Source organism: Ilyomonas limi (assembly GCF_005233845.1).
Classification (GTDB): Bacteria; Bacteroidota; Bacteroidia; order Chitinophagales; family Chitinophagaceae; genus Ilyomonas; species Ilyomonas limi.
In genome coordinates this window covers 346,029-398,628 of sequence record NZ_SZQL01000002.1, presented here as the reverse complement: position 1 = coordinate 398,628, position 52,600 = coordinate 346,029, and the positions used below count along the sequence as shown (strand labels likewise).

29 protein-coding genes (1 of these 29 running past the window's edge) are annotated in these 52,600 nt (G+C 41.6%); 28 read left to right on the top strand and 1 reads right to left on the bottom strand.

Going from position 1 to position 52,600, the window contains the following annotated elements; all coding sequences use genetic code 11:
• The first annotated feature begins 466 nt into the window (after positions 1-466).
• From FC093_RS05035 to FC093_RS05015, 5 genes are all read left to right on the top strand, one after another.
• Complete coding sequence (locus FC093_RS05035) at positions 467-3,577, top strand: SusC/RagA family TonB-linked outer membrane protein (protein WP_137260641.1); 3,111 nt, start codon at positions 467-469, stop codon at positions 3,575-3,577.
• 10 nt (positions 3,578-3,587) lie between these two features.
• Complete coding sequence (locus FC093_RS05030) at positions 3,588-5,090, top strand: RagB/SusD family nutrient uptake outer membrane protein (RefSeq protein ID WP_137260640.1); 1,503 nt, start codon at positions 3,588-3,590, stop codon at positions 5,088-5,090.
• A gap of 67 nt (positions 5,091-5,157) precedes the next feature.
• Positions 5,158-6,669, top strand: coding sequence for a glycosyl hydrolase family 39 (locus FC093_RS05025; protein WP_240743196.1), 1,512 nt, complete (start codon positions 5,158-5,160; stop codon positions 6,667-6,669).
• Positions 6,670-6,947: 278 nt separating this feature from the next.
• On the top strand, positions 6,948-9,686 hold the full coding sequence (locus FC093_RS05020; protein WP_137260639.1) for a family 78 glycoside hydrolase catalytic domain: 2,739 nt from the start codon (positions 6,948-6,950) through the stop codon (positions 9,684-9,686).
• A gap of 98 nt (positions 9,687-9,784) precedes the next feature.
• The gene (locus tag FC093_RS05015) at positions 9,785-12,838 is read left to right on the top strand and encodes a glycosyl hydrolase (protein ID WP_137260638.1); all 3,054 of its coding nucleotides are present in this window, start codon (positions 9,785-9,787) and stop codon (positions 12,836-12,838) included.
• Positions 12,839-13,837: 999 nt separating this feature from the next.
• On the opposite strand, the gene FC093_RS05010 is transcribed toward FC093_RS05015, so the two are convergent.
• Positions 13,838-14,548, bottom strand: coding sequence for a FadR/GntR family transcriptional regulator (locus FC093_RS05010; protein WP_137260637.1), 711 nt, complete (start codon positions 14,546-14,548; stop codon positions 13,838-13,840).
• 124 nt (positions 14,549-14,672) lie between these two features.
• Between FC093_RS05010 and FC093_RS05005 the strand changes: the two genes are divergently transcribed.
• The 23 genes from FC093_RS05005 to FC093_RS04895 form a co-directional block, all read left to right on the top strand.
• Positions 14,673-17,975 (top strand): SusC/RagA family TonB-linked outer membrane protein, encoded by a 3,303-nt coding sequence (locus FC093_RS05005; RefSeq protein ID WP_137260636.1) that lies wholly within the window; start codon positions 14,673-14,675, stop codon positions 17,973-17,975.
• Positions 17,976-17,994: 19 nt separating this feature from the next.
• Positions 17,995-19,527 carry a SusD family outer membrane lipoprotein NanU gene (gene nanU, locus FC093_RS05000; protein WP_137260635.1) on the top strand — a complete coding sequence of 511 codons (1,533 nt, stop codon included), beginning with the start codon at positions 17,995-17,997 and terminating at the stop codon, positions 19,525-19,527.
• Between the two features lie 86 nt (positions 19,528-19,613).
• Positions 19,614-20,555, top strand: a complete 942-nt coding sequence (locus FC093_RS04995; RefSeq protein WP_137260634.1) for a dihydrodipicolinate synthase family protein — start codon at positions 19,614-19,616, stop codon at positions 20,553-20,555.
• Between the two features lie 4 nt (positions 20,556-20,559).
• Complete coding sequence (locus FC093_RS04990) at positions 20,560-21,714, top strand: galactose oxidase (protein WP_170970996.1); 1,155 nt, start codon at positions 20,560-20,562, stop codon at positions 21,712-21,714.
• On the top strand, positions 21,715-22,959 hold the full coding sequence (locus FC093_RS04985) for an MFS transporter (RefSeq protein ID WP_137260632.1): 1,245 nt from the start codon (positions 21,715-21,717) through the stop codon (positions 22,957-22,959).
• Between the two features lie 382 nt (positions 22,960-23,341).
• The gene (locus FC093_RS04980; RefSeq protein WP_137260631.1) at positions 23,342-25,432 is read left to right on the top strand and encodes a GDSL-type esterase/lipase family protein; all 2,091 of its coding nucleotides are present in this window, start codon (positions 23,342-23,344) and stop codon (positions 25,430-25,432) included.
• Positions 25,433-25,821: 389 nt separating this feature from the next.
• Positions 25,822-27,003, top strand: a complete 1,182-nt coding sequence (locus FC093_RS04975) for an AGE family epimerase/isomerase (protein ID WP_137260630.1) — start codon at positions 25,822-25,824, stop codon at positions 27,001-27,003.
• A gap of 2 nt (positions 27,004-27,005) precedes the next feature.
• A complete protein-coding gene (locus FC093_RS04970; RefSeq protein ID WP_137260629.1) occupies positions 27,006-28,205 on the top strand; it encodes a sialidase family protein in 1,200 nt (399 codons plus the stop codon).
• A gap of 1 nt (position 28,206) precedes the next feature.
• On the top strand, positions 28,207-30,777 hold the full coding sequence (locus FC093_RS04965; RefSeq protein ID WP_137260628.1) for a family 20 glycosylhydrolase: 2,571 nt from the start codon (positions 28,207-28,209) through the stop codon (positions 30,775-30,777).
• A 485-nt stretch (positions 30,778-31,262) separates the two neighbouring features.
• The gene (locus FC093_RS04960) at positions 31,263-31,895 is read left to right on the top strand and encodes an RNA polymerase sigma-70 factor (protein ID WP_137260627.1); all 633 of its coding nucleotides are present in this window, start codon (positions 31,263-31,265) and stop codon (positions 31,893-31,895) included.
• Positions 31,896-31,956: 61 nt separating this feature from the next.
• On the top strand, positions 31,957-33,027 hold the full coding sequence (locus FC093_RS04955) for a FecR family protein (RefSeq protein WP_137260626.1): 1,071 nt from the start codon (positions 31,957-31,959) through the stop codon (positions 33,025-33,027).
• A 144-nt stretch (positions 33,028-33,171) separates the two neighbouring features.
• A complete protein-coding gene (locus tag FC093_RS04950; RefSeq protein ID WP_137260625.1) occupies positions 33,172-36,645 on the top strand; it encodes a TonB-dependent receptor in 3,474 nt (1,157 codons plus the stop codon).
• 93 nt (positions 36,646-36,738) lie between these two features.
• Entirely contained in the window at positions 36,739-38,310 is a 1,572-nt protein-coding gene (locus FC093_RS04945; protein WP_240743194.1) for a RagB/SusD family nutrient uptake outer membrane protein, read from the top strand.
• Positions 38,311-38,334: 24 nt separating this feature from the next.
• The gene (locus FC093_RS04940) at positions 38,335-39,504 is read left to right on the top strand and encodes a SusE domain-containing protein (protein WP_137260623.1); all 1,170 of its coding nucleotides are present in this window, start codon (positions 38,335-38,337) and stop codon (positions 39,502-39,504) included.
• Between the two features lie 177 nt (positions 39,505-39,681).
• A complete protein-coding gene (locus FC093_RS04935) occupies positions 39,682-40,845 on the top strand; it encodes a glycoside hydrolase family 76 protein (RefSeq protein ID WP_137260622.1) in 1,164 nt (387 codons plus the stop codon).
• 71 nt (positions 40,846-40,916) lie between these two features.
• Entirely contained in the window at positions 40,917-41,654 is a 738-nt protein-coding gene (locus FC093_RS04930; protein WP_137260621.1) for a GDSL-type esterase/lipase family protein, read from the top strand.
• A gap of 112 nt (positions 41,655-41,766) precedes the next feature.
• Complete coding sequence (locus FC093_RS04925; RefSeq protein WP_137260620.1) at positions 41,767-42,507, top strand: 3-keto-disaccharide hydrolase; 741 nt, start codon at positions 41,767-41,769, stop codon at positions 42,505-42,507.
• 265 nt (positions 42,508-42,772) lie between these two features.
• Positions 42,773-44,950, top strand: coding sequence for a GH92 family glycosyl hydrolase (locus tag FC093_RS04920; RefSeq protein ID WP_137260619.1), 2,178 nt, complete (start codon positions 42,773-42,775; stop codon positions 44,948-44,950).
• Between the two features lie 694 nt (positions 44,951-45,644).
• Positions 45,645-46,445, top strand: a complete 801-nt coding sequence (locus tag FC093_RS04915) for a glycerophosphodiester phosphodiesterase family protein (protein ID WP_137260618.1) — start codon at positions 45,645-45,647, stop codon at positions 46,443-46,445.
• A gap of 617 nt (positions 46,446-47,062) precedes the next feature.
• Positions 47,063-47,641 carry an RNA polymerase sigma factor gene (locus FC093_RS04910; protein ID WP_137260617.1) on the top strand — a complete coding sequence of 193 codons (579 nt, stop codon included), beginning with the start codon at positions 47,063-47,065 and terminating at the stop codon, positions 47,639-47,641.
• Between the two features lie 52 nt (positions 47,642-47,693).
• Positions 47,694-48,644: a FecR family protein gene (locus tag FC093_RS04905; RefSeq protein WP_137260616.1), complete on the top strand. Its 951-nt coding sequence runs from the start codon at positions 47,694-47,696 to the stop codon at positions 48,642-48,644.
• 85 nt (positions 48,645-48,729) lie between these two features.
• Positions 48,730-52,170 (top strand): TonB-dependent receptor, encoded by a 3,441-nt coding sequence (locus FC093_RS04900; RefSeq protein WP_206106505.1) that lies wholly within the window; start codon positions 48,730-48,732, stop codon positions 52,168-52,170.
• Between the two features lie 14 nt (positions 52,171-52,184).
• A protein-coding gene (locus tag FC093_RS04895; RefSeq protein ID WP_137260615.1) for a RagB/SusD family nutrient uptake outer membrane protein crosses the window boundary here: on the top strand, positions 52,185-52,600 show its 5' portion. 1,102 nt of this gene lie beyond the right edge of the window; the window shows 416 of its 1,518 coding nt (coding positions 1-416); its start codon is at positions 52,185-52,187; its stop codon lies off the right edge, out of view.

The following is a 52,600-nucleotide window of genomic DNA, read 5'->3' as shown; positions in this document are numbered from 1 at the left end:
TGAATAAGAGATGGAAAAATTATAACCGAACTTATAGCCATCAAAAAGCAACTGTATAGCAATTACAGGACTAAAAATTATATTTGTATAACCGAATCAGGATTTATTTAATAATCTGTATAGCTATTTTAGGACGAGTCAAAAGATAGCAGTATGCAGCTACAAAATCAGTAATAATTACTGTAACAAGCGGGGCTAAAGAATAAATCAAGCATGCATTATTAGCCCTGTATTGCTTAAAATAAAAACATCCCAAAAACCTACAATTAATTAAATACATGCCGTGTGCATGCAGCAGATGTTTTTACTTCTACCCCATTATTTACCTGCTGTGTATGCAGCTGACACACCTAGCAGAATACCGGCATAATTATATCAAAAACGATAGTAAAAGAAGCAAATCCGATATTTACTTACGTAGGAGAGCATAATAATTTGCAACACGTAATCAAAAAATTGCTTTCATATGAAAAGAGACTACAAACTCCTGAAACGAACCCGTTTCAGCTATCCCCGGGCTACCGGCAATCAAATCAAAATTATTGCTGCATTCTTGTTTTATTCATTGCTTGCTTTTAGCTATGTATCACAAGCCCAATCGCAGGTGGTTACAGGTTCTATAAAAGATGAGAATGGCGCCGCCTTGCAGGGCGTAAGCGTCCTGGTAAAAGGGTCTTCAGAAGGCGTGAGTTCAGATGCTGATGGACGATTTAGTATTGCGCTGCCAGGCAGTTCGGCGGTTTTGGTTATCAGCCATATAGGTTATGCAACGCAGGAAGTACCGGTAACTGCCGGCAGTGTGCAGGACATATCTTTAAAAAGAGACGTCAATGCGCTGAATGAAGTAGTAGTAATTGGTTATGGATCACAGCGCAGAAAAGATGTAACCGGCTCTGTAAGCACTATCGATTTATCAGCAACTAAAGATGTTCCTGTTGCAAATCCCGGACGGTTGCTGGTGGGGCAGGCGCCTGGCGTAACAGTTAGGCAGCCTACCGGCAGACCGGGTAGCGAGTTTGATGTGGTGGTGAGAGGATTAGGTTCGCTGGGCGCAGGAAGCCAGCCACTGTATGTCATTGATGGTTTTCCGATAGGTAACCAGCTTGGACAAAACTTCAATCCAAACGACATAGAAAATATATCCATTTTAAAGGATGCGGTATCTACGGCTATTTATGGTGCAAGGGGATCAAACGGGGTGGTGTTGATTACTACGAAAAGTGCAAAATCCGGGCAATCTTCGTTAAATGTTACTGCCAATTACGGCATACAAAACATTCCTTCTTCCAGAAAAGTAAAAATGCTGAACGGGCAGGAGTTTGCACAATTCAAGAAAGATATCTTCATGGATAAAATAAGGTACTTTGAACAACGGGAACCTTCCATAGATGAAGTGCCGCTGGATTATCGCTACCCGGAACAAACAACTATCTCCACTAACTGGTACGATGAAATTCTCCATAATAATGCGCCCTTTCAAAATTATAATGTAACGCTCTCGCAGGGTAATGCCAATTTCCGTTCTTTACTTTCTGCAGGGTATATGCGCCAGGAAGGAGTGCTTATCAATACAAATTTTGATAACATTTCTGTGCGTGGGAATATGGATGGAAAGGTCAATGATTTTATTAATATGGGTTTGAATATAAATGGGTCGTATGCAACCAACAATTTGGCCAGAGCAACTGAAGGCAGGGATAATATTGTTGGCTCTGCACTGCTAATGGATCCTCGCGAACCCGTGTATAATGAAGACGGATCGTACAACGACTATATTGGCGGGCACGATGGTACATTCGGTTGGCCCAACCCGGTTCAATCGCTCAAAGATATTTTAAGAAAGGAGGAGACCGGGCAGCTTTTGTCCAACGGGTACGTAGAAATAAGTTTCCTTCGGAATTTTAAATTCAAAACCTCGGGTAATGCCTTATTAAATTACAGCAACTATAAGCAGTTTGTTCCATCAACCATTGCAGGTGTAAACGCGCCGCCGCCAAGGGATGCAAGTGAAGTGGATCAGTCGCTTTACACAAAAAACTATTCTACCGACCAATTACTTACTTATAACAACAGCTTTGGAGATCATAGATTGAACGTATTACTAGGGTACACTGCGCAGGAAGAAACCACTAAAGTACTTGATGGCAGCGGCAGTCAGTTTCCTAACGACTTAACTCCTTTTCTAAGCTCTGCTGCGTTAAAAACATCGGGATCTTCAGAATATGGCTGGAGCATGAATGCAGTATTCGGCAGAATCAATTATTCCTATAGCGATAAATATCTGCTGTCTGCTACCTTCAGGCGCGAAGGAAGTTCCCGATTTGGTGAAAGTAACAAATACGGAAACTTCCCGGCATTCTCTGCCGGCTGGCGCGTGCTTAATGAAAAATTTATGCCTAAGATTGGCTGGCTTACCGATCTTAAATTAAGGGGCAGTTGGGGTATTACCGGCAACAACAACATAGGCAATTATTCCAGTCTTGCTTTCATGAGCGATAATAATTACATCATTGGTAATAATCTTGCCCGCGGTCTCATTGTAACATCATTGGCAAATCCTTCATTGGGTTGGGAACGATCTAAGCAGTTAGACCTGGGCGTAGATGTGAGTGCGTTCAAGGATAAGTTGTCATTCACTGCAGAGTTTTATAATAAAATTACGAGCGATATGCTGTTGCCCATTCAGGTACCTGCTATATCTGGCTTTACCACCTATTTATCCAATGTAGGTAAAGTACAGAACAAAGGATTTGAATTTGCATTGAGATACAGAACTAATATAAACAAAGTAGGGGTGTGGGCAAATGCGAATGTATCCATCAACAGAAATAAAGTACTGGAAATACGTGGCGAAAATGACCAGATACTGTATGGGTCTTTATATGAGGCATACAATATTTCCAGGGTGGGCCGCCCAATAGGTATGTTGTATGGATTCAGGATGCTCGGCATCTTTAACAACCAGGAAGAAATTGATAAATCGCCCACGCAGGATGGTGCTATACCTGGTGTTTATAAGTATTACGATGGGGATGGTGATGGTGTCATCTCTTATGATACCCGCGATATGGTAGAAATTGGCAACCCTTGGCCTAAGTTTACCTACGGTCTTACACTTGGAGGCAACTATAAGAACTTTGACATAAGCATATTATTGAACGGTGCTTACGGTTACGACATCTACCGGCAAATTGAAGCCTCTACTATGAATATGGATGGCGTATTTAATGTGCTGGAAGAAAGTAAAGATCGATGGCGTTCGGAAGAAAATCCCGGTACCGGAAAATATGCAACCACCAACACGTGGAAGTGGGAGCGTGAAAGTAATTCGCGGTATATATACAGTGGTAGCCACCTGTGGGTTAAAAATATTAGCGTAGGATATACTTTATCAAAAACGGGGATGTCCTTTAAGAGCCTGCGTGTGTATGCCAGTGCTGATAATTTCCTGCTCATCACCAACTATCCCGGTTCTAATCCGGATGTAAACAACAGGGGCGGTATCAATCCGGGTTTAGATGATGAATCTTATCCCTTACCCAGAACTTTCACCTTCGGTGTCAACTTCACCTTTTAAAAGATTACCAATGAAAAACTTCAGCATAATTCTGTGTATAGCAATATTTACGCTTGTACAGGTATCCTGTAAAAAAGACTTTCTTGATAAGACAGATCCCACCAAAATAAACACCGACTTGTTTTATAAAGATGCAAAAGAGGTGCAACAGGCAGTGGATGGGGTATATGGTACATTGCAATCTATTGCCAATAATCAGTGGCTTTTTAATGAGTTGCCATCCGATAATACTACCATTGATTTTAATCCCGGCGACAGAGGTCAGGCACCATCCATAGAAGCGTTTGAATTCTACAACTGGAATTCAGGAACAGGTAACATCAACAGCATGTACATTAGCCATTACAATGCTATTTATAATGCCAATAATACGCTTGCAAAAATGCAGGGTGCAGCGCTGTCCGATTCTTTGAAAGCGGTATATGAAGGGCAGCTAAAATTCATACGCGCTTACCTGTATTTTGAGCTGACTCAATACTTTGGAGATGTAATATTGATAACAGAACCATTGCAACAGCCATCAGATGCTTACGCTTATGTAAGAAAACCTCAGGATACAGTGTATGCTCAGATTGAAACGGATCTTAAAGAGGCTGCTGCAGAACTCCCTGTAACCTATCCATCAACTGATGTTGGCAGAGTTACTAAGGGAGCTGCGCTTACTTTACTGGGCAAGGTGTACCTTACCAAAAAGCAATATTCCGACGCAATAGGCACACTTAGCCAGGTGCTTCAGCTTGGTTATAGCCTGGTGCCCAACTATGCAGATGTATTTGATCCGCAGAAAAAGAACGGACCGGAATCTATATTCGAAATTCAATACCAGGGCGGCAATGATTTAGGTGAATGGAGCAGCTTTATTTATACGTTTGCACCGAGGCTATCTGCCGATGCAGTTACCGGCTGGCCACAAAGCAACCCCGGCGGCTGGAATATTCCAACAAATGATATTATTAATTCCTATGAAGACGGAGATGTGAGGAAAGCTGCCTCTGTTGGGCTCGATTTTAAAAGCCCTGTAACAGGCGATGTAGTGCCTTATATAAAAAAGTACGATCATCCGCATACCATATATGGCCGTACGGATGATAACTGGCCGGTACTACGATATGCCGATGTTTTATTGATGCTTGCCGAAGCCATCAATGAACAGTCTGGTCCTACTTCCGAAGCATACAATTATTTAAATGCGGTAAGAAGCAGGGCTGGGTTGAAGCCGGTATCAGCATTGGGGCAGCAGGAGTTTCGTGATAAAGTGTTGCATGAGCGGAGAGTGGAATTAGCCTTTGAAAACTGGCGCTGGTTTGATCTGAAGAGAACTATGACTGCTCAGCAGCTTACGGATTTTTTAAATGCTTATGGAGCAAAGGAAAAAGCAAATCCTACCGTACAAAGGCAAGGGATACCTTACGCCAACACGGATTATGTTTTTGATGCTTTTGAAGCGTTGTATCCACTGCCTAATGATGAACTGCTGATTAATAATAAACTGACGCAAAATCCGGGATATTAAACAAGAATAATTATATACTATTTATTTAAAAACCTATCAATTAATTATCACCAAAACACCCAATGTTATGACATTTAAGTGTATTTATAACCGTTCTTTTCTTTGCTTTAGCATCGTTTTCGCTGCTGTTTATCTACCTACATTCCGCACATTCGCACAGCAGCAACTGCCTGTTGTAGATATTCAATGGAATACGGTGCAGCATGTTTCTAAAACAACGCCTACGTTACAGTTGGTAGAGAATCCAATGGTGCGTCCGAACTCGCCTATCCATAAGCAAACGTTCACTGCATTAAAGGCACTCGGCACCGATTACGTTAGGTATGTGCCCTGGTTTCCTTATCCTAAAATGGCTGTGGCAGAATTGAAGCCGCCTACTAAAGATGCTACCTTTTGGGATTTTACATACCTGGATAGCACCATGCAGGCGTTAATGGACGCCACCAGCGGTCATACCGTTGTTATTAATTTCAGCACTACGCCGGTATGGATGTGGCAAACGGATTCTGCCGTGCGTTATCCCGAAAATCCGTATCAGCCCTATTGGGATTACAATCAGGGCACTCGGCTCAGAGATACAACAGTAAAGGAACTGGCTGCCTATTATGTACGATTGTTTAGCTGGTACACGAAGGGCGGATTTACTGATGAATTAGGCAAATTCCATAAGTCCGGGCATTATTATAAAATTCCGTATTGGGAAGTGTTGAATGAGCCGGATTTAGAGCACAATATGTCGCCTGAATTATATACGAGAATATATGATGAAATTGTAAAGGAGTTAAAGAAGATTTCACCCGAAACGAAGTTCATCGGCTTGTCATTTGCATATATATCTACGCCCGTATATTTCGAGTATTTTCTTAACCCTGCCAATCATCGTTATGGCATTGTGCCCGAAGGTATTTCCTATCATCATTATTCTACTCCTTCCTATGAGGGGCAGGATGTTGAAAACTATCAGTACACTTTTTTTGAAAAAGCAAGTGCTTTTTTAGATAAAGTACGATATATTGAAAACATCAGAAAAAGATTAGCCCCAAACACCTTTACAACCATTAACGAGATTGGAACTATTCTCCGTTCGCCACGCGTTATCAAACCAATTGAAAAGGAGTACTGGAATGTATCCGGCGCGATGTATGCCTATATTTTTCTTGAACTTACCAAGCTGGGTATTGATGCTGCCGGCGAGTCGCAATTGGTAGGTTATCCCACACAGTATCCCGATGTAAGTATGATGAATTGGGAAACAGGCAACCCTAATGCAAGATATTGGGTACTCAAACTTCTGCACGATCATTTTGGCCCGGGTGACCAGTTGGTCGCAACAAGCTTTAAAGGTGGTTATCCGGATGGCGTGATTTCTCAGGCATTCATTACAAAAAAAGGTAACAAACTGCTGCTCATCAATTCCCGCAACAAGGAAGTACAATTTGCTTTGCCCGGTAATGCAAACGGAGCCACACTTTCTGTTGTGGATGTAAGCACGATGGATAATCCACCAGCCAGCTCCACACTATCAGATGCAAACATTACGCTTAAGCCGTTTAGCGTTGCAGTTGTTCAGTTTAAGTAGCTGTTGGAGTGTATAAATAAAGTATAAGAAAGCAGACTACCTTCTTTATTCTATGCTTACGGATGTTCAGCAGATTGCTAGGCGGGTAAACAGTTGATGCAGTAAAATAAGTGCTTACATTAAGTCAGAAGATGGCAATAAAAGTGCAATAAATTGAAACGTTGTGAAATGCCAGCAGGATGAACTAAAATGTTCAAAAGATGTTAGAAGTATAAGTATGTCTTTGCAAAAAATGGTATTGCTTTAATGGCTTATTATTAAAATATTTTGTTCCCACTATGAGGCATATTCTTTTTTGTTACCTAATTGTCTTTTCGTTCAAGTGTTCATTTGCACAAGCACTTACTGTTGGTAATCTGTGTTGTGAGTATAAGCAAGATCCGGTTGGTATAGACAACATACAACCTCATTTAAGCTGGCAATTGCTTTCTTCAGAAAAGAATATTCTGCAAACAGCTTATCAGGTGATGGTATCTGATGACAGTTTGTCTTTGATACATGATACTGCTGATATATGGAACTCAAATAAAATAGTGTCAGCAGCTTCCATCCAGGTGGCTTATGCAGGAAAGCCTTTGCAGGCAACAAAAAAATACTATTGGAAAGTGAAAGTATGGGATAATAAAGATCATGTTTCACCATATAGTAATATCGCTTCCTGGCAGATGGGATTATTGACAAAAGCCGACTGGAAAAATGCACAATGGATTGCATACGATATACTGCCCGATTCAAACAAAATTATTCCGGCAGTGCATGGCAATGGAGACTTGGCCTGGGGGCAAGGCAAAGATATATTGCCTTTATTCCGTAAAGCATTTACCATTTATAATACCGTTAAACGTGCAACTGTATTCATTTCAGGACTTGGACATTTTGAACTTAGTATTAATGGTAAAAAAACAGGCGACCATTTTTTAGATCCTGGTTGGACCAAATACGACAAGCATGCTTTATACGTCTCTTTCGATGTAACTAATCAGCTTAAACAAGGCAGTAATGCAATGGGAGTGACGCTTGGCAATGGCTTTTACTACATACCAAGAGAGCGTTACAGAAAGCTCACCGGTGCTTTCGGTTATCCAAAAATGATCTGCCGGTTGTTAGTAGAATATGCAGATGGAACCTCCGAAAATATTGTAAGCGATGCTTCCTGGAAAACGGCTCCTTCACCTACTATTTTCAGCAGTATTTATGGTGGAGAAGATTATGATGCTACTATGGAGCAACATGGCTGGGATAGTCCAGATTTTAATGATGTCTCGTGGAAAAAAGTGGTGCTTACTGAAGGCCCGGCTTTGGAGGCGCAATATGAAGAACCTTTGAAAATAATGCAGGTACTACCTGTTGTAAAGAAAACAAAGTTAAAAGACGATGTTTGGGTGTATGATATAGCGCAAAATATGAGTGGCATACCAGAGTTGACCGTAAAAGGAAAAAAAGGAGATACCGTAAAAATAATTACGGCTGAATTATTAAAAGAAGATGGAACAGTTAATCAACAAGCTACAGGGAAACCTAATTTTTATCAATATATCTTAAAGGGGGATAGCATTGAAACATGGCACCCCAAGTTCACATACTACGGTTTTCGTTATATACAGGTAGAAAAGGCTGTTCCTGCTAATGAATCTAATGCTGCCGGATTGCCGGTGGTAGTTGATTTAAAAGGCTTGCATATACGCAATGCTGCTGCAGAAGCGGGTACGTTTACTTGCTCCAACGAGCTGTTCAACAAAACACACCAGCTCATAGACTGGGCTATAAGAAGCAATATGGTAAGTGTATTCACCGATTGTCCGCACAGGGAAAAACTGGGATGGCTGGAGGAAGCACACTTGATGGGAAGTTCTGTAAAATCGAGGTATAATATTGCTGCATTGGGCCGCAAAGTAGTGAGAGACATGATTATTTCTCAAACGGCTGATGGGCTTATTCCTGATATAGCGCCGGAATATGTACAGTTTGTAAGTGGTTTCCGCGATTCGCCCGAATGGGGAAGCTGCGGCGTGTTACTGCCCTGGTATTTGTATCAATGGTATGGCGATAAGCAGGTGCTCCAAGAAAGTTACAACATGATGCAGCGCTATGTGGCTTATCTCGAAAAAAAGTCCGATAATCATATTCTTTCATACGGACTTGGCGACTGGTTTGATCTTGGACCAAATAGTCCCGGCGAGTCTCAGCTTACACCCAAAGGTGTTACCGCTACTGCTATCTATTACTACGATCTCTATATTCTTTCAAAGATTGCGAAAATTTTGAATAAACCCGAAGATGCAGCAAAGTACAATAAATGGGGCGAAGCGGTAAAGCTTGCATTTAATAATAAATTTTTCAATAGTACTACTAAGCAATATGGCACCGGAAGTCAGACCGCCAATGCTATCGCGGTGTATATGAAGCTCGTAAACGATAAAGATAAAGCTGCTGTGGTAAACAACATTGTAAAAGATTTGCGCAACCGCAACAATGCATTAACGGCAGGCGATATTGGCTTTCGCTATCTGTTGAAAGTGCTGGATGAAGCCGGGCGCAGTGATGTAATCTTTGATATGAACAACCGCAGCGACGTGCCTGGCTATGGCTACCAACTGGCACATGGTGCTACAGCTCTAACAGAGTCATGGCAGGCACTGGCGGTGGTTTCCAATAATCATTTTATGCTGGGGCATATTATGGAGTGGTTTTATGCAGGACTGGCAGGCATCAGCGAAGCGGAAGATGCAGTAGGCTATAATAAAATTGTAATCAGGCCACAAGTGGTTGGCGACGTTACATACGCAAAAGCAAGTTTTCAATCGCCATACGGGCTGATCAGCAGTGACTGGAAAGCAGGTGATACCTTTGAACTGAATGTTACTATTCCTGTCAATACAACTGCAGTGGTTTATTTGCCGGTAAAAAATACATCAGTTATTATGAAAGATAACAAGCTTATCAAGCCACTAACAATTGAACATGATAAAGCCCTTGTAGCAATTGGTTCCGGCAGTTATCAGTTTATGGTTAAATAGGATAGAAGGTAAATAAAACGATTAGCAAGACATCTGCAAGTGAAGAAGCTGTTTAATCTTTCTTGCCTGATGTGCTTTCATTTTACATCAGATATATCATGTATAAATTATTCTCACTTTCAAGCTCGCTTATTCGAACAATCATAATTGTTATAGCGATAGTTTTTGCTGGTAGTTTTAATGCCTCCTATGCGCAAACTATCAGTAGTTTAAAAGAAGGCTTTCAAAATCCTCCTGCTTCCGCAAAGCCCGGCGTGTACTGGTACTTTATGGATGGTAATATGACAAAAACATCCATAACTGCCGATTTGGAATCCATGCAAAAAGCAGGTATAGGGAATGTAGTGTTTTTAGAAGTGAATGTTGGTGTACCCAGGGGGCTGGTTGATTTCTTAAGTAACGAATGGCAGGATTTGTTTGCCCATGCGGTAAAGGAAGCGGAGCGGTTGGATATTGAAATAACATTAGGCATTGGTCCGGGCTGGACAGGCAGCGGTGGCCCTTGGGTGAAGCCGGAACAATCTATGCAGCAATTGGTATCAAGTACAGTAACTGTACAAGGCGGCTCCAACAACAAAATTATACTGCCGGTGCCAGCGCCTAAGAAACCTTTTTTTGGAGAGGGGACATTGACACCCGAGCTAAAAAAAGAATGGAATGACTTTTATGAAGATGAAGCTGTACTGGCTTATCCTACTCCTTTACAACAACACACCCTTGCTGATGCAGATGAAAAAGCACTCTATTATCGTGCGCCATTCTCCTCACAGCCAAACGTTAAGCAATATCTTTCTTCAACTACAGATTCATCTAACTTAAACGGATCGGCTATAGATAAAAATAAAATAATTGATCTTACCGGTAAGTTACATACTGATGGAACACTGGACTGGGTTCCGCCTGCCGGTAACTGGACAATTATGCGTTTTGGAAGGCGTAATAACGGGGCCATTACCCGCCCGGCACCTATACCGGGATTAGGTTTTGAATGTGATAAGTTTGATACTGTTGCTCTGAATGCCCATTTGGATAATTACATAGGTAAGCTCTTAAAAAAAACAGGCAACCCAAAAGACAAGACTTCAGCAGGCGGGTTGAAAAGATTACACATGGATAGCTGGGAAATGGGCGCGCAAAACTGGACAAGTAAATTTAGAGAAGAATTTATAAAAAGGAGAGGCTATGACCCTTTGCCTTTTTACCCGGTGTATGCAGGCAATATTGTTGAAAACGTAGCAATAAGCGAGCGCTTTTTATGGGATTTACGGCAAACAGCACAGGAGTTAGTATTAGAAAATCATGCATTGCAGGTTAAAAAATATGCGCATCGCAATGGCATGAGTTTGTCTATCGAGCCTTACGATATGAATCCTACTGCTGATCTTGAATTGGGGAATATTGCAGATGTACCAATGGCTGAATTTTGGAGCAAAGGCTATGGTTTCAACACCGCATTTAGCTGCATTGAAGCTACGTCATTGGCACATGTTAATGGCAAATCGCTGGTGCCCGCAGAGGCATTTACCGCTCAGAATAATGAAGGCTGGAAGCAATATCCCGGCGCTATGAAAAACCAGGGCGACTGGGCTTTTGCCACAGGTATTAACCGCTTTGTTTTTCACACATTTCAAAATCAATTTTTACCCGATTCACTACGCCCGGGCGCTACTATGGGACCCTATGGTGTACAATGGAATCGTAATCAGACCTGGTGGCCGATGGTAAGCAGTTATCATCAATATTTATCAAGGTGCCAGTACCTGCTGCAACAAGGCGGATCGGTTGCTGATATACTTTATTTAATACCTGAGCAGGCTCCTTATGTATTTCTTCCACCTACATCAGCAATGAAGGGCAATGACACACTGCCGGACAGAAAAGGATACAATTTTGATGGATGTAGTCCCAGCCAATTATACCAGGCAAGTGTGCAGGATGGAATGATTGTATTTTCGGGTGGAGGGAGCTATCGCTTGCTGGTATTACCCGCGGTAAAGACCATGACTCCGGCTTTGCTCCAAAAAATTATGTCACTGGTAAAAGACGGAGCAACTGTTGTAGGAGCACCACCGGTACAATCACCCAGCCTGTCTGGCTATCCGGCTTGTGATGAAAAACTGAGTACTTTAGCTACATTATTGTGGGGCGATGTAAAGTATCCGCAACAGCAAACTACCCGGATTTATGGCAAGGGAAAAGTGATTTGGGGTGGTGAGTTGAACAGGCAAATAAATAATTTGTATCCTGAATATGATCTTACTGCCGCTATACTTCAATCTATGAATGTGGAGCAGGATTTTCGTTCAGACGGACCCGTAAGATATACACACCGGATGTCTGCCGGCTGGGATGTTTATTTTGTTGCGAATACTGCTGATAAAGTAATCAATGTGAACACCTTTTATCGTACTGTAAAAGGCAATCCGCAGCTTTGGGATCCGCTTACCGGAGAGGTAAGCAACCTTACTCATGCTACTGTTGAGCAAGGTGTTACAAAAGTGCCTTTACAATTAGCTGCTTATCAAAGCTATTTTATCGTTTTTACAAAAGAACATTTGCCTGTAGCCACTAAGAGTTTTACCTCAGGCAACAAAGTTGTGACTACCTTAAGCGGTCTCTGGCAGGTGTCTTTTGATCCTAAATGGGGCGGTCCTAAACAGATACAGTTTGATAAGCTTACAGACTGGACATTAAGACCGGAAGACGGTATCAAATATTATTCGGGTATAGCTGTTTATCACAAAACATTCGATTTGCCTTTATTGGTTGATAATAAAGAAGGGAGATTATTATTGAATTTAGGTGAAGTAAAAAATATTGCCCGTGTAAAACTCAATGGTAAAGATTTGGGCGTAGTGTGGACTGCCCCCTGGCAGGTGGATATTACAAATGCTGCATTAGCAAAAGGCAATCAACTGGAAATAGAAGTGGCCAACTTGTGGCCAAACAGGCTCATAGGAGATGAACGCTTGCCAGATGACGGAATTAAAAATGACCAATGGCCGGAATGGTTAACATTGGGGATGCCCAGACGGAGCAAGCGATTTACTTTTACCACTTTTCGTCATTATACTGCCACTTCTCCGCTGTTGCCTTCGGGGCTTAAAGGCCCGGTTACGGTGCTATCTTATACATACAGAACTGTGAAATAGCTAATTAACAGGAAAGAACAAGGAGGAACTGCAAGACGGCCAGCAGTTTTTGTAAATCATGCAAAGCAATATTTCACAGATGTGAAAAGCGCGTTTAATTCATAGCGCTACAATGCAGTACACAACAAGCCGTTGCAAGCTCTTTTATAATTAACATAGACATAGCTAACTTAGGGGACTTATAATTCAGTTCAGCCATCAATTCTTCTACATGAAGCGATTTGCCATTATACCATTTCAACGTAGATCCTTCAGCTAATGAGTAAAGATAAATGAGTTGCATAATCTTACTATTCTGCATAACTTAATCTGAAATGGTATAAGGTGTTGCTTGATTAACTATTCTGTTTTTGGCACTTAGTCTGACAGGTTTTATTGAATGCCTCATCTTGATGGCGGTTTGGTATCAAGGATTTTTGAGAGAAGATAAAATCCAGATATTACTTTTCAAGAATTTTAAGAACAACAGGCTGAATCGGGTAAGATATATATTTTTTTTAGTTGCTATATAGATATTACGTGCCTTGAGACCAAACGGCTAAAGCGATCTGGCATATCGGTTGGTTTGATGCTAAAAAAATAAACTGTTACTAAAAGAAAGGAAACTGATGCTTCCACATGCATTTCTTCATTGCCTACATTTCTTAACATTACAGCACACTACAAAGATCATTCATAATATGTAAATAAGAATGGCAAAAGACAGTTGCCTATCTTTAGGAACTACAAAGCATAAGAGTAGTATACATCTGTTGAAATATCACATAAATACATCTCCGAAATTATGGCTACCGTATAAAGCTAACGTGCTTTTTGTTGTGCAGCTTTACTTCCATCCCCCTATCTTGTTATCGGGTTACTACAACAATTGGTAGCGCTTAGGGTATTTCCTTTTTGTAAGGCTGTTGAATCTCCCATAATTGTAGCATAATCACTTGTCCTCTCTGCTTTATAGGATACTTAATGACCAACGGATAAATACAAATAGCATATTGAACATTACTGCTCAAACAGCCGTGCAAAATGATTTTCCAGGTGATTTCGCATAGCGTTTCTAAACATTTCCGGAGACCCATGTTCAATTACATCAATCAAGCCGTTATGAGACACAAACTTCTTTATACTTGCCGGCTTTTTAAGCAAGCCACTGTGATGTACATAGTCGAAAATAGGCAGCAACATTCTCTGGAATTTCTTTAGCGCTTCATTGCCTGTTATTTCGTATAGCTTTCCGTGGAAAGCAATTTCATGATCTATATTGAATAAATGATGTTGTGTGGCTGGTGGCTCATGACTAACGATCTGTTTCAGCTCTTCAATGTCTTTTTTTGTTATTCTTTGAAAAATTAAATCAGCCATTCCAACTTCCAGTACCAATCGTAGCTCAAACATTTGCTTCAGTGTCTCCTCATCCAGGATGTAAGGATTCATGCTTTTACCGATAATGCCAAACAAATCTGGACTGGTAATGACGGCACCTTTTTTCTTCTTCGATTCAATCAGCCCCATAATTTTTAACCGGGTTAAAGCTTCGCGAATGACTGTTCTGCTTACGCCAATCGTTTCTGCCAGTTCCATTTCTTTTGGTATGGAATCACCCACTTTCAGTTTTTGATTTTTAAGCAGTTCTACAATAGTTGCTTCCACTTTATCCACCAGCGAACTGGTATCTACCAACCTAAGTTCATCCTTTAATAGGCTATTATTCATAATATGTAGTACTTAATTCTGCAATCTATCGAAAAATATTTTCAGAATTTTTTTGGTGAATTGAAATTATCCTTCTACTTTTATTATGTCATACATAATAATTTAAAGCAAAAATACCTATTCTATGCGATTTGCTGTTGTTAAATTGAGTTGCTGGCTGCTTTGTTTACTGATAACGGTTTCAGGGTATGCCCAATCTTCCTTTATAGTTAAAGGAACGGTTCTGTCTAATGAGGACCAAAAGCCGCTTGCCGGTGTAAGCGTAGCGGTCAAAGGAAAATCTATTGGTACCCAAACAGATGCAAAGGGTAATTTTTCTCTTACTGCTTCGCAAAACGATGTACTGATTTTTTCTTTTACCGGTTTTGAACCGCAGGAAGTAAAAGTAAGCTCCGGTACGCCTGTTGAAATTACCTTACAAGCCACAACTGCAAAGCTGGATGATGTGGTAGTAGTTGGTTACGGAACGCAAAGCAGGCGAAACGTAACCAGTTCCATTGCCAAACTCGACAAGCAGGTGCTGGAAACCGCTCCCCGCGCTAATGTAGGCAGTGCTTTGCAAGGATCGGTACCGGGCTTGCAGGTAGTAAATACCAGTGGTGCTCCAGGTGCTTCCCCGCTGATTGTTTTACGTGGCGGCGCTTCCATTAATAGCCCGGGCGCGCCGCTGGTAGTGGTAGATGGTGTTATCCGGCCATTTAATGATATACCACCTCAGGATATAGCTTCGATAGAATTGTTGAAAGATGCGGCGGCTACCGCTATTTATGGAGCACGGGCAAATAATGGCGTTATCCTGATTACGACTAAACAGGGAAAAACAGGCAAAGCCGAAATATCTTATAAATATACGCAGGGCTACAATGTGCGGAGAGAAGGGTACAATTATCTGAATGCGCACGATTATATTTATTACAACCGCCTTGGCAATCTCAACTCTGGCAGAACTTTAGACCAGGTGAACGGCTCCAGAGGCTACGGCTTGCTGACCGATGCTGCTAATCTGGCTTCTTTTGATATAAGACCATTTAGCCCCGATAACGCTCATTTGCTTGGACAAGGCTGGGACACCGTTGGCGATCCGTATGGCGGAACCATTATTTTTAAAGACCACAGCGGCGAAGTTGAAAATATTGTTTTCCGGAATACGCGTACGCAGGATCACTATATAGATGTAGCCGGTGGCAACGATCGGGGAAAATATTACGCCAGTTTTGATTACTACAACGAAGATGGCGTTATTGTAGGATCGAACTATAAACGTTATTCGGGCGCTTTAAATGCTTCTTACAAAGTTCGTCCGAATATTGAAGTGGGTTCCGGCATTACCTTATCCACTTCTTCGCAGATCGGTGCGGTAACATCTGATGTAAATACGTTGTACAGAAGTTTAGCTTTATGGCCTACTTTCAACCCGTGGTTAGATAGTGCAAAGACAAAACCTAATCCGGGCAACGGCAGCAGCGATGGCAATCCTTTTTACTGGTTAGATAAACTGCACCGGAGCAACGAAGTAAACCGCATCGGTGCCAATGCATCGGTAAAATGGGATATCTTACCGGGCTTATACGTTAAAGGTTCCGGCAACTTTTACCTGGATGAAGTGCTTAACCAGTCGTTCCAGGAAGCCACCCAGTTGTACAGCAATGTTTTTGCAGATCCGCAAACGTATAACAGTACCAGCCGCCCGGCTACCTCTTATTTTGCCAGGGATTTTCAGCAGCAATACAACGGTATTATCAATTATACCAGATCTTTTCAGCAAAAGCATAACCTGGATGTAATGCTGGGTGCAGAATATTTTGGTATAAAATCGTATGCTATGCAGGTAGCTGGTACCAACGCGCCCACCGATGATATTCCTACTGCCAATGCTTCTACCTTGTTTGCTGCAGGTAGTAATTACAGCACTAAATCGGCCTATAAAATCATCTCCACTTTTGGAAGGCTGAATTACAATTATATGCAGAAATACCTGCTCACACTTGTATTTAGGGAAGATGGCGTTTCCAGTTTGGCTGCTGATAACCGCATTGGATTTTTCCCCGGCATGTCTGCCGGCTGGAACCTGCATAAAGAAGCGTTTTACAGAAATCTTGGTATAAACAGGTATATCTCTTCCTTAAAGCCACGTATAAGTTATGGTGTAAATGGTAATGTTGCGGGCTTAGGTAGATACGATGTACAAGGTGTTTACAGCTCGCAGGGAACCTACAACGGCAACACCGGCTTCTTAAACACCGGAGTTATCAATAGTGACTTGCGATGGGAAAAAAGTAAGACCACCGATATAGGTGCAGATATAGGCATTTTGAAAGACAGGATCACGTTGATCTTTGACTATTACAACCGGAAGACCACCGACCTGCTTACCGATCTATCCTTACCAAGCTATATTGGTTTCAGCTCAGTAAAAACCAACTTAGGTACGCTGCAAAACAAAGGTTTTGAATTTGCCATCAATGCCAATATACTCAACTTGCCAAATGGACTTAACTGGAGTGTAAGTGCTAATGCTTCTTATGTAAAAAACAAGATATTGCAGTTGCCTAACAATGGCAATGAAAACAACCGGCAGGGCGGCATACAGGTGTATGACGCTAACTCGGGTAAAGTTATCTGGGTAGGCGGTTTACAGGAAGGGCAGCCGCTGGGAGCTATTTACGGATTTAAAGAATTAGGCATCTTTAATAGTGATAAAGAAATAGCAGAAATTGCCGGTAACCGGTACGATGCCGTTGCCGATATTTCCGGACCTAACCTGAGCGGCGGTGCAGGCAAGATAACGCCGGGTGATGTAAACTGGCTGGATGTTGACAAAAACGATACGATAGATTCCAGAGACCAGGTGTACCTGGGCAATATGTATCCAAAATGGACCGGCGGCTTCTCTACCAGCCTTTCCTATAAAGGATTCTCATTTTATACACGTTTTGATTTTGCAATAGGGCATACCATTTACAACGATTTGGTAGCCCGCACACTAGGTAACTACCAGGGAACGTTTAATTATATTGATCTGCAAAAGCAATCCTGGTCGCCCACCAATACCAACACCGATATTCCGAAAGTATATTATGCCGACCAGGTGTCGGCACCACTGGGAAAAAAGAATTACACGCGCTCCAACAATGCCGGTTCGGTGCTCAACAGCAATAATTCCCGGTTTTATGAGAAAGGCGATTATGTAGCCTGCCGTGAAATCTCTTTGTCCTATACGCTTCCAAAAGGTGTATTCGGCGCCAGGACGTTTGCCAACAGTACAGCCAGACTATTTGCCAGCGCAGCTAATCTTTTTTACATCACTAAGTTTAGCGGACCAACGCCCGAACCGCCGGTAAATACCAGCGGCACTATCACCGGCGTGTATGCGGGTACTTATCCCACGCCAAAAACATTTGTATTTGGTGTAAATGTTACTTTTTAATGTTCTAAACTTTTTTCTTATGAAAATGAATAAAAATATCATAACTATATTATCGCTGCTGATAATTATAAGCTCCTGTACAAAGCAGCTCGACTTAACGCCGGTGAGCAGCATCTCGGATGCTAACTATTGGAAAACTGCCGAACAATTTGATGCTTTTGTAACTGGCATTCATACGCAATTCCGGACAAATAATGCAGCCTTTTTATACCTCGGAGAATTAAGGTCGGATATTTACGGCACCGACCCCGGCTCTTCTACCACCTTCACCGGCGAAGCAACACAGGGATTGGAACATGCCTGGCAGCAGACCTTAGATTTGGACAATGCAGTAGTAGGCAACTTTGGCGGATTTTATTACAATATCGACCAGATTAATTTACTCATTAGTAAAATCAATGCTTCTAATGTGCTTACGGCAGCCAACCGTAATTATTATTTGGGAGAAGCGCATGGCATGAGGGCTTTTTACTATTTTCAAATGCTGCGCACCTGGGGTAATGTAGTGATACAAACCGAGCCGGTTACTTCCATTGATGTGGCTTCGTTGGCCAAAGCAGCTTCGCCCGAAGCTGAAGTGATACAACTCATAAAAAGTGATATTGACAGTTCGGTTAATAATTTTGCAGCCGATTATTCTTTCCGTAATACAAAATCATTCTGGAGCAAATCTGCCACACTGATGTTGAAAGCCGAAGTGTATTTGTGGACAGCTCATCGCAATGGCGGAACGGCAGATGCTACCGTTGCAAAAAATGCGCTGATGGACATTCAAACCAATGTTCCCTCCCTCACTTTGCTGCCCGATTTTTCAGACGTTTTTGCTGTAACAAACAAAGGCAATGATGAAATCATTTTTGCTTCGCGGTATGTGTTAAACGAAGCTTCCATGCAGTTTGTAGCCAGTTCGTTTGTACCGCAAACCGGCTTAATCACCAACTATTACGATTCGGCAGAAAACAGACAATTCAATACGGCTACCGACAACTGGGGTGGCTTGCTGCGTGCGCCGGTACTTATTTCCACGTTTAGAAAATTTGATGATAATGACAGCCGTAAATGGACTACCATACAACCGGCTTATAACCTTACCAGCGGTGCTTATACCATTGCGGGTTGTTTTGTAAAAAAATATCCCGGTGAGCAAAGCGCCAGCGTAAGATATTATACCAACGATTTTGTCATTTACCGTTATGCCGATTTGCTGTTGATGCTCGCAGAAGCAAAAGTATTGCTGGGCGAAGATCCATCTTCCGAAATCAACCAGGTAAGGGCAAGAGCGTATGGTAATCATTATGATGAAGCCGTGAATGGCTATCCGCATCAGGCAATAGATACAAATCCTGATGAAGCCATTTTGCAGGAACGTTTGTATGAGTTTATTTTTGAAGGGAAGCGTTGGTATGACCTGAGAAGAATGGGCGACAACTATGTGTACGAACATACTACAGTGCTGCCATCAGAATCGTATAAATTACTCTGGCCAATAGACAGAACATCGCTGACCAACAACCGCGCTTTGGTACAAACGCCGGGCTATACTACTTTTTAAAAGAGTATCCGCTTAACCTGTCAGGTTGTTTCAACCTGACAGGTTATAACAAAATAAATTACAGACTTAGATTTTAAAGCACATACATGAAAACAGAACATTTAAGCGGATTAATTGCCGCTCCTTTTACGCCCATGCATCCCGATGGAAGCATCAACTATGATATTATCCCCGACTATTATCATCTTTTAAAAGAAAATAAAAATACCGGCGCTTTTATCTGCGGCTCTACCGGCGAAGGTGTGTCTTTAACCTTTACCGAAAAAAAAGCAGTGGTACAAGCGTGGGCAGATTGTATAAAAAAAGAGGACAATTTTAAGCTGATTACTTTGGTGGGCGGCAACTGCATTGAGGAATGTATAGAACTGGCGCAACATGCAGCACATGCCGGTGTATATGCAATAGCTTTTACATCACCATCTTATTTTAAACCTGCCAGTGTAGAAATGCTTGCCGCCATGTGCAGGAAGATAGCAGCGGCTATTCCGCAATTGCCTTTTTACTACTATCACATCCCGGTATTAACAGGCGCTCATTTTCCTATGATAGAGCTGCTGAAAGCGGCAGATGACAAGATTGAAAACTTTGCCGGCATCAAATACACGCACGAAGATTTTATGGACTTTCTCTCGTGTCTTCGTTTTAAAGAAGGCAAATACGATATGCTGTGGGGAAGAGATGAAAACTTATTGTCGGCTTTAATTTTAGGAACAAAAGGTGGCGTGGGTAGTACCTTTAATTATGCCGCGCCTTTGTATTACGAACTGATAGATGCTTATAATAGCGGAGATGTTGAAAAAGCAAGAAAGCTGCAACAGCAGTCAATAGATATGATTGCTTTATTAGGAAAATACGGCGGCATTGCTACCGGAAAAGCGTATATGAAACTGATTGGACTGGATTGTGGTGCGTTTAGAATGCCGGTTAAAAACATGAATGCAGAACAATTTGAACGCTTTCGTAAAGAGGTGGAGCAACTACACTTTAGCAACTTCTCGTCCCGCTTACCTGCAAAAGTTACTATGTAAAATAATGAATCGCATTATCTCCATACTTTTTATTCTTCCGATGTTTTATTATTCTTCAGCACAAATGAAACCGGCTGTTGCTTTACAATGGAAAATAGCCAGCGAACTCCCTGCTGCAAACGGGCAGCAGCAAGCATTAGGTATTGCCGGACCTATAGCTGGTATCAATAACAATGTATTGATTGTGGGTGGTGGTTCCAACTTTCCGGATGCCGCACCCTGGCAGGGCGGAAAGAAGCAGTATTACAGCGCGTTGTATGTTTTTAAAAAAGAAAAAGATTCGCTCCTTAATTCGGGAAAAGTGTTTCATCTTCCCTTTCCGTTGGCGTATGCTGCCAATTGCTCCACACCAAAGGGGATTGTTTGCGCAGGCGGCGAAAACGAAACCGGCATCAGCAAAAAAGTATGGCTGCTGCAATGGGATGAAGGAGCAGGTAATGTGATAGTCAATCATCTTCCCGATCTTCCGGTTGCGGTTACCAATGCGTCTGTAGCGTGCATTGGCAATAAAATCTATCTGGCAGGCGGAGAAATGAGGGACAGCGTTTCGGCTCATTTTTACTACCTTAATCTAAACAATACAGCAATGGGCTGGCAAGCTTTGCCACCTCTCCCTCAATCCGTTTCTCATGCAGTAATGATTGCACAGAATAACGATAAGCATGCTGGTTTATATGTAATTGGCGGAAGGAAAAAGACAACAAGCGGTATCAGCGAATTGTATTCCTCTGTTTATGCATTTGATTGTATTACGAACCAATGGAGTCAAAAACAATCATTGCCTTATGCGCTATCTGCCGGTACCGGCATTTGGTGGAAAAACAATATTCTTTTGTTTGGCGGCGATAAAGGCGAAACATTCCATAAAACAGAACAGTTAATCGCTGCTATCAGCAATGAAAAAGACAGTGTAAAAAAGGAGGAACTTATTCAGCAAAAAGCAGCATTGCAATCAACGCATCCGGGTTTTAGCAACGAAGTGCTGGAGTATAATGTTGCAGCTAATAAGTGGACAAAGAGGGGTGCCATTCCGTTTACGGTTCCGGTAACAACAACAGCAATCTTGTGGGGTAATGAGGTGTTGGTACCCGGCGGCGAAATAAAAGCCGGTGTGCGCACGCCACAAATCTTATTGTGTCATCTCTCTTCAAAAGAATAAATGAAGGCATCAAAAATATATCCGTGGGTAGTGGTTGGATTGTTGTGGGTAGTGGCGCTGCTCAACTATATGGACAGGCAAATGCTCTCGACCATGAAGCCTTCCATGCAGGCAGATATTGCCGAGTTGCAAACAGCAGCCAACTTTGGTTCGCTCATGGCTATCTTTTTATGGATTTATGGTTTTATGAGCCCGGTGGCTGGCATTGTTGCCGATAAATTCAACCGCAAATGGCTTATTGTTGTAAGCTTGTTTGTATGGTCGGGCGTTACGTTTGCCATGGGCTATGCTACCACCTTTCGCCAGTTGTATTGGCTGCGTGCTATTATGGGTGTTAGCGAGGCGTTGTACATTCCTGCAGGTTTATCGTTAATAGCCGATTTTCATTCCTCCAAATCCCGCTCACTGGCTATTGGTATTCACATGACCGGGCTGTATATGGGACAGGCACTCGGCGGGTTTGGCGCTACCATTGCCGCTGCTTATTCGTGGCATACCACCTTTCATTCATTTGGCATTATTGGTATTGCTTATTCCGTTATCCTGATGCTTTTTTTGCGGGAGAAAAAGGATGCACATGAAAATGTTTCATCAGGAGATGTGTTGGTAGAAAAACAAACCTCTCTCTGGAAAGGATTGGTACTTTTATTTACCAATCTTTTCTTCTGGGTTATCCTCTTTTACTTTGCTGTTTCCAGCCTGCCGGGATGGGGTGTTAAAAACTGGCTTCCTACTTTGTTTGCCAATAAGCTAAACATTGATATGTCGGCAGCCGGTCCGCTCTCTACTATCACCATTGCGGCTTCCTCTTTTTTAGGGGTTATTTTTGGCGGTATTCTATCGGATAAATGGGTGCAAAAAAATGTTCGTGGCAGAATTTATACCAGTGCCATTGGTTTGGGTTTAACCATTCCTTCTTTGCTGTTAATCGGATTTGGTCATTCGCTGTTTCATATTGTTAGCGCTGCTTTTTGTTTTGGCTTGGGGTACGGTATGTTCGATGCTAACAATATGCCCATTCTGTGTCAGTTTGTCTCTACAAAAAATCGTGCAAAAGCATATGGACTAATGAATATGGTAGGCGTTTTTGCCGGTGCTTTTGTTACCGATTTTTTGGGCAAATCAACGGATGAAGGTAATCTCGGGAAGAGTTTTGCATGGATGTCTGGAGTCGTATTGCTGGCGCTGATTATCCAACTGTACTTTCTGAAGCCCAAAGCAAAAGATTTCGATGAAAAGAAGTAGTGAATAATGTTGAAACTGTTTAGTTGGCAATGTATTAAATATGGCTCAATTATATTGTTTTGAGTTATAAGCAGCTATTGAATAAAGCTATTTGCAGTCGTCATTGCGGGCGTAGCGAAGCAATCTGTGGACAGTAGTACAATCAAAATACGCTGTCTGAAAGATTTGATTGACGGACATTCAACTTAAGCTATCAATATTGATTTACGACATAGCACAAATTGCTTCGCTGTGCTCGCAATAACATTGATTCATCTTTGCAAATACCTGTGGCATTTAGCAGCAGAAAGTTAGTTGTTTATACTACTATTATGTAGTTGAAAATGTATTGAATGATAACATCATTCCTGTTTAAAAAATATTTATAAAACGGCTTCCATACATGAATGTTTCAGCTTTTAAATTCTGGTTTCTTATTTTATTAGCACTTTTGGTGCAAATAACTGTTGTTGCACAGCCATCTGTAAAAGTTGCCTGCATCGGCAATTCGGTTACTTTTGGTTTAACCCATAAAAATCCACAACTCACTTCTTATCCATCACAACTGCAACATTTATTAGGCAATCATTATCAGGTAAAAAACTTCGGCGTTAGCGGAACAACACTGTTAAAGAACGGGCATCGTCCGTATTTTAAAACAGATGCATTTACCCAAATGCTGGCTTTTGCGCCAGATATAGCGGTCATTCATTTAGGATTGAATGATACTGACCCACGCGACTTTCCAAATTATGGTGACGAATTTATGGCGGATTATACCTGGTTGATTGATACGGTACGAAAAGTAAACCCGGCTGTAAAAATTTTTATTTGCCGGCTCACGCCCATCTTCCACGATCATCCAAGATTCAGGTCGGGTACCCGCGATTGGTTTTGGAAAATCCAGGAAGCAATACCCAATATCGCCAAAGCCAATAACACTGGTTTAATTGATTTTCATACGCCTTTATATTCCCGTCCCGAACTGTTTCCCGATGCGCTTCATCCGAATGAAGAAGGCGCTGCTATACTTGCCAAAACAGTTTATCAGCAACTGACAGGTGATTATGGCGGCCTGCAATTGCCGCTGGTGTTTGCATCGCACATGGTATTGCAAAGAGGAAAAACTATACCATTTTACGGTACTGCCAATAGTTATCAAAAAATCACGGTTGTCTTTAACAACAAACAGCAAACGACTATAACAGATGAAAATGGAAAATGGAAAGTTTTCTTTCCGCCGATGCAGGCGGGCGGACCTTTTCAGATAAAGATTACAGCACCTGATACAACCATTACACTTAATGATGTACTAATTGGTGAAGTGTGGTTATGTTCAGGGCAAAGCAATATGGCATTCCCTTTACAAGCAGCCATCAACGAAAAGGATGAAATGCTGCAAGCCCAAAAAGATACAACCCTTCGTTTGCTGAATAGGCAGCCAACTGTCGAAACAGATGATACAGCCTGGGACACCATAACATTGGATAAAGTAAATAAACTTCAGTATTTTTCCGGTACCTGGAAGCGCTGCGATTCTACGGCGGCAAAACCTTTTTCTGCAGTGGCTTATTACTTCGCAAAAGGCTTGCAACAGCAACTGCACGTGCCTGTTGGACTGATTGAGGTAGCTGTTGGCGGCTCTACAACGGAATCGTGGATAGACCGCTATACGATGGAGCATGACCCGGTGTTGGTAAATGAATTATACAACTGGCGAACCTCTGATTTTTACATGCCGTGGGTGAGAGAAAGAGCAGACACAAACCTGCAAAACAGCACTAACCCAAAGCAACGGCATCCTTACGAGCCTTGCTATAATTATGAAGCGGGCATTACGGCTTTTACTTCTTTTCCCATTCGTGGCGTTATCTGGTACCAGGGCGAAAGCAATGCACACAATATTGAACTGCACGAAACGGTATTTCCCAGGTTGGTGGAAAGCTGGCGAAAGCAATGGGGATACCAATTTCCGTTTTATTATGTGCAGCTTTCGTCGCTTAATCGTCCATCGTGGATGGCTTTCAGAAACAGCCAGTTGCAACTGCTCAAAGTCATTCCCAATTCCGGTATGGCAGTCAGCAGCGATATGGGCGATTCCACCAATGTGCATCCAAAGCATAAAAAAGAAGTGGGCGAACGGTTGGCAAGGCTGGCGCTGCATTTTACATACAATCAACAAAATATAATACCCTACGGACCAATGCCGCTACAGGCGCAACGGCTGCATAGCGGGCTTGTTATTTCTTTTCAATACGCCGGAAAAGGGTTAAAAACTGAAGATGGGAAATCTTTACGCGGATTCCGTTTGCTCAATGCAAAGGGAATAAAAACAGCAACGGTTGCGGTCATTCAAAAAGATAAGGTATTCATTCCTTTGGAGAAAGATGAAAAGCCGGAAGCAGTATTATATGGATGGAAGCCTTTTACTGATGCTAACCTGGTGAACGAAGAAGGTTTACCTGCATCCACTTTTAAAATAAATGTTCAATAAAATAGTTGGTAAGTATGTGTACACAATTATGTATGTTGGTTGGAGGATTGGCTAACTTAAGGTTTCAAGTGTTATTCAGTTAAGCTCCTTTAGGAGTGTAATATTGGTAGCAAAAGGCAATGAATGTATTTAAATAAGCTCCGTAGGAGCGATATATTAATTGCAGATAAACATATATCGCTCCTACGGAGCTTATTTAACATTCCTCCCTATTTTACTACCAATATATCGCCCTTACAGGGCTACAATTCATTCTAACTAAATGATATTGGGCTGAAGCCTTGGATTATTATAAACGGATACAGTTCGGCTACTTAACAATCATGTGGTATTGCTGTTGTATTTCTTTAAAACACAAAAATATTATCGCGGTAATTAAATAAAAAGAGATGAGTTATTCAAAGCAAGACCTTGTTGCATTACAACAGTTTTATGCAAATCAATTATTAAACAATACCGTTCCGTTCTGGTTTCCGCGTTCGTTTGATAAGGAGCATGGTGGTTATTTGCTGATGCGGGATGCCGATGGCAGTTTAATTGACGATGACAAAGCCGTTTGGATACAAGGGCGGGCTACCTGGTTGTTAAGTACTTTATACAACACAGTGGAGCAAAAAGCCGAATGGCTGGAAGGTGCAAAACTTGGCTATAATTTTTTAAATCAATATTGTTTTGATACGGATGGACAAATGTTTTTTCATGTAACCCGGGATGGAAAGCCTATCAGAAAGAGAAGGTATTTTTTCTCCGAAACATTTTATGTGATTGCTGCAGCAGCTTATGCAAAAGCAAGTGGCGATGCATCAGCGGCTGCGGCTGCAAGAATGGTATTTGGTGAATGTATTGCCTATGCCAGCGGAGAGAAAAAGTTAGCACCTAAATTCACAAACACAAGACCATCCAAAGGAATTGGCGTGCCCATGATTATGATGAATACTGCCCAGCAACTGCGGGAAACGATTGGCGATGAGCGTTGTGATGAATGGATAAGTAAATGGATTGATGAAATAGAAACGTTTTTTGTAAAAGATGATATCCGGTGTGTGATGGAGCAGGTGGCGCCGGATGGAAGTATTATTGATCATATTGATGGCCGCACATTAAATCCCGGTCATGCCATTGAGGGAGCATGGTTTATTCTGCATGAGGCAAGGCACCGCAACAACGATCCGCATTTAATAGCACTTGGTTGTAAGATGCTGGATTATATGTGGGAGCGTGGCTGGGATACAAAATATGGTGGCATATTGTACTACCGCGATGTATATAACAAGCCGGTGCAGGAATACTGGCACGATATGAAATTTTGGTGGCCGCACAACGAAGCCATTATTGCTACTTTATTGGCTTACCTGATGACAGGAAATGAAAAGTATGCCCACTGGCACCAGCAGGTGCATGAATATGCATATAAGCATTTTCCTGATGCGACAAACGGCGAGTGGTACGGCTACCTGCATCGTGATGGTACTATAGCACAAACCGCCAAAGGAAACTTATTTAAAGGTCCTTTTCATTTGCCCAGACAGGAATGGTATTGTAATCAGATTTTAAAAGACTATATAAAATAACTATGAAACAATTTTTAAAAAAACACCTGAGTCATTACAAGAAAATAGCAGTTGCTTTTTGTTATTTATTGTTCGCTGTTTGCACGTATGCACAGCAGGATATACCGGTATTTGTTTCGGGAGCCGAAGGGTATGAGAGCTACCGCATTCCGGCATTGATTACATTGCCTGATGGTACGCTCCTGGCTTTTTCTGAAGGCAGAAAACATGGCGCAGCCGACTTTGGCGATATTGATATTATACTCAAAAAAAGTAAGGATAAAGGCAAGACCTGGAGTGTACCGCAATTGGTTGTAAACTACGATTCGCTACAGGCCGGCAATCCTGCACCCGTGGTTGATTTGACCGATCCTGCTTATCCGCAAGGCAGAATTTTTTTGTTTTATAACACCGGAGATAATCACGAAGGGGAAGTAAGAAAAGGTGCCGGGCTGCGCGAAGTGTGGTATATTACTTCGGCAGATGGTGGGCAAAGCTGGTCGGCTGCGGTAAACATTACTACGCAGGTGCATAAGCCTAATCAGCCTCAAAAAAATCCTGCTTATCATTATACCGAAGACTGGCGCAGCTATGCCAATACACCCGGCCATGCAATGCAGTTTGAAAGCGGTAAATATAAAGGAAGAATTTTTGTGTCCGCCAATCACTCTGCGGGCATTCCGCAACAAGCTTTTACCGATTATAAAGCACATGGCTATTACACAGACGATCATGGCAAAACTTTTCATTTAAGTGAAGTGGTGCCTGTTGCCGGTGGCAATGAAGCAATGGCTGCACAATTATCAAGCGATAAATTGATGATGAATATCCGTAACCAGCAGGGTAATATAAAAGAGCGCATTATTGCCATCAGCAGCAACGGCGGTGAAAGCTGGGATACTACTTATTACGACCAAAATCTTCCCGATCCTGTTTGCCAGGGAAGCATTCTTTCGTTTAAAAATAAAAATGGAAAAATGGTACTGGCTGTTTGCAATGATGCAGATACCAGTAAAAGAGATAATCTCACCTTACGCCTCAGTAAAGATGATGGAAAATCGTGGTACAAAAATATAACAGTAGCCAAAAGTCCGCAAGGCTATAAAGGCAACAGTTTTAGCGCCTATTCAGATATAGTACAAATAGATGATAAAACAATTGGTGTTTTGTTCGAAAAAGATAATTATAAAGCGATTGTTTTTACAACGGTTAAATGGCAATAAGATGAGAATAACTGGTTGCGTATGGATGTTTTATGTATGTATTAAATCTGTATTCGCGCAGGTTGTATTACCGCAATACCCCGATAGTATTTTTTCTACATATTATCATCAGCGATGGAGCCATTTTAATACGCTGCCCCAAACAAAAGGCGATATTATTTTCCTTGGTAACAGCATTACGGATGGTGCGGAATGGAGTGAGTTGTTTCAGGATAATCATATCAAAAACAGGGGCATCAGCGGCGACTTTACAGCAGGCGTACTGCACCGGTTGAATGAAGTGGCAGAACGTAAACCCGACAAAGTATTTTTATTGATTGGTGTGAATGATCTGGCACGAAAAATATCAACAGATAGCATTCTGAAAAACCTGTTTTTAATTGCAGACTTTATATACCAGGAAACGCCGGCTACACAGCTTTTTATACAAAGTATTTTACCTGTTAATGATGCGTTTCGCTCCTTTACTATGCATACTAATAAAGGTGACAGTATTCGACTTATAAACAAAGCATTGCAGCAACAGGCAGCACTTCATCATTATACCTATATCGAACTCAACAAAGCATTCAGTGATAAAGAAGGTAAGCTGAACAAAGCATTTACCAATGATGGCTTGCATTTGAAAGGCGAAGGTCATATTTTATGGAAGCATCTGGTGTATCCTTATGTTTATGATTTGCAACCAAAGCCGGCATTGATTCCGTTGCCGCAACAGCTTACTTATGATTCGGGTTATTTTTCTTTGATAGCATGTAAAACCATTGTTATTGAGCAGGATTCTTTACGCAAAGAAGCGCTCTTTTTACAACAGTCGTTATTGAATAAAGGTTTATCAGCAACGATCACCACGAAGGCAGATACCAGCCAGCCTTTTATTCAAATAAAGATTAGCAAAGTGGATGCGCCTATGTTGCCTGAAGAAGCTTATCGCCTGCAGGTAACAGAGAAAAAAGTAACGATGGAAGCCAATACATTACATGGCATTTTTAATGCGGTTCAAACATTCAATCAGCTTGCCCGCGATGGTGTACTTATAGACGCCTGCAACATAACGGATTATCCGGCTTTTGCCTGGCGTGGTTACATGGTGGATGTAGGCCGCAATTATCAGTCGGTAGATTTACTGAAGCAGCAGATTGATGCGATGGCAGCTTATAAACTTAATGTTTTTCATTTTCATCCTACCGAAGATATTGCCTGGCGGCTCGCCGTTAAACAATATCCCCAGCTTACCACACCTGAAAACATGGAGCGCAATAAAGGATTATTTTATACAGAGGATGATATGCAGACATTGATCCGCTATTGTAAAGACCGGTATATCACCTTCGTACCCGAAATAGATATGCCAGGGCATAGTGCCGCCTTTACAAGAGCCATGAAAACGAACATGCAAAGCGACAGCGGTTTGCGTATTATGAAAGATATTCTGAAGTCCTTTTGCAATACTTACAATATTGATTACCTACACATCGGCGGTGATGAAGTAAAAATTACCAATCCGCAATTTTTACCTGACATAATTGCTTACATAGAAAAACTAGGCAAGAAAACTATTGGCTGGATGCCCGGCGGCAATCTTGCTACACAAACCATTCGGCAACTTTGGCAAGGTAATACTCCTATATTGAAAAAGAATGGATTGCAGTATATTGATTCAAGACATTTATATCTCAACCACATGGATCCGCTGGAAAGTGTGGTCACTATTTTCAACCGGAGGATAGGTAATGAAACAGCAGGAAACAACACCATTTTAGGTGGAGAAATATGTGTGTGGCCAGACAGGGCAGTCGCAAACGAAGAAGCAATTTTAAAGCAAAATCCTGTATATCCAGCCATGCTGGCGTTTGCCGAAAGAGCATGGCGCGGCGGTGGCAATGAAGGCTGGGTAGCCAATATTGGTAAACCTGGTGAACCGATGACGCTTGCATTCACCGAATTTGAAAACCTCCTGCTGGACCACAAGCAGGAATACTTTAAGGGAAAACCATTTCCTTATGTAAAACAGACCAACACCATCTGGAACTTTTATGGTCCGTATAGTAATAATGGTGATTTGGCAAAACAGTTTTTGCCCGAGACAACTTCCTTTAATTTCAACAACAATATGCCTGCTTTTAAAGCTGTTGGTGGTACTGTAATTTTGCGGCATTGGTGGGCGCCCATGATAAAAGGTCTGATTGATAAGCCTGCAGAAAATACCACCTGGTATGCGGAAACTAAACTATGGAGTGAGCAGGATATTATACATACATTCTGGATCGGGTTTAATAATCTTTCGCGTTCGCCGGCTACCAATTCTCCCGAGTCCGGCACCTGGAATAACTTGCATAGTTCTATTTGGGTAAACGGTAAAATTATTTCTCCGCCTGCCTGGAAACACGCCGGCATGAAAGGCAATGCAGAAATGCCGCTTGCAGATGAGGGGTACGAATACCGGCAACCAACTGCTATTTATTTGCATAAAGGCTGGAACACGGTGCTTGTGAAACTGCCGGTTGGTTCGTTTGCCGCAGATTGGCAAAACCCGGTAAAATGGATGTTTACATTTGTACAAGTGAACTAAAAGAGATTATTTCCCATTAAATTTGACTGGTAAGATTGGGCGCGGCTACGATTTTCGGAGTTGTTTGTAATTGCGTTTTCAAATGTATGATGCTTGTCGGTTACGTTTGATTATCGCATAATAGTATTTAACGTGAGTTCGTGGTGTTTTGCGCTGTAAAATAATTTAGCAGGTAAAATGATTGATTAAGTTTCAGTCTGAATTCAACAATCCTGATTTAAAACAACAAAATTGTCTATCCAAATAACTCATTTACAACTTAGAACTAAAATCAGCTGTTGAAAATCAATAAATAAACACCCCCGACTCACGTTAAGTTATATAAAAAACAAGACGCGCTTCGCTTCAACTTTGCCCATTGCACCTGAAAATTTTTTAAAGTTGTACGTAGTTTTGTTAAAAAAGTTGTCTTTTAAGCAAGCACAAGAAATCTCTTTATTCTAATGATGCTGAGACTGCCTTGCAATTGCCGGCTATAAAAACGAATGCGAAAAAACCTGACTGAAATACACGCGCTGCAAAAACGTATCTGCTATAGTAGTGATGAAGCTGCTTTTGCTGCCTTGTTCCGGCTTTTCTATCAATCGCTGTATCACTTTGCAATGCAATATGTGCACAAACATGAGGTTGCCGAAGAAGTGGTGAACGATGTGTTTGTAAAAATCTGGAAACAGCGGGCTACATTATTGGATATTCAGAATGTAGAAAGCTATTTGTTTATTGCTGTAAAAAACGGATCACTGAATTATATCAAGCAATACTCGCATTATCATGTAGCAATAGATGATGAAAATACTGGTAAACTAATAAGCCTGCACAACCCGGAGCAGGATATGGAGTGGAAAGAATTGTATTTTAAGTTGCAACAGGCGGTTAATAACCTCCCCGATCAGTGCCGCGTTGTATTCCGTTTGGTAAAAGAAGAAGGCTTCCGGATGAAAGAAGTAGCCGGGATATTAGGCATTTCTCCCCGTACTGTTGAAACCCAGTTATATCGTGCCATTAAGCGTTTAGACGGCATATTAAATGAGCAGTACAAACCGAAAGCAAATAACCGTGATAAGCTTGTTTCCATTATCATTTTCATAATCACTTCACTGGTGGCAGGACTGCAATAAAATTGTATGCTGTAAGTAATTACGCAAAATGCACTGTCTTATTTCTTAACCAGCAATCATCATGACTCAAAACAGATTTGTTTATTTAATCAGCCGGGAACTTTCGGGAGATGCATCGCCGGAAGAAGAGCTGGAATTGCAAAATATGCTGAAGGAGGATGTGTTGTTGCTGAAGAAATACGGTGCTTTTCAAAAGATGCGTATGCAGCAGGCGAAAGACAAACAACCTGATGTTGAACAAGCATTGGAAAAAGTATGGATGCAAATAGCGCAGGACAGCAGCAACAATGCTGATAAAAAAGGGGCAGAAAAAAAGCGGAACAACCTCCGTTTTATGCGCCTCACCGGCATTGCAGCGACAGTTATTTTGTTGGTTGGTGTTGGTTTATTCTATGTAATGATGAAAAAAAAACAAGCACCTGCCGGTATATCAGATATTACATTGTTTGAAAAATCTTTTAATCCTATTGAGAAGCAAAATGTAAAGGGTACAAAATCTTCCATCGTACTTTCTGACGGCAGCAAGATATGGCTGAATGCCGATAGCAAATTGGAATACCCGGGTGTATTTGAAGGTAAAACGAGAGAAGTGTATCTGAGCGGAGAAGCTTTTTTTGAAGTGGCTAAGAACCCTGCCCGGCCGTTTATTATTCATCTGGATAATGGTACGGTGCGTGTGTTGGGCACCTCGTTCAACATCAAAGCATATAAAGGCAGTGAGGTGGTTGAAACATCGGTCTCCACAGGTCGTGTTGCATTTATACCAAAAAAGAAAAAGGCGCATAATACCAACGATACAACCTTTCTTACGCATAATATAAAAGCAGTTTACAGTGTGGAAACCGGCGAGATAAGAACACTTGCCACCGTAAGCAGCGATGATAAAGCCTGGACTGAAGGCAAGCTGATTTTTAAAGCGCTTACCTTTAAAGACATTGCTACAGAACTGGAAAGAACATTTGGTAAGAAGATAGTGTTTGAAGATGAAGATATAAAACAATACCGGCTCACAGGTTCTTTTGGAAATAACAGCCTGGATGAGATATTATATTATTTGTCTCTGTCGAAGCCTTTTGCCTATCATATCTCTGATGAAGAAATTGTAATCAATAAAGTTGCATCGTCCAGGTAACCAGCATATATCATGCAGCCGGTGAGATAAGAGGCGTGTTGTTTTGATTGATTTTGTAAATAGTTTTAAATAGTTGAGTATGCTATTATGTAAGCAACGCAATAGCACCGTAAAGCCGATGATCTTAATTAAATAATTGCTTGTATGAAAAAAGAAAAGCCCACTTTGCGTAAGGGAAAAGCCGGATCTCCATACGTTTTTTTTAAGTCGTTTTTTATTTGTACGCTGCTCATTGTTGCAGCCAACGGATATACGCAAGAAGTATATGCCTTTCAATCACCCTCCAGGCAAAACAGTCGTCAACAGCAGAAAATAAATCTTCATGCAAAAGATGAAAAGCTATCTGTCATTTTAGACAAAATTGAAAAGCAGGTGGCCTATGTATTTGTTTATTCAAATGATGATGTAAATGCCACGCAGCGTATATCGGTGGATGTAAATAATGCTGATATCACCGATGTAATGCAAATTATTTCCAAACAGATAGACAAAGACTATGAAGTGGTAAACGATAAAATCATTTTGCGCAGCAAACAGAAAGGCGCTACTAATAGCAGTTCCCAAAGTGCTGCCAATACGATGAGCAATCTGGAGAGCGCTACTACTTACTTTAGCCATCAGCAGGCCGATATTGTAGTAAACGGAAAAGTAATGGACGACAAAGGCGCACCCATAAGTGGTGCAAGCGTTACTTTAAAAGGAACAAAAACCGGTACAATTACAGATGAAAATGGAAACTATACGTTGCGCATAGCCGATGAGCAATCCACCGGAACACTGGTGTTTTCTTCCGTTGGTTTTACGGCAAGAGAAGAGCCGATTAATGGAAGAAAAGCAATCAACATAACGCTGGTTGCAGCAGACAATGCCTTGAACGATGTAGTGGTAGTTGGTTACAGCACACAGAAGCGTTCTTCGGTAACAGGCGCAGTAGATGTAGTAGGGCATAAAGCGCTGGAAGATCGCCCGGTTACCAACCTTACACTTGCTTTACAGGGCACCTCACCCAATCTTATTATCCAGCAAAATAATTTTGAGCCCGGACAAAGTCCCAACTTAAACATCAGAGGATTAGGCACGCTGGGCGATAATACGCCGCTGGTAGTAATTGATGGTATCCTGGGCGGTGACATCAATTTGATTAACCCGAATGATGTGGCTACTATTTCTATTTTGAAAGATGCCGGTGCGGCAGCAATTTATGGCTCGCGTGCTGCTAACGGCGTTATCCTGATAACCACTAAAAAAGGTAGTAAAAATACAAAGCCAACAGTAAGTTATTCGGGCAACTACGGCATACAATCACCGCGTATCACCTACAAGCCGGTAGATGCATGGGAAAATGCGTATTATAAAAATGTATCGCTGGTCAATTCGGGACTTGCACCGGCTTATACGCCTGAGCAGATACAAGCCTTTATGGAAAATGGCAATGGTGACTGGCGCGTTGAAAATATTGTGCACGATGCGCCGCAGCAATCGCATAATATTACGGTAAACGGCGGTGGTGCCAACAGCACCTATCTGCTTTCTGCAGGCTACCTTAACCAGCAGAATAATTTTGTTGGTCCCGATTATGGTTACAAGCGTTACAACGTGCGTTTGAATCTCTCTAACGACATTGGAAAGCTAAAGCTGAATACTATCGTTAGCTACACGAAAGTGCAGAATAAAGATCATTCTTTCAATGCAGGAACTTTAATGGTAGATGCGAGCCGTGTGCCCCTGTATTATTCATTTCAGGACACGGCAGGAAACTATTTGACCAACCCGGTTTCTGCCGAACTAAATCCGAAAGGCATCTTAGAAAAAGGCGGCTATCGCAAGCATGACGATGATGAATTTTTTGGCAACTTCAGTGCAGAATATTCCATTACCAAAGATTTAAAAGTACGCGGTTTGTTTGGCGGAACGATACGATCTAATAATGAATTTGACAGGGTAATGCCAATTAGTTTTACGCCTGGCGGCTCATATGGCAGCAACCGCGATGTGGGTAATGTTAATTCCAAATCGCTGTTTACCAATGTGCAGCTCATTGCCCAATACACAAAGGAATTTGGTAATCATAACATAGATGTATTGGTAGGGGGCTCTAACGAGTCATTTGACAGCAAAGGCAGTGCGCTGTTCATGATATTAACCGATCCTGCCTTGGGCATTCCTACTACCGGAACCACCATTGATCCTGCCCGCAGCTATACTACCAATGATGCCACTACCGAAACCAGCCTTAATTCACTATTTGGCAGAGTATCGTATAACTACAATCAGAAATATTTTGCTGAGTTTAATTTCCGCGAAGATGCTTCCTCAAAGTTTGCAGCAGGCAACCGGGCGGGCTTCTTTCCATCGGGCTCACTTGCCTGGCGTGTAAGTGAAGAAGACTTTATGCAAAACATCAGGAACAGCATCAGCAATCTTAAGCTGCGCGCTTCGTATGGCGTTCTTGGCAATCAGAATGTAAATGCTTACCAATACCAAACTACATTCTTCAATTATCCTAATGCGTATGGTTTTAACAACAATGTCGTTGGCGGTGCTGGTTACACGCTGGGCAATCCCGATCTGACCTGGGAAAGAGCGGCTACTTTCAATGCTGGTGTGGATGCCGGGTTCTTTAATGACCGGCTGAGTGTTTCTTTTGATTATTTTGATAAAACAACCAGCGATATTTTATACCAGCGCGAAGACGTACCGCAGTTGTTTGGCGCCGGTTTCCCTTCCTATAATGTAGCAAAAGTGCGCAACCGGGGCTGGGAAGCCAAAGCTACTTACAATATTCCGGGCAAGACCGTAGTGCAAACTATCAGTGCCAACATAGCTGATAACCTGAACGAACTGCTGGAGCTTACTTCCGGTGCTACAGAACAAGTGCTGGGCAAAGAAGAGTTTCAGTTCTTGCGCCGCGTAGGCCAGCCTATTACGATGTATTACGGCTATAAACGCAATGGCTATTTCCAAAACCTCGATGACCTTAAAGGCTATCCCAAATTTGCCAACCAGGTAGTATCGCCCGGCGATGTAAAATTTGTTGACCGTAATGGCGATGGCGTTATTGATGATAATGATAAGTTTATTCTTGGTAATCCGTTTCCGCGCTACACATTTGGTTTCACCTATACCATTGCTGTTAAAGGGTTTGATATGCTGCTGTTTGTGCAGGGCGTAGGTAAAAGAGATGCCATGATCCGCGGTGAGCAGGTAGAGCCTTTCCATGTGGGGTACGGCGGTACTATGTACACGCACCAAACCGATTTCTGGACGCCAACTAATCCTGATGCCAAGTGGCCCAAACTGTCTGAAAACGGCTCTGCTGATAATGCTAATAACTATCGTACCGGCTCCGACATCTTTTTATTTAATGCAGCGTATGCGCGTTTAAAAAATCTGCAGGTGGGTTATACTATTCCACAGCGCATTACCTCAAAAGCAGGGATGAGCAAAGTGCGCATTTATTTTACAGGTCAAAACCTCCTTACGCTTACCAAGCTTTCTTTTCTCGATCCTGAAATTACAGAGTTTAATAACAATACCGCTCTTAGTGCCGGTGCTAATAGTGCCCGCGCTTACTTTCTGCCCGTATTTTATGGTGGTGGTATAGATATTACGTTTTAAAAACTACAAAAAAGAACTATGAAATATTGTTTGTCTATACATAAATTTTTTTGGCTGTGTATACTGGTCATGTTTGCGACAGGGTGTAAAAAATTGGATCTGGCACCAACCGACCGCTATACGGAACTTACTTTTTGGCAATCGGATGAAAATGTGAATAACGCACTGAACAATTGCTATAATGGCATTTACAACAGCGGTTTAGTTTTTTACAATGAGGGGCTCTCCGATAATGCGGTTGCCAAACCAAGTAGCGGCAACGGCACGAGTACCATTGCCAGCGGCAACTTTACACCTACGCTCGACCGTTTCCGCAGCGACTGGGCATTTTATTACGGCGGCATTAAGTCGTGCAATATATTTCTGGAAAATGTAGATAAAAATACAACACTGCCCGAGGCAACTAAAGAAAGAATGAAAGCAGAAGTGCGGTTCATCCGCGCCTGGCATCACTTTAACCTGATGAAATGGTATGGCGATGTGCCGCTATTAGATCATGATATTACACCCGACGAAGCCAAAACCATTGCCCGCACGCCAAAGGCAGAAGTTGAAAAGTTCATTAGTGATGAATTGGATGCAGTAGCAGCTATATTGCCTGCCAATACACAATATGACGATGCGGACAGGGGGCGCATTACCAAAGGCGCTGCGCTGGCGCTGAAAGCAAGAATGCTGCTGTATGATGGTGATAAGATGCAGGATGTTGTAAATATTTGTGAGCAACTCATAAACAATCAGGCAGAAAACGGAACTTATGGGTTAGCGGCTAATTACAGCGACCTGTTCAGCAATATGGATGTAAACAAAACCAGTAACGAAAGCATTTTTGCATTGCAATATGTGCCTACGCTTCGCACCTGGGGCGATTATTTTGACTTTGCGCCTATTTCTGCCGGAGCACGTACTACCGGCTTGTCGCCCACGCAGGAACTGGTAAATTCGTATATCATGCTCAACGGAAAAAGGATTGATGAGGCTGGTTCCGGTTATGATGAAAATGATCCTTACTCAGGTCGTGACCCACGCCTGACGGCAACGATTGTGTATGATCAATACGAATGGAAAAATCCGGATGGCAGCACGCAAATTATTTATATAAACGAGGCTAAAAGACCAACAGGAAAAGATTCAAGCAATGTTTATAGCAACGCAGGTCAGGGCACTCAAACTGGTTATTACTGGCGGAAATATTGGGACCCAAATCATACTCCACCGGGTCTTAGCTCAGGTCTGAATATTCACTTGATCCGCTATGCCGAAGTATTGCTGATGTATGCCGAAGCAAAGAATGCATTGGGACAAATGACCGGGGATGTTTGGAACCAAACAATCCGCCCTTTACGGGAACGTGCCGGCTTTACCGATGAAGGCGCTTTAGACTATCCGGGCAGCGGTGCCGATATGACCGCCATAATCCGTAATGAGCGCCGGAGCGAGTTTGCGATGGAGGGCATCCGTATTGACGATATCCGCCGCTGGAAGACAGCAGAAACAGTGCTGAATGAATGGGCGCATGGCGCCAAATATGGCGACCCTACGGTGGACAATGGTTACATCCGGGCACAGCTACGGGTGTTTGACCCAAGCAAACATTACCTGTGGCCTATTCCGCCAGCAGAAATCTCGTTGGATCCGAACCTTTCCCAAAATCCTAATTATTAATTTAAAAAAGCAAAAAGAACGGTTATGAAATATACGATTGCCAAAAGCGCTTTCTTCTTTTTATTGGTTTGTCTCATATTCAACCATTGTAAAAAAGATACCAGAGACATTGACCTGAACCTCACTGCAGTGCCTACTTTGTTTGCACCGGATGATAATGCATATATCAAATTGGATCCTACTACAAATCCAACACATGTATTCCAATGGGATCAGGCAAGAGCTGCAGATGGCTCGCTGGTGCTGTATGAAGTAGCATTTGACCAGGTGGGTGGCGATTTTTCCAAACCTTTTTATACCAAAGTGTCAGATGGCGGCGGCGTACAAAATCAGTTGACGCTTACTGATGGTGATCTTAGTAAAATAGCAGCTTTGGGCGGTGCAGCATTCTTTGAGCGCAAGCAGTTTATCTGGACGGTGCTGGCTTCAAAAGGTACCAACGTAGTACCGGCTTCCGAAATGCGCACCATTGACCTGGAACGTCCGGGCGGCTTTGATGTGTTGCCTTCTAAACTATACATTACCGGCAGTGCTACCGAAGGTGGGGAAGATTTGGCAAACGCGTTGCAAATGCGGCAAACCGCAGCAGGTGAATTTGAAATTTTTACCAAACTAAAGCCCGGCACTTACCAGTTTGTGGATGCTACCTCGGGCACGCCCAACAAATATTATACATTCACCAAAAACGGTGCTTTAACTATCGGTGTAGATAGCATGATGACTTATACCGATACGCCAAAAGTTGTGCGCATCAATCTTGACTTTAATAACATTAATGCTAAGTATGCTACGGTAAAAACGATGCAGTTTTGGTATTGCCAGGCAAATGATTTTCTGTTTACGCTGCCTTACGAAGGGAATGGGGTATGGCGCTACAATGGCTGGACGGTAAACCTGCTACAAGCGCCCTGGGGATTGGAAGACCGCTATAAATACAAGATGACGATAGACGATGGTACCGGCGATAAAGATCAATGGGTGAACTCTACCTTTAATGACCCCCCTGGCCAGGACGGACAATATCCCAGTACGCCCGAATATCGGGAAATTAATCTGGATGTAAACAATGGCAGCCAGTGGGATTGGGGCTGGAAGGTGGACCGCAACTATCTGACACAAGGCAGCATTGCCGATTTCTGGGTTTCCCTTAGCGGCAGCGACAGTACTTATACGCAGAATTATGAGAAAGAGTAACAGATAAAGAGTAGTTTGAATACATTACGCCGGTTGTTTAACCGGCGTTTGTTTATGAGTGTTTTGATGGAATAAGGTTGACATGGATTGCATCCAATGAGGCGGAAGATTATGCTGCTGTTGGCTAGGAACAATGCTACTTTAACCATATTAATGAAAAAATAAAATACACAGAATATGTTGAAAAAGATGGGTATAAGAAAAACAGCTGTTGCGCTTTTTTGTGTGATTGGTTTATCATCGTGCCTTAAACAGAACCCGGATACGCCGCCTGTGGTAACACCGCCAACAGATAGCAACAACGTTGTAATATACGACTGGAATAAGATTGCAGACAGCGCACAAACTTCCATGAATTTATTCTGGTCGCCATCAGATAAATACTATTTACAAACCAACACGGCTACCGACTGGGCGCAATACTGGCCCAATGCACATGCACTGGATATAGCAGTAGATGGCTATGTACGTACTTCATCGGCTACTTTCAAAGGGAGAATGAGCGACCTCATTGCGGGCGTGTATGCAAAAAACGGCAACACCTGGATTAACTATTATTATGACGATATGGAATGGATGGCGCTTGCCAACCTGCGTGCCTATGCAGCTACCAATGATGTTGCTTTTAAAAATGTAACGGACGTATTATGGGCTGATATAAAAAGCGGCTGGAGCGATGCTTTGGGCGGTGGTATCTGGTGGCGCAAAGACAATTCTTCGAAGAATACACCTTCTAATATGCCGGCAGCTATTTTAGCGGCCCGCTTATATGAGGCATTTAAGAATGACGATGATTTGAACTGGGCAAAGAAAATTTATGCCTGGGAAAAAAGCGTTTTGTATGAAAGCACCACCGGGTTGGTATATGATAATATTGCCAGTGATGGCACCAAAAACACCTCCTGGAAGTTTACCTATAATCAGGGTACTTTTATTGGCGCTGCTTTGGAACTGTATAAAATAACCAATGATGTGACTTATTTGAATGATGCCATCAAAGCAGCAGACTATACGCTGAACAGCGGCTTTTATACTTCCAGCGGTGTATTGAAAGATGAAGGTGGCGGCGATGGTGGTTTATTCAAGGGCGTGTTTATACGTCACTTCAACCGGCTGATTATTGAAGGCGGAGTAGAAGCCGGTAAGAAAACAATCTATATTAATTTTATAAAGAAGTGTGGTGAAACATTGTGGAGCAAAGGCACTAATAAAGATTATGTTTTGTTTGGCAGTGCGTGGGATAAGGCACCGGGCAGCAGTGTTGATTTTACCGTGCAGGAAAGTGGTGTAATGTTGTTGGAGGCATTAGCGGAATTGAAGAAGCTAAATCTGGTTGATTAGTTATAGAAGAATTGCTTTTGCTGCTTCACCTGATATTATCTGCTTTCATTGCTTAATAAATTCTTGTAAAAATGAAGAAGTTGTTCAAAAATAGAAGGTTCAGTGTATTAATCATGCTGCTGTTCGTCATCGGTAATGCTCATGCACAAACAACTAATAAAGATACTGTAAAAAGTAAAGAAGATTTTTCGGATGACTGGGCAGCACTATCGCACTATGCTAAAGAAAATGAAACCTTGCCTCCACCGACAGAAGGAGAAAACCGTGTTGTTTTTTTAGGAAGTTCCATTTTTGAAAGATGGAAAGATGCAGACCCTGCTTTCTTCAACAATCACGCTTATATAGACCGGGGCATCAGCGGGCAGATTGCACCACAACTCCTTATTCGTTTCCGGCAGGATGTGATTGGTTTGAAACCAAAAGCGGTTATCATTCTGGCTGGCAGTAACGATATTGCAGCGAATAAAGGCCATATAACCTATGAACGGATTATGGATAATATTCAATCAATGGCAGAACTGGCAACACTACACGGTATTAAAGTAATTTTATGTAAATACCTGCCTATATATGATTATCCATGGCGAAAAGGGTTGCAACCTGCCAACAAAATTATTGCTTTAAACAAACTAATCGAGGCGTATGCAATCGCCAATCATTTTACGATACTCGATTACTTTACACCTTTGGTTGATGAACGCAATGGTCAGAAAGCGGAACTAACAACTGATGGCGTGCATCCAAATGTGGCAGGTTATAAAGTAATGGAAAAGGTAACAGAGAAAGCTATACAGGAAGCTTTACAATAAGGATAAATCTGAGTGATTAAATGGCAAACGTTGGGTAGGTAAAAAGGGGCGGCAGTAACTTTATAAAACATAGAATTAATTTCTTAAATAATAATCTTAAATCATCCATATTATGTTTAAAACTTCCTTTTTCATTTTGTTTGTTGCAAGTTGTATCTTTTATGCATGCTCCTCTTCCAAAGCAAATTCAGCAAGCGAACAGCCTAATACATTAACGCAAAAAGAAAAAAATAATGGTTGGGTATTGTTATTTGATGGTAAAACAACCAATGGCTGGCATACCTACAATAAGAATGCAGTAACTAAAAACTGGAAGGTAGTTGATGGTGCATTGGTAATGGACCCTACCTCAAAAGACAAGGAAAATAATGGAGATTTGGTTACTAATAATACATACGAAAACTTTGAGTTTTCAACTGACTGGAAAATCTCCGAAGGTGGAAACAGCGGAATTATTTTTGACATAAAAGAAGACCCGAAGTTTCGCAACACGTACAACACCGGCGCTGAAATGCAGGTGCTTGATAATATAAAAGCAGATGATAATAAAAAAGAAAATCACTTGGCGGGTTTGCTATACGATATGTCGGGCACCGCTGCTTTATCAAAACCTAAAGCAGTAGGAGCGTGGAACCAGGTACGGATAATCCAAAACAAAGGACATCTTACTTTTTATTTCAATGGCATTAAAACAGTTGACGTGCAGGAAGGAAGTGAGGAGTGGAAAAATATGGTTGCTAACAGCAAGTTTAAAAGCTGGCAAAATTTTATGACTTCCCCGGAGGGAAAAATAGCTTTCCAGGATCATGGTCATGAAGTGGCTTTTCGTAATGTTAAGCTCAGACAGCTTTAATTTTTTACGTCATTCACTTCTTAATTGGTGCATTTCAAAGTCTCGCTGAGCGTTATTATCTGCCAGTCATTTCTTTGAAAAAAACTAATGTATAAAGCAACTGTTTTCTTCCAATAAAACATCCTTTTAGAAACGACTAACAGACGGTAACGGCTTAGCAAGCATTGATGATGGGAATGTGTAATACCAATAAAAGAATTACAAAGCATACATTTTTTCCTAATCGTGTTTATTTTTTTCAAATAGAGAGTTTACTGCATAAAAGATGACAAATAAAATAGAAAATATTTCAGGGCTCCTGTTGGCAATACTCTTTGCATCCTGTTTAACTGCAACGGAAGGTAAAAGTCAAACAGCCACCAGATATACAAAATATGTCAATCCGTTCATTGGCACTGCACCGTTGTTGGATCCTAAAATTATTGGGTACACGCCGCCAAAGGGCTGGCGGGTTTGGGCCGGGCTTACATATCCCGGCAGTGCATTGCCCAATGCAATGGTTCAGCTCAGCCCGATAACGGAATATCATACCGGTGCAGGTTATGAGTATGAAGACACCGTTATTTATGGATTTACCCATACCAACAAAGGGCATTGGAATCTTTGTAATATTCCTATACTGCCGGTGTCGGGCGCCGGAAGTACTGGTGGTAAATTCAGCTCTCGTTTCTCCCATAAAAATGAAAGCGCTTCACCCGATTTTTATCATGTGTTTCTGGATGATTATAAAGTGGATGTAAACCTTACTTCTACATTACGGTGCGGATATCATCAGTATAAGTACGCTAATAACAACAACCGGCAAATTCTGTTTGACCTTTCAAAAGCGAATAACAGGGTAATAGATTGGAATATAGAACAGGTTGACAAGTATGCGTTGCAAGGCTACCAGGATGTGGGGAATGAGAAAGTTTATTTTTATGCAACGCTCAATACCCGGATTGAGCAATTGGAAAAGCAAAGTGATACCAAAGATGGTTTTGCATTGGTGCATCTTGGCAATAACAGCAAGGAACCTGTTGAGTTGAAGATTGGATTGTCTTATGTTAGTACTCAAAATGCAAAGCAAAATCTTGAAAAAGAAATAGGCAATAAGTCCTTTGCAGAAGTGCATAAAGAAGGTACACAAATTTGGGAAAGCCTGTTGTCTAAAGTGCAGGTAAAAGGTGGTACCGAAAAGCAAAAGGAGTTATTTTATTCTTCTTTATACAGGGCCTTTCAGTGGCCGGCATTGCGCAGTGATATAAACGGAGAATACACCGATGTAAAAGGCAACGTGATAAAGGCAGACTTTAATTATTATGCAATTCCTTCTTTGTGGGATACGTACCGCAACAAGCTGGTGCTGCTGAGTATGCTATCGCCCAAAGTAACGTTAGATGTAATTAAATCCTTACAGGATATTGGTGATAAAACAGGTTTTATTCCCACCTTTTTTCACGGCGACCATGCTGCCGCTTTTATCGCCGGTGCTTATCAAAGAGGCATCAATGATTTTGATGTAAAGGATGTGTATCGCTTGTTACTGAGCAACGCAAATATAGAAGGCGGAACACGTCCCTATATATCAGAATATATTCAAAAAGGATACATCTCAACGCCTGCAATAGATTCTCCCTGGGTGGAAACCAAAGCCAAAGCCGCGGTTGCCAAAACACTGGAATATGCGTTTGATGATTATTCGGTTGCACAGCTATCTAAAGTGCTTAACGACACAGCTAATTACAGGATACTCATGGAAAGGTCAAAAAATTATAAGCATGTTTTTGATCCATCCACCCGCTTTATGAGAGGCAAATTGGAGAACGGTGATTGGGTTAAAAATTTCAATCCGCAATACCCGTATTACGAGTACATGTACCGGGAGGCGAATGCATGGCAGGTATCTTTTTTTGCACCGCACGACATGCCGGGATTGATTGCACTGTATGGCGGTGAAAAAGGTTTTGAAGCAAAGCTCGATTCCTTTTTTACAGTGCCTTGGAACCCGCATTATATTGCACGCAATGTATCGAGTTTTATAGGGCAGTATTGCCACGGCAACCAGCCAGACCATGAAGCACCTTTCTCTTATTATTTTATCGGCAAGCCCGAAAAGTCTCAAAAAATTTTGGACACTATTATGGAGCGCCTGTATGGAATAGGAGAGTACGGCTTGGCGCTTTGCGGCATGGATGATGCCGGTGAAATGTCGGCATGGTATGTTTTCAGCTCCACCGGACTGTATCCGTTTACTGCTACAGATACAAAATATATCGTTTCTGTTCCGCTGTTTGATGAAGTGAAATGGCAGGTGAACGATAAAAAGCCTTTAATTATAAAGAAAACCGGTAGTGGCAGACAAATGAATGCAATTACTGTAAACAATAAAACCAATAATGGTTATTTTATTGACTACGACCTATTTAAAGATGGTGGTGAGTTAAAAGTGCAAACAAAATAAATGGTTAGATGGTGTGTGAAGTGCAACAGCGTTTGTAAGCATCATTTTTGAAAATAGGGCTGTATTCAGAATTCCACAGCCTCGCCGTCGCATTTGCAACAGGTTGTTCTTTACTCTTTTATCTGCACCCCGAGATACAGATATTCACGCTGAAATTGCTTGCCACACTCCTTACATTTCAAGTTCTGTGTCCCTGTCTTTTTGATGCATGCTTTACTACCTTTATGAACAGGCAGTAAGGACAATATGCCGCTTTGTCTTGCTTCACAACTTACAAAGCTACTTTGTTCTACTGCCCTTTTATTACTTTCATCATACATTCTATAGCACTACCATTTCAATTAGGTTACCCTATAAAGGCTACAAGCCTCAAGCCACAAGCAAAAAGCCTAAGACTTAAACTAAGCGTATATACTGCTACTTAATTGAAGTTGGTATAATACTCTCTGTTTTTCAGACAGGTAAATAATATAGGTATGACTGTTATTCCCCTTTTCCTTGTTTTTGCATTTTTTTATTCAATTATATGAAAGCAAAAAAGAAGAAAGCAAAAATCTCTGCTCTTAGCATCGCGGAATGAAGTAAAACTTACCTTTTTTATTGATTTGATAAGGTAATTTGAGGCTGAAGCGATAAATAAAGTTCTTTATTTCTTTATATTCACGAACCTCTTAGAAGTTCTAAAAGTTATATTATGAAATTACTTTTTTCTTTGTGCGTTTGTCTATTATCAGGTGTTCTATATTCACAATCCACCATTTCACCTAAAACAAATTATTATCTGATAGCTCATAGGGGTGGAATAGTTGATAGTACCAATACTGAGAATAGTTTGCCTGCACTAAAGGCAGCCATAAGTAAAGGGTACAGTATGGTAGAAGTTGATTTAAGAATAACAAAGGATAGCATTTTAATCGTTCAGCATGATCCAACCTTTAAGCGTTATTATGGAGTAGATAGATCTCCCGCTTCAATGACATGGGATGAAATTAGTAAACTTAGGAGTTCTGTAGGAGGAAGCTCAGTACTTAAGTTTGAAGAAGTTTTGGAGAATTGTAAGAAGGGTGGAATTCAAGTTATGATAGATAATAAAATAAATGGCAATGATACAGCCACATTCCATAGAGTTATCAAACTTTTGAAGAAATATGATTTGCAAAAAGGGGCTTTAATGATAGGAACGGAAGAATCTGTGCCTTTCTTCACAGGAAAAATAAAATTAAACTGTAACAGAAAAGAACTGGAGGTAAATAAAACCAAACCAAACTATTCCCCCGATAATTATTATCTCTTTGTCCGACCAAAATATTTAACAGCGGCAGATGTTAAATGGGCAAAGAAAGAGGGCGTATTAGTAGTTGGGATAATTAACAGTTTTCTATATGCTCATTCACTAACTCCGTCTGAGGACATTAATAAGGATATTCAGAAAATGATGAAAGAGGGAATAACCTGGTTTCAGTTGGATTCAGAATTTGATGCTCCATTTTTTTGATTACTAATCCAAACGTAAATTGGATATAGCCTGTCAATTTCAAAGAAAGTTTCATAGTGAATAGGAAGATTTCGTTTCAAGGTTTGGTTAAGATAAAAGATAAAATGAGAAGTTAAATCGAAATATTACAATGATACGGCATGTTTTCGTTATCTTGTTTGCAACAAGTCCATGTAGTTTGTAAGTTAAAAATTCTGAATTTCGTGGGTTATTAAAAGGAGTTTGAACAAATCTAAAGATTTAGCTGAGCTAAGCAACTGAGCCGTTTTTTAGAAACAACTTAAGCAAGTTGCCATCAATGGTGCAGAAAAATTTAAGATGCCGTGTATACTATTAGGGAAGAATTTTATGAAGCTTTAGAAGCTACAGCCAAACAAATGCAACTGGAAGAAGGTTAACCTGGTTTTGATCAATTGATTCTCATTCCGATAACCTAAAACATAAACCGATGGCTATTGCGTTTGTCGGCGTTAAAAATCTTCTCCATTGCCAAAAATTTGCTCGCTGTATTAACCAGGCAGCTGTTAGCTATAAACCTGTATTTGCCCGTTCTTATTCAATTAAACATATTTTTGAAATAATAAGGAGTTACTTTACAATACCGATTGCTGTTGATTATGATGGCCACAAACGATCAGATACTATGGAATCTTTTGCGCAAAGGCAGCGTTACTGCTTTTGAAGACCTCTTCAACAGGTATTGGGAAGCCTTATTTCAAACTGCCTATAAATTGATCAAAAACCGGGAGGATGCCGAAGAAATTGTATCTGATTTTTTCATTCACTTATGGTCTGTAAGAAATGAATTGCCTGAAGTGCAGCAGGTAAATGCATATCTGACAAAGGCTGTAAGGAATCGTGCTTGGAATTGTTTGGCAAAACAAAAACCCATCATAGTTGCACTCACCAATAACGAAGAAAATATAAACAGTTATTCAAATCCTTATGAAAAGCTAAACACCAAAGAACAGGAAAGAATGATACAATCGCATGTTAACCAACTACCGGAAAAAATGCGCATAGTATATTGTCTCCATACTTTTCAGGATTTGAGTATTAATCAAATTGCTGAACAAACCCGTAACTCGCCTCAAACTGTCCGCAACCAACTCAATACTGCTTACAAAAAGATGAAAACGCTTTTGTTAAAAGGTAGTTTCACGCTGATTGTACTGCTTCTGGAAAAAATTATGTAAGCCGGATAGTTATTTCTCTTCTATTTCCTGTCTATATAGCAAAATATACTTTTTGCACAACAAGAACCGAATACTGCAACTGTTAGAAAAGCAAAACAGCACCGGGCTCAGCGCAGCAGAAGAAGCAGAACTGGATGAACTTACTGCATCAGGAGATGAATATTTATTTTCATCAGACGAAGAGAAAGAAGCGATCAGGCAAGTCATTCATCATAAAGTGTTTGCTGCCATTGATATCAGTAGCAGTCCCATAAGGCGCATCCGGTTTAGTCGCAAGATGTATGGTTATGTAGCTGCTGCTTGTATATTGGCAGTAGTGGGAATTTTATATTGGGCAAATGCAACGCGGCAGCCGGGAGAAGTGCAAATAGCTGCTGCCAATGCGGTACTGAAAAGCGTATTGCCCGATGGAAGTACCATTTGGCTGAACAAACAATCGGCTGTACGTTACCACGAAGATTTCGCTGAACATCGCAATATAGAAATAACAAAAGGAGAAGTTTTTTTTGAAGTTAAAAAAGATGCTGTACATCCGTTTGTAGTACATGCTGCTGCAATTAACACCACTGTAAAAGGTACTTCTTTTTCTGTGAAAATGCTGCCCCGTTCGGGCGATGTAAAAGTGTCTGTTGTTACCGGCAGGGTAGCGGTAAGTAAAGCAAAAGATACGCTCAGTGTATTGCTGCCACATCAGCGGTTGAAGTACCATGCAGGGAGCAAACAATTCAATCGGGATTCTGTTTCTGTAGCCGAAGCCAACGGGTGGATAGATGGCGATATTGTTTTGGAAAAAGCTTCCATTGCCGAACTGGCAGATTGGCTGCAAACGGCTTATAATATTTCAGTTATCAATCAAACGGCAGGGAACACAAGGTATTACTATGTACACCTTAGCAGTACGACAAGCCTGGATGATGCGATCTCTATACTCAACTTGCTGGTGCAGCAGGAGCATGCCCGCTTTCAGCTACAAGGCAATACCATCATCCTCAAACCGCTGTAAAAACCAGCATATTTATTTGCTTTACGAGTATGCCTCTTCCTTTTAAAAAGAGGGTGTACCCATATTATTTTAAAACCAATAAAACATGAAAACAAAACAAGCTGCACGTCAGTGTATCCTTAAAAAGAATGTGCCCGGCACCGTTTTGCGGCCGGTACTTTTATCCCTTTTCTGGATGCTGGCTATGATGCAATTACACGCACAAAGTTCAGAGCAGTCAAACCTGCTAAAGACTGTCATCAGCATTGATGCTGACAGGCTGCCGCTTCAAAAGATCCTTTCAGAAATTTCCACCAACAGTGGCGTAAAGCTGGCATATGATGTAAATGAGGTGAGTAAATATATTGTTACGCTGCACGATAAAAGGCAGTTCACCATTGAAGATGTGCTGAATAAAGCCTTACAAAACACCGGGCTTACTTACCAGGCATATGCCAATACAATTGTTATTTTTAATAAGGCAGCAAAAGGTACTTCCGCTGCTGTTGGTGCAAACAATCACCTGGTTCAGTACGCTACTTATAAAGAGGTGCAGCAAAAAATAACCGGTAAAGTAGTAGACGAAAATGGACCTGTACAAAATGCAAGCGTGTTTATTAAAGGCACTTCTACCGGCACCATTACCGATGCAAAAGGCAACTTTGAACTGGAAGCAGATGCGGGCGAAGTAACGATTGTTGTTTCTATTGTTGGCTATAAAAGCAGGGAAGTAAAACTGACTGCCGGTGGTAATAATGTAATTCAGTTGGAACATGAAGATAATCAACTGGAGAAAGTGGTAGTGGTAGGTTATGGCACCCAAAGCCGTGCAAAAGTTACCGGTGCAGTAGCCGATGTAAAACTGGATAAGATAACCTCCCGTTCGGTGAGCGGAATTGGTGATGTTTTACAGGGAAAAGCACCGGGCGTTATCGTTCAAAATGAAGGTGGCGATCCTACTTCTCAGCCGCGTGTGTACATACGTGGTTTGGGTGGCATCAATGGCGAATCGGCATTGTATGTGGTGGATGGTGTTATTTACTCCGGCACGCCGGTTATTAATCCCAACGAGATAGAATCTATTGATGTATTAAAAGATGCATCGGCGGCTATTTATGGTGCACGCGCTTCGGGCGGTGTAATTTTAATCACCACTAAAAAAGGAAAAGCAGGCGCTGCCACTGTAACGCTGGATGCCAAACTGGGATCGCAAACGCCCTGGCGAAAACTGCATTCTTTAAATGCTAAAGAATATGCCGATGTGATGAACCTGGCTGCTGATAATGCAGGTGTAGCAAGGCTTCCGGCATTTGACGCAAGCGTGTATCCTGATGGACAAATTACCCGTACCGATTGGATAAATGAGGTTTTCAGAACAGGACCTGTCAACGATTATAATGTAAACATTACTGGTGGTAACGATAAGTCGAAATATTTTACCTCTTTTGGTTATCGCAAGGCAGATGGTATTTTATTAAACACTTATACCGAGCGGTACAATTTCCGGTTCAATTCCGATCATCAGTTAAAACCCTGGCTGAAGTTTGGTGAGAACATGCAATATGCTTATACCAACGGCAACGGTGCTAATACCAGCAGTGCCTATACTGGCGCGCTGTTGGCTTCCCTGTTTTATCCGCCCAGCATAGCGCCCTATACGGCGGATGGTTCCTTCTCTGGTTTGCCGGTTGAATATGCCGGTAATTACGGAGATGTGATTAACCCGGTAGCTTACCTGAAAAGACTGGATTCTAAAACGCCGGTAAACACATTATTGTTGAACCCATACGTTGATATCAAGATTATGGATGGATTGAATTTCCATTCCAATTTCTCCATTACCAAGTCTTTCTCTTCTAACAAGAGTTTTAGCACCAAAGTGCCCGAAATAGGAAAGATTTTCGACTATAACCAGTTGTCGCAAACGGCTTCCGATTTCACCGATCTCTTAGCTGAACAAACGGTGAATTACAACAAAAAGTTTGGCTTGCATACCATCAATGCAGTAGCTGGTTACACCTATCAAAACACCAAAAGCGATTATGTATATGTGTTTGCACAGGGTTTTGATGATGAGAGTGAAGCGTATCGTTATTTTCAAAATGCTACACAAATATTTCAGCCCAGCAGCGGTCATTCCGAAAGCGCTTTAATCTCTTACCTGGCGCGTGTTAACTACGATTATGCGGGCAAATATTTATTATCCGTTTTAGGAAGGCGCGATGGCTCTTCTTTGGTGGCCGAAAAGAATAAATTTGAGAATTATGGTTCTGCTTCTGCAGGCTGGGTAATAAGCCGCGAAAACTTTATGGCTGGTACTAAAAACTGGCTAAGCAATTTGAAGATTCGCGGCAGCTACGGTGTATTGGGCAATCTGGGAAGTTTGCCGGTAAATGCAGTCAATCAGCCATTAGCTGCAACTGCTTCTTACTTTGGTGCGGTACCAACTGTTTACTATGGATATGCTGAAAATACCTTATCAAACCCCGATTTAAAATGGGCAACATCAAAGCAGGCAAATGTTGGCCTGGATGCTGGCTTTATGGGTAATCGCCTTTCTTTAACGGCTGATTATTTTGTAAAAACTACCGGGGATATGATTTTGCAAATTGCTGTTCCCAGTACCGCAGGTGTTACCAACGGCAAGTGGATTAACGCCGGTGAAGCAAGGGATAAGGGCATTGAGCTGGGTATTAATTATAGTAACGGACCGCAAGCTGCATTCCAGTACAGCATAGGCGCTACCTTTACGAAGGTGAGCAATACCTTATTATCGCTGAATGACAGCGCTACCAACATCTCCACTTCCGGCATTAATATCAGAAGCACATTAACGCCGGTAATTATTCAAACCGGCCAAACCTTGTATGCTTACAACGTAGTGCAAACTGCCGGTATCTTTAAAACGGAAGCAGAAGTAAACAGTTATGTAAATAAGGATGGTGGGCTAATACAGCCCAATGCAAAACCCGGCGATCTGAAATTTGTGGATGCCAATGGTGATGGGGTGATCAACGACAATGATCGCGTGGTGAAAGGAAGTGCTTATCCAAAGTTCAGTTATGGTTTTAGCTTTAATGCAGCTTATAAAGGATTTGATTTAAATGTCTTTTTGCAAGGGGTGCAGGGCAATAAACTCTTTAATGGGTTAAAGTATTTAGGCTTGCAATCAAGCGTTAGCGGACAAAACTATAACATGCTGGAAGATATTAAAAATGCATGGTCGCCATCCAATCCAAATGCAGATATTCCGAGGGTTTCTCTAAGCGATCCTAATGGCAACTTCAGCACTACTTCCGACTGGTTTATTGAAGATGGTTCTTATATGAGAGTAAAAAACCTTACGCTGGGATATACGTTGCCCGCCACTCTTACAGAGCGTCTTCATCTTAATACGTTAAGAGTATATGCTACTGCCAACAACCTGTTTACGTTTACCAATTACTCCGGTTTCGATCCTGAAGTAGGGATGGATAATTATGGCATTGACATAGGTCGCTACCCGCAGGCAAGAACAATTTTGTTTGGTTTAAATGTTAACTTCTAAAATTCAGAACCATTATGAAAAAGATACTATTTTCCATAAACACCTTTTTAGTTGCTGCATTGTTCATTAGCAGTTGCACCAAAAAGCTGGATATTTTACCCGAAGGTTCACCTACCACCACCAACTTTTGGAAAACCGCTACTGATGCTCAAAAAGGCGTGAATGCGATGTATGAACAGTTTGATGGCGAAGAGTTTTATGGTCGCGGTTTTATGTGGTATATCAATGCCAGCGACGATATGGTTACCGGCAGGTCCAACGCAAAGGCAGAATCGGTAAAAAACTTTGACCTGGCTACTTCCGGCGTTTCTTATCTCACCGACCAATGGAAAATGCGTTATGTGGTGATCAAAAGAGCAAATGATGTGATAAGAAATCTACCCAACATTGAGATGGACGAAAGCACCAGGAGCCGGCTGATCGGGGAAGC

What these genes read in the sequence shown, in the direction of transcription:
- FC093_RS05035 (WP_137260641.1), top strand. Translation starts at nt 467, where the DNA reads ATGAAAAGAGACTACAAACTCCTGAAACGAACCCGTTTCAGCTATCCC.
- FC093_RS05030 (WP_137260640.1), top strand. Translation starts at nt 3,588, where the DNA reads ATGAAAAACTTCAGCATAATTCTGTGTATAGCAATATTTACGCTTGTA.
- FC093_RS05025 (WP_240743196.1), top strand. Translation starts at nt 5,158, where the DNA reads ATGACATTTAAGTGTATTTATAACCGTTCTTTTCTTTGCTTTAGCATC.
- FC093_RS05020 (WP_137260639.1), top strand. Translation starts at nt 6,948, where the DNA reads ATGAGGCATATTCTTTTTTGTTACCTAATTGTCTTTTCGTTCAAGTGT.
- FC093_RS05015 (WP_137260638.1), top strand. Translation starts at nt 9,785, where the DNA reads ATGTATAAATTATTCTCACTTTCAAGCTCGCTTATTCGAACAATCATA.
- FC093_RS05010 (WP_137260637.1), bottom strand. Translation starts at nt 14,548, where the DNA reads ATGAATAATAGCCTATTAAAGGATGAACTTAGGTTGGTAGATACCAGT.
- FC093_RS05005 (WP_137260636.1), top strand. Translation starts at nt 14,673, where the DNA reads ATGCGATTTGCTGTTGTTAAATTGAGTTGCTGGCTGCTTTGTTTACTG.
- nanU (WP_137260635.1), top strand. Translation starts at nt 17,995, where the DNA reads ATGAAAATGAATAAAAATATCATAACTATATTATCGCTGCTGATAATT.
- FC093_RS04995 (WP_137260634.1), top strand. Translation starts at nt 19,614, where the DNA reads ATGAAAACAGAACATTTAAGCGGATTAATTGCCGCTCCTTTTACGCCC.
- FC093_RS04990 (WP_170970996.1), top strand. Translation starts at nt 20,560, where the DNA reads ATGAATCGCATTATCTCCATACTTTTTATTCTTCCGATGTTTTATTAT.
- FC093_RS04985 (WP_137260632.1), top strand. Translation starts at nt 21,715, where the DNA reads ATGAAGGCATCAAAAATATATCCGTGGGTAGTGGTTGGATTGTTGTGG.
- FC093_RS04980 (WP_137260631.1), top strand. Translation starts at nt 23,342, where the DNA reads ATGAATGTTTCAGCTTTTAAATTCTGGTTTCTTATTTTATTAGCACTT.
- FC093_RS04975 (WP_137260630.1), top strand. Translation starts at nt 25,822, where the DNA reads ATGAGTTATTCAAAGCAAGACCTTGTTGCATTACAACAGTTTTATGCA.
- FC093_RS04970 (WP_137260629.1), top strand. Translation starts at nt 27,006, where the DNA reads ATGAAACAATTTTTAAAAAAACACCTGAGTCATTACAAGAAAATAGCA.
- FC093_RS04965 (WP_137260628.1), top strand. Translation starts at nt 28,207, where the DNA reads ATGAGAATAACTGGTTGCGTATGGATGTTTTATGTATGTATTAAATCT.
- FC093_RS04960 (WP_137260627.1), top strand. Translation starts at nt 31,263, where the DNA reads ATGCGAAAAAACCTGACTGAAATACACGCGCTGCAAAAACGTATCTGC.
- FC093_RS04955 (WP_137260626.1), top strand. Translation starts at nt 31,957, where the DNA reads ATGACTCAAAACAGATTTGTTTATTTAATCAGCCGGGAACTTTCGGGA.
- FC093_RS04950 (WP_137260625.1), top strand. Translation starts at nt 33,172, where the DNA reads ATGAAAAAAGAAAAGCCCACTTTGCGTAAGGGAAAAGCCGGATCTCCA.
- FC093_RS04940 (WP_137260623.1), top strand. Translation starts at nt 38,335, where the DNA reads ATGAAATATACGATTGCCAAAAGCGCTTTCTTCTTTTTATTGGTTTGT.
- FC093_RS04935 (WP_137260622.1), top strand. Translation starts at nt 39,682, where the DNA reads ATGTTGAAAAAGATGGGTATAAGAAAAACAGCTGTTGCGCTTTTTTGT.
- FC093_RS04930 (WP_137260621.1), top strand. Translation starts at nt 40,917, where the DNA reads ATGAAGAAGTTGTTCAAAAATAGAAGGTTCAGTGTATTAATCATGCTG.
- FC093_RS04925 (WP_137260620.1), top strand. Translation starts at nt 41,767, where the DNA reads ATGTTTAAAACTTCCTTTTTCATTTTGTTTGTTGCAAGTTGTATCTTT.
- FC093_RS04920 (WP_137260619.1), top strand. Translation starts at nt 42,773, where the DNA reads ATGACAAATAAAATAGAAAATATTTCAGGGCTCCTGTTGGCAATACTC.
- FC093_RS04915 (WP_137260618.1), top strand. Translation starts at nt 45,645, where the DNA reads ATGAAATTACTTTTTTCTTTGTGCGTTTGTCTATTATCAGGTGTTCTA.
- FC093_RS04910 (WP_137260617.1), top strand. Translation starts at nt 47,063, where the DNA reads ATGATGGCCACAAACGATCAGATACTATGGAATCTTTTGCGCAAAGGC.
- FC093_RS04900 (WP_206106505.1), top strand. Translation starts at nt 48,730, where the DNA reads ATGAAAACAAAACAAGCTGCACGTCAGTGTATCCTTAAAAAGAATGTG.